The 55959-nt window shown below is 70.5% G+C and carries 53 protein-coding genes (2 of these 53 only partly in view); 33 read left to right on the top strand and 20 right to left on the bottom strand.

Going from position 1 to position 55959, the window contains the following annotated elements; all coding sequences use genetic code 11:
* Positions 1-1614: the 3' portion of a GMC family oxidoreductase gene (locus tag bpln_RS17375; RefSeq protein WP_055139371.1), read on the top strand. It extends 63 nt beyond the left edge of the window; only the last 1614 of its 1677 coding nucleotides appear in the window; its start codon lies beyond the left edge, outside the window; it ends in the stop codon at positions 1612-1614.
* 200 nt (positions 1615-1814) lie between these two features.
* Here the strand turns inward: bpln_RS17375 and bpln_RS17370 are convergent, their stop codons facing one another.
* The 6 genes from bpln_RS17370 to fliF are packed head-to-tail and all read right to left on the bottom strand — an operon-like array spanning position 1815 to position 8666.
* Positions 1815-3260, bottom strand: coding sequence for a flagellar hook-length control protein FliK (locus tag bpln_RS17370; protein ID WP_167352309.1), 1446 nt, complete (start codon positions 3258-3260; stop codon positions 1815-1817).
* A gap of 19 nt (positions 3261-3279) precedes the next feature.
* Positions 3280-3744, bottom strand: coding sequence for a flagellar export protein FliJ (gene fliJ / locus bpln_RS17365; RefSeq protein ID WP_042626259.1), 465 nt, complete (start codon positions 3742-3744; stop codon positions 3280-3282).
* Positions 3745-3746: 2 nt separating this feature from the next.
* The gene (gene fliI, locus bpln_RS17360; RefSeq protein ID WP_042626258.1) at positions 3747-5201 is read right to left on the bottom strand and encodes a flagellar protein export ATPase FliI; all 1455 of its coding nucleotides are present in this window, start codon (positions 5199-5201) and stop codon (positions 3747-3749) included.
* Positions 5202-5208: 7 nt separating this feature from the next.
* Positions 5209-5892: a flagellar assembly protein FliH gene (gene fliH / locus bpln_RS37820; protein WP_042626257.1), complete on the bottom strand. Its 684-nt coding sequence runs from the start codon at positions 5890-5892 to the stop codon at positions 5209-5211.
* A complete protein-coding gene (gene fliG / locus bpln_RS17350) occupies positions 5885-6880 on the bottom strand; it encodes a flagellar motor switch protein FliG (protein WP_042626256.1) in 996 nt (331 codons plus the stop codon). Before fliG ends, fliH begins: the two co-directional genes overlap by 8 nt.
* Entirely contained in the window at positions 6870-8666 is a 1797-nt protein-coding gene (gene fliF / locus bpln_RS17345) for a flagellar basal-body MS-ring/collar protein FliF (RefSeq protein ID WP_042626255.1), read from the bottom strand. Before fliF ends, fliG begins: the two co-directional genes overlap by 11 nt.
* 303 nt (positions 8667-8969) lie before the next feature.
* On the opposite strand from fliF, the gene fliE reads away from it, so the two are divergent.
* From fliE to bpln_RS17320, 5 genes are all read left to right on the top strand, one after another.
* On the top strand, positions 8970-9308 hold the full coding sequence (gene fliE, locus bpln_RS17340) for a flagellar hook-basal body complex protein FliE (RefSeq protein ID WP_042626254.1): 339 nt from the start codon (positions 8970-8972) through the stop codon (positions 9306-9308).
* A 142-nt stretch (positions 9309-9450) separates the two neighbouring features.
* Positions 9451-9888: a flagellar export chaperone FliS gene (fliS, locus tag bpln_RS17335; protein ID WP_042626253.1), complete on the top strand. Its 438-nt coding sequence runs from the start codon at positions 9451-9453 to the stop codon at positions 9886-9888.
* Complete coding sequence (locus bpln_RS17330; RefSeq protein WP_042626252.1) at positions 9885-10217, top strand: flagellar protein FliT; 333 nt, start codon at positions 9885-9887, stop codon at positions 10215-10217. Before fliS ends, bpln_RS17330 begins: the two co-directional genes overlap by 4 nt.
* 294 nt (positions 10218-10511) lie before the next feature.
* The gene (gene fliK / locus bpln_RS17325; protein WP_055139370.1) at positions 10512-12014 is read left to right on the top strand and encodes a flagellar hook-length control protein FliK; all 1503 of its coding nucleotides are present in this window, start codon (positions 10512-10514) and stop codon (positions 12012-12014) included.
* Positions 12011-12364, top strand: coding sequence for an EscU/YscU/HrcU family type III secretion system export apparatus switch protein (locus bpln_RS17320; RefSeq protein ID WP_042626250.1), 354 nt, complete (start codon positions 12011-12013; stop codon positions 12362-12364). Before fliK ends, bpln_RS17320 begins: the two co-directional genes overlap by 4 nt.
* A 230-nt stretch (positions 12365-12594) precedes the next feature.
* Here bpln_RS17320 and bpln_RS17315 read toward each other — a convergent pair whose 3' ends face one another.
* The gene (locus tag bpln_RS17315) at positions 12595-14226 is read right to left on the bottom strand and encodes a rhomboid family intramembrane serine protease (RefSeq protein WP_055139369.1); all 1632 of its coding nucleotides are present in this window, start codon (positions 14224-14226) and stop codon (positions 12595-12597) included.
* A gap of 507 nt (positions 14227-14733) precedes the next feature.
* Between bpln_RS17315 and bpln_RS17310 the strand changes: the two genes are divergently transcribed.
* Positions 14734-15462: a PepSY-associated TM helix domain-containing protein gene (locus bpln_RS17310; protein WP_042626248.1), complete on the top strand. Its 729-nt coding sequence runs from the start codon at positions 14734-14736 to the stop codon at positions 15460-15462.
* 162 nt (positions 15463-15624) lie between these two features.
* On the opposite strand, the gene bpln_RS17305 is transcribed toward bpln_RS17310, so the two are convergent.
* The 6 genes from bpln_RS17305 to bpln_RS17280 form a co-directional block, all read right to left on the bottom strand.
* A complete protein-coding gene (locus bpln_RS17305) occupies positions 15625-17025 on the bottom strand; it encodes a branched-chain amino acid transporter BcaP (RefSeq protein ID WP_042626247.1) in 1401 nt (466 codons plus the stop codon).
* Between the two features lie 212 nt (positions 17026-17237).
* Complete coding sequence (gene rqpR / locus bpln_RS17300) at positions 17238-17903, bottom strand: response regulator transcription factor RqpR (protein WP_042626246.1); 666 nt, start codon at positions 17901-17903, stop codon at positions 17238-17240.
* A 9-nt stretch (positions 17904-17912) separates the two neighbouring features.
* Positions 17913-18773 carry a sensor histidine kinase gene (locus tag bpln_RS17295; RefSeq protein WP_042626245.1) on the bottom strand — a complete coding sequence of 287 codons (861 nt, stop codon included), beginning with the start codon at positions 18771-18773 and terminating at the stop codon, positions 17913-17915.
* 418 nt (positions 18774-19191) lie between these two features.
* Positions 19192-19962: a ferredoxin--NADP reductase gene (locus bpln_RS17290; RefSeq protein ID WP_042626244.1), complete on the bottom strand. Its 771-nt coding sequence runs from the start codon at positions 19960-19962 to the stop codon at positions 19192-19194.
* 264 nt (positions 19963-20226) lie between these two features.
* On the bottom strand, positions 20227-21033 hold the full coding sequence (locus tag bpln_RS17285) for an endonuclease/exonuclease/phosphatase family protein (protein WP_042626786.1): 807 nt from the start codon (positions 21031-21033) through the stop codon (positions 20227-20229).
* 11 nt (positions 21034-21044) lie between these two features.
* Entirely contained in the window at positions 21045-21575 is a 531-nt protein-coding gene (locus bpln_RS17280) for a hypothetical protein (RefSeq protein ID WP_055139565.1), read from the bottom strand.
* 395 nt (positions 21576-21970) lie between these two features.
* On the opposite strand from bpln_RS17280, the gene bpln_RS17275 reads away from it, so the two are divergent.
* The 9 genes from bpln_RS17275 to bpln_RS17235 all read left to right on the top strand — a co-directional run bounded on the left by bpln_RS17275 (position 21971) and on the right by bpln_RS17235 (position 32247).
* Positions 21971-22951 (top strand): AAA family ATPase, encoded by a 981-nt coding sequence (locus tag bpln_RS17275; protein WP_042626242.1) that lies wholly within the window; start codon positions 21971-21973, stop codon positions 22949-22951.
* 250 nt (positions 22952-23201) lie between these two features.
* The gene (locus bpln_RS17270; RefSeq protein WP_042626241.1) at positions 23202-23510 is read left to right on the top strand and encodes a high-potential iron-sulfur protein; all 309 of its coding nucleotides are present in this window, start codon (positions 23202-23204) and stop codon (positions 23508-23510) included.
* A gap of 210 nt (positions 23511-23720) precedes the next feature.
* The gene (locus tag bpln_RS17265) at positions 23721-25019 is read left to right on the top strand and encodes an MFS transporter (RefSeq protein WP_042626240.1); all 1299 of its coding nucleotides are present in this window, start codon (positions 23721-23723) and stop codon (positions 25017-25019) included.
* Positions 25020-25437: 418 nt separating this feature from the next.
* Complete coding sequence (locus tag bpln_RS17260; protein ID WP_042626239.1) at positions 25438-27054, top strand: ABC transporter substrate-binding protein; 1617 nt, start codon at positions 25438-25440, stop codon at positions 27052-27054.
* A gap of 114 nt (positions 27055-27168) precedes the next feature.
* The gene (locus bpln_RS17255; protein WP_042626238.1) at positions 27169-28179 is read left to right on the top strand and encodes an ABC transporter permease subunit; all 1011 of its coding nucleotides are present in this window, start codon (positions 27169-27171) and stop codon (positions 28177-28179) included.
* 4 nt (positions 28180-28183) lie between these two features.
* Positions 28184-29095, top strand: coding sequence for an ABC transporter permease subunit (locus tag bpln_RS17250; protein WP_042626237.1), 912 nt, complete (start codon positions 28184-28186; stop codon positions 29093-29095).
* A gap of 2 nt (positions 29096-29097) precedes the next feature.
* Positions 29098-30093, top strand: coding sequence for an ABC transporter ATP-binding protein (locus tag bpln_RS17245; protein ID WP_055139368.1), 996 nt, complete (start codon positions 29098-29100; stop codon positions 30091-30093).
* Positions 30090-31106 (top strand): peptide ABC transporter ATP-binding protein, encoded by a 1017-nt coding sequence (locus tag bpln_RS17240; protein ID WP_042626235.1) that lies wholly within the window; start codon positions 30090-30092, stop codon positions 31104-31106. Before bpln_RS17245 ends, bpln_RS17240 begins: the two co-directional genes overlap by 4 nt.
* Positions 31099-32247 (top strand): TraB/GumN family protein, encoded by a 1149-nt coding sequence (locus tag bpln_RS17235; protein ID WP_055139367.1) that lies wholly within the window; start codon positions 31099-31101, stop codon positions 32245-32247. The genes bpln_RS17240 and bpln_RS17235 overlap by 8 nt, the downstream gene beginning before the upstream one ends.
* Positions 32248-32829: 582 nt before the next feature.
* Here the strand turns inward: bpln_RS17235 and pxpA are convergent.
* The 3 genes from pxpA to pxpB are packed head-to-tail and all read right to left on the bottom strand — an operon-like array spanning position 32830 to position 35355.
* On the bottom strand, positions 32830-33582 hold the full coding sequence (pxpA, locus tag bpln_RS17230; RefSeq protein ID WP_042626233.1) for a 5-oxoprolinase subunit PxpA: 753 nt from the start codon (positions 33580-33582) through the stop codon (positions 32830-32832).
* A 37-nt stretch (positions 33583-33619) separates the two neighbouring features.
* Entirely contained in the window at positions 33620-34702 is a 1083-nt protein-coding gene (locus bpln_RS17225; RefSeq protein ID WP_055139366.1) for a 5-oxoprolinase subunit C family protein, read from the bottom strand.
* Complete coding sequence (gene pxpB / locus bpln_RS17220) at positions 34699-35355, bottom strand: 5-oxoprolinase subunit PxpB (protein WP_055139365.1); 657 nt, start codon at positions 35353-35355, stop codon at positions 34699-34701. Before pxpB ends, bpln_RS17225 begins: the two co-directional genes overlap by 4 nt.
* Before the next feature lie 158 nt (positions 35356-35513).
* Here pxpB and bpln_RS17215 point away from each other — a divergent pair, with 158 nt between their 5' ends.
* A complete protein-coding gene (locus bpln_RS17215; protein WP_042626230.1) occupies positions 35514-36029 on the top strand; it encodes a winged helix DNA-binding protein in 516 nt (171 codons plus the stop codon).
* 28 nt (positions 36030-36057) lie between these two features.
* Here bpln_RS17215 and bpln_RS17210 read toward each other — a convergent pair whose 3' ends face one another.
* Positions 36058-36660 carry a 5-formyltetrahydrofolate cyclo-ligase gene (locus tag bpln_RS17210; protein ID WP_042626229.1) on the bottom strand — a complete coding sequence of 201 codons (603 nt, stop codon included), beginning with the start codon at positions 36658-36660 and terminating at the stop codon, positions 36058-36060.
* 33 nt (positions 36661-36693) lie between these two features.
* Between bpln_RS17210 and bpln_RS17205 the strand changes: the two genes are divergently transcribed.
* The 4 genes from bpln_RS17205 to bpln_RS17190 all read left to right on the top strand — a co-directional run bounded on the left by bpln_RS17205 (position 36694) and on the right by bpln_RS17190 (position 41900).
* A complete protein-coding gene (locus bpln_RS17205; protein ID WP_042626228.1) occupies positions 36694-38646 on the top strand; it encodes a lytic transglycosylase domain-containing protein in 1953 nt (650 codons plus the stop codon).
* A 131-nt stretch (positions 38647-38777) separates the two neighbouring features.
* The gene (locus tag bpln_RS17200; RefSeq protein WP_055139364.1) at positions 38778-39737 is read left to right on the top strand and encodes a complex I NDUFA9 subunit family protein; all 960 of its coding nucleotides are present in this window, start codon (positions 38778-38780) and stop codon (positions 39735-39737) included.
* 247 nt (positions 39738-39984) lie between these two features.
* Positions 39985-40617, top strand: a complete 633-nt coding sequence (locus bpln_RS17195) for a glutathione S-transferase family protein (protein ID WP_042626785.1) — start codon at positions 39985-39987, stop codon at positions 40615-40617.
* A gap of 35 nt (positions 40618-40652) precedes the next feature.
* Complete coding sequence (locus tag bpln_RS17190) at positions 40653-41900, top strand: multifunctional CCA addition/repair protein (RefSeq protein WP_055139363.1); 1248 nt, start codon at positions 40653-40655, stop codon at positions 41898-41900.
* A gap of 356 nt (positions 41901-42256) precedes the next feature.
* Here the strand turns inward: bpln_RS17190 and bpln_RS17185 are convergent, their stop codons facing one another.
* From bpln_RS17185 to flgA, 3 genes are all read right to left on the bottom strand, one after another.
* The gene (locus bpln_RS17185; RefSeq protein WP_042626225.1) at positions 42257-42697 is read right to left on the bottom strand and encodes a flagella synthesis protein FlgN; all 441 of its coding nucleotides are present in this window, start codon (positions 42695-42697) and stop codon (positions 42257-42259) included.
* A 66-nt stretch (positions 42698-42763) separates the two neighbouring features.
* Positions 42764-43099, bottom strand: coding sequence for a flagellar biosynthesis anti-sigma factor FlgM (gene flgM, locus bpln_RS17180; RefSeq protein ID WP_042626224.1), 336 nt, complete (start codon positions 43097-43099; stop codon positions 42764-42766).
* 129 nt (positions 43100-43228) lie between these two features.
* The gene (gene flgA / locus bpln_RS17175) at positions 43229-44842 is read right to left on the bottom strand and encodes a flagellar basal body P-ring formation chaperone FlgA (protein WP_082465309.1); all 1614 of its coding nucleotides are present in this window, start codon (positions 44840-44842) and stop codon (positions 43229-43231) included.
* 213 nt (positions 44843-45055) lie between these two features.
* Between flgA and flgB the strand changes: the two genes are divergently transcribed.
* The 12 genes from flgB to flgL all read left to right on the top strand — a co-directional run.
* Positions 45056-45544, top strand: coding sequence for a flagellar basal body rod protein FlgB (gene flgB / locus bpln_RS17170; protein WP_042626783.1), 489 nt, complete (start codon positions 45056-45058; stop codon positions 45542-45544).
* A gap of 43 nt (positions 45545-45587) precedes the next feature.
* Positions 45588-46013, top strand: a complete 426-nt coding sequence (flgC, locus tag bpln_RS17165; protein ID WP_042626223.1) for a flagellar basal body rod protein FlgC — start codon at positions 45588-45590, stop codon at positions 46011-46013.
* A 107-nt stretch (positions 46014-46120) separates the two neighbouring features.
* The gene (locus bpln_RS17160) at positions 46121-46915 is read left to right on the top strand and encodes a flagellar hook assembly protein FlgD (RefSeq protein WP_055139362.1); all 795 of its coding nucleotides are present in this window, start codon (positions 46121-46123) and stop codon (positions 46913-46915) included.
* 31 nt (positions 46916-46946) lie between these two features.
* Entirely contained in the window at positions 46947-48191 is a 1245-nt protein-coding gene (flgE, locus tag bpln_RS17155; protein ID WP_042626221.1) for a flagellar hook protein FlgE, read from the top strand.
* A 31-nt stretch (positions 48192-48222) separates the two neighbouring features.
* Positions 48223-48975 carry a flagellar basal body rod protein FlgF gene (locus tag bpln_RS17150; protein WP_055139361.1) on the top strand — a complete coding sequence of 251 codons (753 nt, stop codon included), beginning with the start codon at positions 48223-48225 and terminating at the stop codon, positions 48973-48975.
* Between the two features lie 31 nt (positions 48976-49006).
* Complete coding sequence (flgG, locus tag bpln_RS17145; protein ID WP_042626219.1) at positions 49007-49795, top strand: flagellar basal-body rod protein FlgG; 789 nt, start codon at positions 49007-49009, stop codon at positions 49793-49795.
* A gap of 24 nt (positions 49796-49819) precedes the next feature.
* Positions 49820-50494, top strand: coding sequence for a flagellar basal body L-ring protein FlgH (gene flgH / locus bpln_RS17140; protein ID WP_055139360.1), 675 nt, complete (start codon positions 49820-49822; stop codon positions 50492-50494).
* Between the two features lie 5 nt (positions 50495-50499).
* On the top strand, positions 50500-51678 hold the full coding sequence (locus bpln_RS17135) for a flagellar basal body P-ring protein FlgI (protein ID WP_080937303.1): 1179 nt from the start codon (positions 50500-50502) through the stop codon (positions 51676-51678).
* A complete protein-coding gene (flgJ, locus tag bpln_RS17130) occupies positions 51678-52670 on the top strand; it encodes a flagellar assembly peptidoglycan hydrolase FlgJ (RefSeq protein ID WP_055139359.1) in 993 nt (330 codons plus the stop codon). Before bpln_RS17135 ends, flgJ begins: the two co-directional genes overlap by 1 nt.
* Before the next feature lie 279 nt (positions 52671-52949).
* Positions 52950-53702 (top strand): flagellar brake protein, encoded by a 753-nt coding sequence (locus bpln_RS17125; protein WP_042626215.1) that lies wholly within the window; start codon positions 52950-52952, stop codon positions 53700-53702.
* Between the two features lie 125 nt (positions 53703-53827).
* Entirely contained in the window at positions 53828-55813 is a 1986-nt protein-coding gene (gene flgK / locus bpln_RS17120; RefSeq protein ID WP_042626214.1) for a flagellar hook-associated protein FlgK, read from the top strand.
* A gap of 17 nt (positions 55814-55830) precedes the next feature.
* A protein-coding gene (gene flgL / locus bpln_RS17115) for a flagellar hook-associated protein FlgL (protein WP_055139358.1) crosses the window boundary here: on the top strand, positions 55831-55959 show its 5' portion. 1101 nt of this gene lie beyond the right edge of the window; 129 of the gene's 1230 nt are visible here — the first part of the coding sequence; its start codon is at positions 55831-55833; its stop codon lies off the right edge, out of view.

The following is a 55959-nucleotide window of genomic DNA, read 5'->3' as shown; positions in this document are numbered from 1 at the left end:
GCCGACGCGTGCCCCGACGCCACCATCGCGCTGATCGAGGCGGGCGGCGACAACCGGCGCAACCTGCTGGTCAACCTGCCGATGGGCATCGCCGCGCTGGTGCCGTACCGGCTCGGTACCAACTACGGCTACCAGACGGAGCCGCAGGCCGGGCTCGGCGGGCGGCGCGGTTACCAGCCGCGCGGGCGGGGGCTGGGCGGTTCGAGCGCGATCAACGCGATGATCTACACGCGCGGCCATCCGCTCGACTACGACGAATGGGCCGCGCTGGGCTGCACCGGCTGGGGCTGGCAGGACGTGCTGCCCTACTTTCGCCGCGCCGAGGGCAACCAGCGCGGCGCGAACGAATGGCACGGCGCCGACGGGCCGCTGACGGTGTCCGACCTGCGCTTTCGCAATCCGTTCGCACAACGATTCATCGATGCGGCGCGCGCGGCCGGCTATCCGCTCAACGACGATTTCAACGGCCCCGAGCAGGAGGGCGTCGGCTTTTACCAGGTCACGCATCGCGACGGCGCGCGCTGCAGCGTCGCGCGCGCCTATCTCCACGACCAGCCGCGCGACAACCTGCGCATCCTCACCGGTGCCACCGCGCTGCGCGTGGTGTTCGACGGCAGGCGCGCGGCCGGCGTCACGCTCGAACGCGGCGGCAGGATCGAGACGATCGGCGCGCGCGCCGAGGTGATCGTGGCGGCCGGCGCGTTCAACTCGCCGCAGCTGCTGATGTGTTCGGGCATCGGGCCGGGCGAGTCGCTGCGCGCGCACGGCATCGAGGTGATCCACGACGCGCCCGAGGTCGGCCGCAACCTGATCGACCATATCGACTTCATCATCAACAAGCGCGTGGATTCGACGGAGCTGGTGGGGATCTGCCTGCGAGGGCTGGCCAAGATGACGCCGCAGCTGTTGCGCTGGCTCTCGAAGCGCGACGGCATGATGTCGAGCAACGTCGCCGAGGCGGGCGGCTTCCTCAAGAGCGCGCCGGAGCTCGACCGCCCCGACCTGCAGCTGCATTTCTGCACCGCGCTCGTCGACGATCACAACCGTCACATGCACTGGGGCTTCGGTTATTCGCTGCACGTCTGCGCGCTGCGGCCGTGGAGCCGCGGCAGCGTCACGCTGGCGAGCGGCGACGCGCGCGAGGCGCCGCGCATCGACCCGCGCTTCCTCAGCGACGCGCGCGATCTCGACCTGCTGATGACGGGCGCGAAGGCGATCCGCCGGATCCTGGCGGCCGAGCCGCTCGCCTCGCAAGGCGGGCGTGAACTCTACACCGATCCGGCCGACGACGACGCCACGCTGCGCGCGGCCATCGTCGCGCACGCGGACACCATCTACCACCCGGTCGGCACCTGCCGGATGGGCGGCGACGCGGCGTCGGTGGTCGATCCGCAGCTGCGCGTGCGCGGCGTGACGGGGCTGCGCGTGGTCGATGCGTCGGTGATGCCGACGCTGATCGGCGGCAACACCAACGCACCGTCGGTGATGATCGGCGAGCGCGCGGCTGACTTCATCGTGGCCGCGCGGCGCGGGACCGGGCCGCAGCGCATCGAGAACGTGGCCCCGGTGGTGCCTGTTGCGGCCGCCGCGGGCGGGTGGATCCCGGGCGGCTGAGCGTGGGGATGGACGGGGAGGGGGGAAGCGCGGCGCCCGAAGCGGGCGGCGTGAAGGCAGTCCGAAGGCAGTCCGAAGGCGGCCCGATGGCGGCCGCCGGCAGGAATTCACGGCCGCGGGCAGAATGAGCGGGCCGGCCCGGCGTCCGATCGCCTGGATTGCCCGGCCATCCGACGCCAACCCGCCAACGCTGGAGGTGCTTACGCGAACGTATCGACCATCCCGACGCGCTGCTGCGTCGCGCCGCTGGACGACGTCGCTGCGATCCCGGCGAGCGCGTCGTCGCCCGTCCCGCCAGCGGCGAACCCGCCGCCCGCGCGTCGCGTCCCGCTTCCGCCCGACGATTGCCGTTGCGCGTCCTGGCGGGCGAATCCGGCGCCGCCGTCGCTGACGTTGGCGCTGCCGAGGCTCAGGCCGCCCGCTTCCATCGCTTCGCGCAGCTTGGGCAGCGCGGCCTCGACGGCCTCGCGCACCTGCGGATGCTGCGACACGAACAGCGCGTGCGCGTGGTTGTCGGCCACGTTGAGCACCACCTGCAGCGGGCCGAGGTCCGGCGGATTCAGCGTCAGTTCGGCGCTCTGCTGGTGCGCGTTCGACAGGAACACCACCTTCTGGCTCAGCGCGTCGCTCCAGTCGGGGCTGCCCACGCGCGGGCCGATCGTCGCTTCGGCGGCGGCCGCGCCGGCGGTGGCGGCGGCGGCCGTCTGCGCGAGCGGCGTGGCCTGCTGCGAGGCGGCGGCGGCCAGCGCGGTCTGGGCCGCGTTCGGATCGGCCGACGTGATGGCCGTGGTGTCGACGTGCTGCGTGCTGGCCGACGAACCGGCGGCGGCGTTCGCCGCTGCCGCGTAGGCCGACGAGCCGGTCGGCGAGACCGCGTTGACCGGATTGTGATCGGCGCCCGCGGCGCCATTGCCCGTCGCGGCCAGATGCGCGCCGGCCTGCCCGCCCGCGGCGCCGTTGCCGCTGCTGCCGCCGTTGCCGCCGCGGGCGGACAACATCGGTGCCGCCGCGCCGTTCCCGCCGCCGTTCTGCAGATGATCGAGCGCGGCCTGCAGCGCGTTCGCGACCGAGTTGCCGTTCGCGCCGGTGCCGGCCGCGGCGGTCTGCGCCGCGGCGGTGCTGGCCAGCGCGGCGGCGGCCGCGTTCGCGTCGGCCTTGCCGGTCGAGGCCGCGTTCGCGGCGAGCGCGGCGGCGGCCGTATCGGCGGCGGTGCCGTCCGCGGTGTTGCCGTTGGCCGCGTCCTGGCGCGCCTGGAGCTGGGCCTGCACCGCCGCGGCGGCGGCGAGCGCGGCGGCCTCGGCCGGGGTGGTCGCGGTCTGCGCGTCCTGCGTATCCGAACTGTCGTCCTTGCCCGACGCGTGGTGGCCGCGGTGCGGGCGCACCGAGCCGTCGCCCGAGGTGTCCTGGGTGGTGGTGGCGGCCGCCTGCTGCTGTTGCGGCGCGCTCGGCTGCTGGGGCGCGGGCTGCGCCGGCTTCGGCTGGCTCGGCTGGCCCTGCTGGCTCGCCACGCTCTGCTGCAGCGTCTGCGAGAACGGCGTCGAGGTCTGCGCGGCGGCGGCATTCGCGTCGCTCGCGCGCGAACTCTGGCCGGCGCGGGTGGCGGAGAGGGTGTCGAGCAGCGATGCGCTCAGGGAAGTGGCGGCCATGGCGGTGTCTCGTTCCAGTTTATTTGGAGGATTGCGCGGCGGCGTCGGCGCGCATGCGCAGCACTTTGGCTGCGTGTTCGTCGGCGTCGCGCTGTTCGCGTTTCGCCGCGCGTTGCTCATCCTGCGCGACGCCGCGTGCCTGCAGGATTTCATAGGAACCGAGCGTGCGCTTCCTGGCCTGCCACTCGGGGCGCGTGGCCTCGATGCGGGCGTCGGCCGCGGCGACGATGCGGCGCTGCTGGCCGATCGCCGCGTCGAGCGTATCGATGAACGACTGGAAATTGCGCATGCTGCCGGCCGGCATGCCGGCCTGCGCGTCGGCGGCGAACCGCTCGTGGTATTCGTCGCGGTAGCGCAGCAGCGAGTCGAGCTGGGCGACCGCGGCGGTGTGGTCGCGCTGCGCGAGACCGAGCTGCTTGGTCGCGTTGTCGAGTTCTTCCTGCGCGCGATCGAGCAGGATCTGTAGCGGAAAACCTGCGGACATCGTCAGCCTCCTTCACCCGGGAACAGCGCGTCGAGCGCGGCCATGCAGGACGCGAACGGCGCGCATTCGCGAAAGCCCTGCTGCAGGAACGCCTCGATGCGCGGGTACAGCGCGATGGCGCGGTCGAGCTGCGCGTCGCGCCCCGCCGCGTAGGCGCCCACCGCGATCAGGTCGCGGTTGCGCTGGTAACGCGAGAGCATCTGCTTGAAGCGGCGCACGCGATCGAGATGGCGATCGTCGATCAGCGCGGTCATCGCGCGGCTGATCGACTGCTCGATGTCGATCGCCGGATAGTGGCCGGCCTCGGCGAGCTGGCGCGACAGCACGATGTGGCCGTCGAGGATCGCGCGCGCCGAATCGGCGATCGGATCCTGCTGGTCGTCGCCCTCGGTCAGCACCGTGTAGAACGCGGTGATCGAGCCGCCGCCCTCGGGGCCGTTGCCGGTGCGCTCGACGAGCGCCGGCAGCTTGGCGAACACCGACGGCGGATAGCCCTTAGTGGCGGGCGGCTCGCCAATCGCCAGCGCGATCTCGCGCTGTGCCATCGCATAGCGCGTGAGCGAATCCATCAGCAGCAGCACGTGCTTGCCCTGGTCGCGGAAATATTCGGCCAGCGAGGTCGCGTAGGCCGCGCCCTGCATCCGCAAGAGCGGTGAGACGTCGGCCGGCGCGGCCACCACCACCGAGCGCGCGAGCCCGTCCTCGCCGAGGATCTGCTCGATGAATTCCTTCACTTCGCGGCCGCGCTCGCCGATCAGGCCGATCACGATCACCTCGGCGCTGGTGTAGCGCGCCATGGTGCCGAGCAGCACCGACTTGCCGACGCCCGAGCCCGCGAACAGGCCCATGCGCTGGCCGCGGCCGACCGTCAGCAGCGCGTTGATGGCGCGCACGCCGACGTCGAGCACGTGGTGGATCGGCTCGCGTTCGAGCGGATTGATGGTGGGCGCGGACAGCGGCGCGTCGATCTCCGAGCCGAGCGGGCCGAGCCGGTCGAGCGGGCGGCCCGAGGCATCGACCACGCGGCCCAGCATCTGCCAGCCCACCGGCAGGCGCTTGGCGCCCGTCATCGGGTCGGCGATCGGCGCGCGTTCGAGCGGCCAGACGCGCGCGCCGGGCAGCACGCCGGCGACTTCGGTGGTCGGCATCAGGAACAGGCGGTCGCCGGCGAAGCCGACCACTTCGGCCTCGGCCACCGGCAGCGTGCTGCCGGGCGGCAGCTCGATGATGCATTCCGAGCCGACCGCGAGACGCAGCCCGGTGGCTTCCAGCACCAGGCCCGCGGCGCGCGTCAGGCGCCCGCAGGGGCGCAGCGGCAGCGCCAGCGCGCCGCGTTCGCGCAGCGCGCCGAGCTGGCCGCGCCAGTGGGCGATGTGCGGATTGGCGGCGATCGCGGCGGCGGCCGGAACGGGACGGGCGTTGGAGGCGGACGCCGGGGCAGCAGCGGGGGCGGTCATGGCCGGCTCACCATTCGCTCGTGTGGCCGAGCGCGGCGGCCACGCGCTCCCAGCGCGTGGGCAGCGTCGCGTCGATCTCGCCGGAGGCGGCCTGGGCGCGGCAGCCGCCGCGCTCGACGGCCGGATCGGTGCGCACGCTCCAGCCGAGCGCGTCGAGTTCTTCCTGTAGATAGGCTTCGATGACGGGCAGGTCGGCGGGGCTCACCACCAGCTGCGGCGCGCCGGCGAGCGCGGGCTCGGCGGCCAGCGTCTCGCGCGCGGCGGCCAGCACCGTGCCGGGGTCGAGCTGCACGTGCTGCCGCACCACCTGCTGCGCGATGTCGAGCGCGAGCTGGGCGAGTTCGTCGGCCAGGCCGTCGCGCGCGCCGAGCAGCGCCTCGCTGAACGAGGCGGCCAGCGTGGCGAGCTTGACGGCCTCGGCGCGCATCTCGGCGCGGCCGATCTCCATGCCCTCGGCGTAGCCGGTTTCGTAGCCGGCACGCTGGCCGATCGCGAGCCCTTCGGCATGGCCGCTCGCCATGCCTTCTGCATGCGCGGCGTCGCGCACGCGCTGCAATTCGAGCGCGAGCGCGGCCGCGGCCGCCTCGCCGTTGTCCTCGACGGGCGGCGGCGGTTTCGGATCGAACGATGCCATCTCCCACCGCTGGTACGCGGTGAGCGTGGCGGCACCGGCGCGCGCGCGTTCAGACATACGCATCTTCCGCCTTGCCGCCGATCACGACCTGGCCCTGCTCGGCCAGCGTGCGCACGATCTGCAGGATCTTGCGCTGCTGCTGCTCGACTTCGGAGACGCGCACCGGGCCGCGCGAGTCGAGATCCTCGGCCAGCAGTTCGGCCGCGCGTTGCGACATGTTCGACAGGAACTTCTGGCGCAGCGGCGGCTGCGCGCCCTTCAGCGCGACGATCAGCGTTTCCGACTCGACTTCCTTCAGCACCAGCTGGATCGCGCGATCCTCGAGGTCGAGCAGGTTCTCGAACACGAACATCTCGTCGATGATCTTCTGGGCCAGGTCGGCGTCGTAGACGCGCACGTTCTCGAGCACCGATTCCTCGTGCGTGCTGGTCATGAAGTTCAGGATTTCGGCCGCGGTGCGGATGCCGCCCATCGGGCTGCGCTTGAGGTTGTCGCTGCCCGACAGCAGCGAGGTCAGCACCTCGTCGAGTTCGCGCAGCGCGGCCGGCTGGATGCCGTCGAGCGTGGCGATCCGCAGCAGCACGTCGTTGCGCAGCCGCTCGGTGAAGCAGGATGCGATCTCGGAGGCCTGATCGCGGTCCAGATGCACGAGGATGGTGGCGATGATCTGCGGATGCTCGTTCTTGATCAGCTCGGCGACCGCGGCCGAGTCCATCCACTTGAGGCCCTCGATGCCGCTGGTGTCGCTGCCCTGCAGGATCCGGTCGATGATCACGCCGGCGCGGTCCTCGCCGAGCGCCTTGGTCAGCACCGAGCGGATGTACTCGCCGGAATCGAGCGAGAGCGCCGAGTGCTTCTCGGCCTCCGAGACGAACTCCTTGAGCACGTCGTCGAGCTGATCGCGCGTGACGTTCTTCAGCGTGGCCATCGTCACGCCGATCTTCTGGACCTCGCGCGGGCCCAGGAACTTGAACACCTGCGCCGCTTCTTCCTCGCCGATCGACATCAGCAGCAGCGCGCTCTTGATCAGGCCTTCAGCGCTCATCGGACACCCAGTTCTTGACGACCGTCGCGACGATCTTCGGATCCTGCCGAGCGATCATCTTCGCGTAGTCTAGGTTGCGTTCATAGCGGTGCTTGTCGGCCTCGAACGCCAGCAGCGCCGCCTCGGGCGAGTCCTCGGCAACCACCGAGTCGGGCGCCGGCAGGCCGTCGAGCGCGGGCTCGTCGGGGCCGCCCAGCGCGGCCAGCGCCGGGCTCGCGACCACCGGCTCCGGCGGCGGGAACGCGCGGCGCATGGCCGGGCGCACGAACATGAAGTACAGCGCGGCGGCCGCCACGGCGATGCCGAGCCACTTCGCGGCGTCCTTGGCCAGCGCGATCATGTCGGGCTGGCGCCACCACGGCAGGTTGGCGAGCGGATCGGCGGTGGTGGTGAACACGCTGTTGACCACGTTCACCGAGTCGCCGCGCTTCTCGTCGTAGCCCATCGCGTCCTTCACGAGCTGCTCGACCTGCTTGAGCTTGTCGGCCGTGAGCGGCTGCATCGTCACGTGGCCCTTGGCGTCCACCACCGGCAGGTCGTTGACCACCACGGCCACCGACAGCCGCTTGATGCCGCCCGTCGGCGCCTCGGTGTGGCGCACCGTCTTGTCGAGCTCGTAGTTGGTGGTCGAGTCCTTGCGGTCGCTGATCGGCGTGGGCGGCGTGCCGGCCGCGCCGCTCGCGCCCGTGATCGGCGCCGAGGCCGGCTGCGGCGGCGTGTTCGACAACGCGCCGGGCACGCCGCCCGCGCCGCTCTGCGCGTTCTCGGTGGACGACGAGGTCTGCTGGCTGCGGATCGCCGCCTGCTGCTGGGTGCCGTTCGGCGCGTAGCTCTCCGAGGTCTGCTCGCTTTTCGTGAAGTCGATGTCGGCGCTGACCTGCGAGCGCGTGTTGCCGGCGCCGAACATCGGCGCGAGGATCGCGTCGATGCGCTTCTGCGTGTTGCGCTCGACCTGCTGCACGTACTTGAGCTGGTTCGCGTCGAGCCCCGACGACGACGGCTGCTGGCTCAGCAGGTTGCCGTCCTGGTCGACGATCGTGACGTTCTTGGCCGGCATGTCGGGCACGCCCGAGGCCACCATGCGCGTGATCGCGAGCACCTGGCCGTCGTCGAGCACGCGGCCCGGGTAGAGATCGATGAACACCGACGCGCTCGGCGCCTCGCGGTCGCGCACGAACACCGACGGCTTCGGGATCGCCAGATGCACGCGCGCGCTGCGCACCGCGTTGATCGAGGCGATGGTGCGTTCCAGCTCGCCCTCGAGCGCGCGCTGGTAGTTGACCTGCTCGGCGAACTGGCTGATGCCGAACTTCTGGTTGTCCATCAGCTCGAAGCCGACCGAGCCGCCCTTGGGCAGGCCCATCGCGGCCAGCTTCAGGCGGGTTTCGTGGACCTGGCTGGCCGGCACCAGGATCGCGCCGCCGGCGTCGGCGAACTGATAGGGAATGTTGGCTTGCTGCAGTGCGGTAATGATCGCGCCGCCGTCGCGGTCCGACAGGTTGCTGTACAGCACCTTGTAGTCGGGCGCGCGGCTCCAGAGCACCAGGGCGACGATCGCGGCGATCGCCAGCGCGGTGATGATGACGAACGGCAGTTTCGGGTTGGTACGCATCCGCGACAGACCGGGCAACCCGGAGAAGCGTTCGGCGAAACCGCCCATGCCGAAGTCCGCGCCGCCCGCGCCGGCGCCCGGCAACGTGCCGGCCGCGGCGGTCGCGTTCGGCGACGTGCCGGCGACGGCGTTGCGCGCGTCTGGGTTGATCAGCGAGTTGGCCTGCGAATCCATGCGTCGGGGTTCTCCACAGCGGGCTGCCGCTCGACGAGCGGACGGACAATGACACGATCCGATTATCCGGTCGGCGTCCAGTGGCGATCGGGGGAACAGAGCCGAGTTTTCCCCGTACTTCACCCGCTTCGCGTGCCGGGCGCTTGCTATGCTTGGTCGCAATCCGGCATTTCGTCGCCGCCGCGCGCGCGCCAGCACCGAGCCGGTGCTGGCATGGCAAGGTGGTTCGAGGGCCGGACCGATTTCCCGGCCGACGCCGGCTCCTTTTCCCGTGTTTTTCCCGAATCCTTCTGCGGAGACCCCATGACTGCGCCCGTCAACGGTATTGCTTCGGCGCTGCAACAAATGCAGGCGATGGCGGCCCAGGCCGCAGGCAGCACGTCCGGCGCCGCGCTGGCCGGCAACGGCGCGGCCACCGCGAGCAGCTTCGCGGGCGCGCTGAAATCGTCGCTCGACCGGATCAGCGAGGCCCAGGCCACCGCCGCCGGCGAGGCCAAGGCGTTCGAACTCGGCGCGCCGAACGTGTCGCTGAACGATGTCATGATCGACGGACAAAAGGCCAATATCGGCCTCCAGTTCGGCCTGCAGGTGCGCAACAAGCTCGTCAGCGCGTACAACGACATCATGCAGATGTCGGTCTGACCCCCAAACGGCGCACCCCCCGCGCCGTCGACGCGCTAAAGCTTTCCCCGTCCTTACCGATAACGCCGGTAATAGCCCGCGCGATGCATGCCGTCGCGACGGGCTTCCCGCATAGACACGAACGCACTACAGGAGGGCCACCATGTTTTCCCCAGGACACGCTGGAGCCAGTGCCTACGCGCGCGTCGGCGTCGAGACAGGGGTGATGGGCGCGTCCCCGCACCGGCTGATCGCGATGCTGTACGAAGGCGCGCGCAAGGCGATCGTCCACGCTCGTCTGCACCTGGCCTCGGGCAACGTGGCGGCGCGCGGCGAGTCGATCAGCAAGTCGATGCGTATCATCGAGAGCGGCCTGCAGCAGTCGCTCGACGTGAAGGCCGGCGGCGAGATCGCCGAGCGCCTCAACGCGCTGTATTCGTACATGCTGCGCCGCCTGCTGGAGGCGAACGTGAGCGCCAACGACGCGATCCTGCTGGAAGTGGACGGCCTGCTCGCGACGCTCGAGGAAGCCTGGGCCGGCATTGGCCCCGAAGTCGCCCGGATGATGACGCCACAAGCCCAGCCGGAAGTGACTCGATGAATCGCAAGGCAGCCTATCTCGCTCGCTACGAGGCGATCGCGGACGTATCCCGCCGGATGCTCGCGGCCGCGCGCGGCGCCGACTGGCCGGCGGTCGACGGGCTGCAGGCCGAGTACCAGACGCTCGTCGACGGCCTGAAGGCCGCCGAGGAAGGCGTCTTGCTGGACCCCGCCGAGCGCGGGCACAAATATTCGCTGATCCGCCGGATCCTCGCCGACGACGCGGCGATCCGCGATCTCGCGAGCCCGGAAGTCGCGCGGCTGTCGGCGCTGTTCGAGGCGGGCCGCTCGACGCGGATGCTGAAGGATATCTACCAGGCGCGTCGCTGAACACGGATGCGCCGGCACTGCCGCGCCGCGGTGCGGGCGCGGGCGGATTCGACGGGATGGCAGGGCCGGCAGCGTGGCCGGGCGGTTCGCCGCGCGCCCGCGCCGGCGAGCGGTGCCGCCGGCCACGAAGCCGGCGATGGGGGGCGCAACGGGCGGCATGGGGTTGGCGAGGGCCGTGATCGGCGCGCCGCCCGGTCGGTGGCCGCGCGTTGCGTTGGATGGATACGCGTTCGCCGCGCAGACGGCGGCCGCCACACCGATAGATGCCGGCCGCGCGCCGCGCGGGGAATCACGATGACCGGGATCGACGCCGTTACCGCCGCCATGCTCGCCAGCCGGATCGACAGCCTGCTCGAGGGCGGCGTGTCGGCCGGCGCGGCGGCCACCCAGGTCGGCGTCTCGACGGGCGCCACCCGCGGCGCCGCCCAGGCGCCGCTGCCGCCTACCCCGCCGAGCCCGCCCGCGGCTTCCGTGCAGACCGACCTGTCGAGCGTCGCGCTGACGCTCGACGCGATTTCCCGTTATGGCGGCGACGCCACGCCGGTGGTGATCGGCAGCCTGCCGCTGCTGGCCGGGCCGCCCGTGCTCGATCCGGCCGCGCAGGCCGCCGCCGACGCGGCTGCGGCTGCGGCTGCCGCTTTCGCCGCTTCCGGCGGCGCCACGCCGCCCCCGGGGGCCCCTCAGACGGGTGCTCCTCAGACGGGGATGCCGGCCGGCTCGGCCGCGACGGCATCCGGCGCGGCCGGCAACCCTGCCTCGGATACGTCCGCCCCGGGCACGTCCGCCTCTGCCTCGGCCGGTTCGACCGCCGCGGCCTCCGGCGCCGCGCCGGTGCTGCCGGGCGTCACCGAGGCGAGCGTCGCCGCGCTGGCCGCGGCGCTCTCGCGCGCCGTCTCCAGCAGCGGCCTGTTCTACGAATCCCATCTCTCGCAATGGCTTTCGGGCCAGCGCACCACCGCCGATCTCGCGCAGGAGCCGCAGACGCAGCTGACGCGCGGCGCCGGCACGCCCGCGTCCGGCGACGGCAATCGGCCCGCCGCGCCGGCCTCCGGCGCGCCCGGCCAGGCGCCGGCGCAGGACGCGCGACAGGCGGCGCCGGGCCAGTTCGGCGCGAGCGGCGCGCACGCCTATGCGTCGTTCGCGGCCGACGAGGCCGCCGGCCGGCTGTTCGCCGCCACCGCGGGCCAGCCCGACGGCATGGCGCCGGGCCAGAACGGCGCCGACGCATCGACGAACACCGCCGCGGCGATGGCCACCGTGCATCCGGCAACGCTGCCGCTGGTGCGCCAGCAGCTCGATCTGCTCGCCACGGAGCAGTTCCGCTGGGCCGGCGAGGCCTGGCCGGGCGCGCGGCTCGACTGGAGCGTCGAGCCGGACGGCGGCCAGGGCGCCCCGGCCGAGGCGCCGATCGCATGGCGCACCCGCCTGGTGCTGGCGCTGCCGACGCTCGGCACGGTCGATGCGGAACTGGTGCTGACCGGCTCGCAGGTGGTCGCGCGGCTGCGCGCCAACGAAGCGGGCGCCGCGAAGCTCAACGCGCAGGGCGACGCGCTGCGACAGCGGCTGCTGGCCTCGGGGCTCGAACTGGGCGGGCTGTCGATCCGGTCGGTCGAGATCGCGCCGGACGCGTTCGACACGGCGGCCACGCGCGCGGCGGCCGCCGCCTACGGGCAGGCCGCCGCCGCGCAGCGCGCCAGCGCCGACGCGAAGCCGCGCGCGTCGTCCTCGGGTTTCGATCTCGGCGATTTCGACGACATCGACGAGTTCGGCCTGCACGACGACGGAGCGTGGCTGTGAGCGGCGCCGACAAGCGCCGCACCGCGGCCGCGCTGGTCTACGACCCGAAGGGCGGCGACGCGGCACCGCGCGTGGTGGCCAAGGGCTACGGGCTGGTTGCCGAGATGATCGTCGCGCGTGCGCGTGAATCGGGGCTGTACGTCCACACGGCGCCCGAGATGGTGTCGCTGCTGATGCAGGTCGATCTCGACGACCGGATCCCGCCGGCGCTGTACCGCGCCGTGGCCGAGTTGCTCGCCTGGCTTTACGCGCTCGAGCGGGCCGACGTGGCCGGCGCCGAGAGCAACAAGGGCGCGGACGGGCCGCCCGCGCCGCCCGCCTTCCCGGCGCTGCCGCAGCCGCGGCGCTGAGCCTTCGCTACGCCGTCTGCGATTTCACGGCCGGCCCGCTCGCGGTCGGGCTTGCGCTCGCCTCGAGTCCCGTGCCGCCCGGCTTCCCGGCGCTGTCGCAGCCGCGGCGCTGAATGCCTCGCCACGATTTCACGGCCGGCCGGCCCGCTCGCGGCCGGGCTTGCGCTCGCCTCGTGCCCCGTGCCGCCCGGCTTCCCGGCGCTGCCGCAGTCGCGGCGCTGAATGCCTCGCTATGATTTCACGGCCGGCCCGCTCGCAGCCGGGCTCGTGCCCGCGTCGAGCCCGGCCGCCGCCGGAGCGCCATGCCGGGCAAGGCGCGTGCCTTGCCGCATCGCCAGCTCGATGCCCGCGGCCGTCTTCGCGTCCGCGCGTCGCTCGGGCAGCGCCGGCGCGCGGCCGTCCCGGGCGCCGCCGCCGGTGGGCGAGCGCACCAGCATCAGCGCATAGGTGGTCGCCATCCGGCGCGCGTTGTCGAGCATGCCGAGGCCGGTCTCGCGCAGCGCGCGATAGGGCGACCCGTCGGGCAGCGGCAGGCTCGCCAGCACCGCATAGAGGTTGTTCCAGCGCGGCACGATGTCGGTCATCACCTGGTTCGACACGGCGATGCGCTGCGCGTCGGTGTCGAGCGGCGCGTGCTGCAGCGCCACCAGTGCGCCGCCGATCTCGGCCGACGCGCCCGTCATCGCCATGTATTCGCGCGCGAAGCGCAACTCCTGCGCGCGCGCGGCGCCGGGATGGGTGAGCGGATAGGCGAGCGTGACCGCGAGCAGCGCGGCGACGCCGGCCGCGGTGGCGAGGTTCGCGCCGGCCGTCGCGTCGCGCGCGGCCGGGTCGGCGGGCGGCGCGAGCGCGAGCCCCAGCAGCAGCCCGGCGATCAGGCCGCCGAGATGCGCGACGTTGTCGATGGCCGGATGCATCAGGCCGTTGTAGAGGCAATAGGCGACGAAGCCGAACGCGAGCCGGCGCGGCCGCCCGACGGCGGCGCCCGGCTCGCGGCCGCGCCGCAGCCGGTGGGCGAACAGCGCGCCGAACACGCCGAAGATCGCGCCCGACGCGCCGGCCGAGCACTGCATCGGGTCCTGCAGCGCGCTCGTCATGCCGGCGATCACGCCCGCGAACAGAAACAGCGAGAGCAGCCGCAGGCTGCCGTAGCGGCGCTCGGCGAGCGGCCCGAAACGCGCCAGCACCAGCAGGTTGACGCACAGGTGGAACACCCCGAAGTGCAGGAACGGCGCGGTCAGCAGCCGCCACCAGTCGCCTTCCAGCGTGTCCGGCCCGAAGTTGGCGCCCCAGCGGATCATGGCCGGCACGTCCGGGCGCAGCGCGGGCACGCCGTTCATGACCATCGCGAGGAACAGCAGCAGGTTGACCGCGATCAGGCTCCAGGTGACCCAGGCGAGCGGCTCGGCGTGGGCCAGCTCGGCGAAGCGCGCGGGCGCGTCGAGTTCGTGCGAGGAGAACGCGGAGGTGACCTGCATCGGCAGGCGCCCGGCGATCTGGCCGGCGGCGGCGGCGTCGGCGGCCAGCAGCGTGACGCTGCAGATGCCGTCGGGCGTGTGCAGGTCGAAGCAGAGGCGCTTGCCGGCGACGCTCGCATCGAAGATCTGCGCGCGCGGCAGCGCCAGATGGAACGGCGTGCCGCGCAGCAGGCCGCCCGTCGTGCCGTCGAGCCAGAGCGTGCCGGTGGCCGCGCCGACGCTCAGCGTGCCGCTGCCCGGCAGGCCGCCGCGGCCCGCGCGCCGCGGCGTGCCGGGCGGACGCGGCTGTACCGAGAAGCGCACGCGGAACGTGTCGCCGGCACCCGGCACCGAGGCGGCGGGCGCGAGCGGCGGCGTGCCCGGCGCGGATGCGATGTCGTTCATGAAATGTGCTGGCCCAGATTGTTGTCGTCTTGTCATGCCGGCCGCCATGAGGGTGCCGCCTCGCCAGGCGGGCGGCGTTGCGCGCCCGATGATTCCCCGTCGGTCGCGGCACGTCCGGATGCTGTCGCGATTCTAGCGCCGCCACGGCGAATCCGCGCGCCCGAAATGCATCGGACAACGAATTTCGTCGGCTACGACATCGCACCGTCATTTTGGCGGGCGACGATGCCGGCCCGGTGCATGACGGCGCCGTGAGGGCCACCGCCGGAGCCGGTGCGCGGCTCGGTCTCCGTGGCCCGCACGCCGACGGATCACGCCGGCCGTCACGGGAAGGTCATGCCGATGTCACGCCGCCCGTCGGCGCGGACAGCCCGATGCAGTCATGCGAGGGATGACGTTGAGTCCGCCGTCGCTTTGTGTAATGATATCGATTCTCATTTATTGGAAACCGGGCGGCCTCGCGACGTGATCGCGGGCCGCCCTTGTTGCTTGGGGTAGGGAAACAGCGTGAACGCGCCAGAATCGATCGAACCGACCTTGCCGACCGGCATCGCGACGCGTTATGCGTCCGTCGCGCGCGCCCTCGACGAAACGGAACTCGCCGCCAGGCGGCAGCGCTCGCGGCGCGCGACGTTCATCAAGTGGCTGCGCAAGGTCCACGGCTGGGTCGGCCTGTGGGGCGCGGTGCTCGGCCTGATGTTCGGCGTGACCGGCTTCGTGATGAACCACCGCGCCGGGCCGCTGCGGATCTCGCCGGGCCTGCCGCAGGTGAGCGAGGTGCAGCTGACGCTGCCGGGCGCGCCCCCCGCCACGCCCGCGAAGCTCGAAGCATGGCTGCGGCAGCAGCTGCAGTTCGACAACGGCCGCAGCCGGATTCGCAAGGAGGCCGCGCAGCCCGTCGAATGGGGCGATCGCAGCGTCGTGCAGCCCGAGCACTGGCAGATCATGCTGTTCCGCCCCGGCGCGAACGTGACCGCCGAGTACTGGGTCGGCAGCCGGACCGTCGCGCTCAAGCGCAACGACAATTCGCTGATGATGACGCTGACCAACCTGCATCGCGGCGTCGGGATGAGCCTCGTCTGGGTGCTGGTGATGGACACGATCGCCGGCTCGATGATCCTGCTCTCGCTGACGGGCGTGCTGCTCTGGACCGAACTCAACAAGCGCCGCACCATCGCCGTGGTGCTGATCGGCGCGTCGATCGCGGCGGCGCTGTTCGCGGGGTTGTCGTCTTGATTGACTGAACCGGCGGCGGCGCAACGAAAAAAAGCGGCACTTCAATCATCCGAAGTGCCGCTTTTTTTGCCCCCGGGGAAACGCAAGCTAATGCCGGCCGCGCTTCGCCATCAATGAAAAACGGCGGCCCGCGCTGCCGCCGGACCGCCGCCTTGCGAGACCTCAGTGCGTCTCGCCGTGCGCGATCTTCGCGTGGCGGCGCGAGTAGGCGAAGTAGACGACCAGGCCGATCACGAGCCAGATGATGAACGCCTTCCAGGTGACGGCGCTGAGGTTCAGCATCAGGAACAGGCACGAGGCGACCGCGAGGATCGGCACCACCGGCACGCCCGGGCAGCGGAACGCGCGCGGCAGGTCCGGACGCGTGCGGCGCAGCACGATCACGGCGATCGACACCATCGCGAACGCGGCCAGCGTGCCGATGTTGATCAGCTCGGCCAGCACGTTGAGCGGAATCAGCGCGGCGATCAGCGCGCACAGCAGGCCGATGATCCAGGTGGCGATGAACGGCGTCTGGAAGCGCGGATGCACGCGCGAGAGCACGGCGGGCAGCAGCCCGTCACGCGACATCGCATAGGTGATGCGGGTCTGGCCGTAGGTCATCACGAGGATCACGGTCAGCATGCCGAGCACGGCGCCCAGGTCGATGAAGCCCGCCACCCACGTCTGGCCCGCCACCTGCAGTGCATACGAGATCGGATGGGTGATGCCCGCGTACTGCGCCGACGGCACGATGCCGGTGGCCACCGCCGCGACCGTCACGTACAGCACCGCGCAGACGCCGAGCGAGGCGATGATGCCGACCGGCAGGTCGCGCTTCGGGTTCTTCACTTCCTCGGCCGCCGAGGACACCGCGTCGAAGCCGATGAACGCGAAGAACATCACGGCCGCGGCGCCGAACACGCCCGGCCAGCCGTGCGGCATGAACGGCGTCCAGTTGGCCGGCGTCACGTGGAACACGCCCACCGCGATCACCAGCAGCACCACGGCGATCTTGATGAACACCATGATGTTGTTCACGCGCGTCGATTCACGGATGCCGACCGACAGCAGCGTGGTGATCGCGAGCATCACCGCGAACGCGGGCAGGTCGAAAAAGGTCGTCACGCCGGGCACCGAGCCGGGCGCGGCCGTGAGCACGGTGGGCAGCACCACGCCGAAGCCCTTCAGCAGCGATTGCAGGTAGCCCGACCAGCCGACCGAGACGGCCGATGCCGCGAGGCTGTATTCGAGCATCAGGTCCCAGCCGATGATCCAGGCCACCAGCTCGCCGAGCGTGGCATACGAGTAGGTGTAGATCGAACCGGCCACCGGAATCGTCGAGGCGAATTCGGCGTAGGCAAGCGCGGACAGCCCGCACGCGATCGCCGCGACGATGAACGAGACCATCAGCGCCGGGCCGGCCTGCACGGCCCCCGTGCCGGTCAGCACGAAGATCCCGGTGCCGATGATGGCGCCGATTCCGAGGAAGGTCAGATCGAGGGCGCCGAGCGCCTTCTTGAGCCCCGCGCGTTGCGCGCCGGCGATCATCTGGTCGACGTTTTTCTTGCGAAGAAGTGACATGCGGATTGGTAAACAGAGAATGCGGCCGACGGCTGCGGTTTATGGTTGTAATCGGTAGAGCCCCGGCATTTTAGCCGATCCGTCCAGGTTGCCCTATTCGGGTTGCACCTATCATTCGTCTAACAAAATCAGGTGTTTGCGCGCGCAGCGGCGGCGCATGCCGCGATGCGGAGGAGGAGGGGCAAAGGGGGGGGCGCCCGGGCGCCGCGCGTTCAGGCGCCGGCCGGCGAGGACGGCGGCGCCATTTCGAGCAGGCGGTTGCTCATCGCGTAGAACGTCAGTTCGGCGTTGTTCGACAGCTTCATCTTCTCGAGCAGCCGCGTGCGGTAGACGCTGACCGTCTTCACCGACAGCGACAGCGTGACCGCGATGTCGGTCAGTCGCTTGCCCGAGGCGAGCATGCAGAGCGTCTGGTATTCGCGGTCCGAGAGCTTCTCGTGCGGCAGCGGCTCGTTCTCGAACGAGACGTATTCGGCGAGTGCCTCGGCCAGCGCCGGGCTCACGTACTTGCGGCCCGCCGCGACCTGCTGGATCGCCGAGATCATCTGCGCCGCGTTGACCGTCTTCGACAGATAGCCGGCCGCGCCGGCCTTCAGCGCGCGCACCGCGTACTGGTCCTCGCGGTACATCGAGAACATCAGCACCGGCACCGACGGCAGCTTGCGCTTGAGACGCTTGAGCAGTTCGACGCCGTTGATGTCGGGCAGCGAGATGTCGAGCAGGATCACGTCGAAATTGCCCTTGTCGGCGGCCGCGAGCGCCTCGGCGCCCGATTCGGCCTCGGCCACCTCGCGCGCGACGTGGCGGTCGATCAACAGCTGGCGGATACCCTGGCGAACGATCGCGTGATCATCGACGAGCAGCAGATTCAGCCCCATCGCTGCTCCTCAGGAAGCCGAAACATGCAGGTTCGCGCCGGGCGCCGCGAGCAGCGCGTCCCATCCGAAGCTGGCGCGCAGCACGGTGCCCCCGCCCGCGCGCGCTTCGAGCGCGAGCGCGCCGCCGAACGCGGCGCAGCGCGCACGCAGGTGGCCGAGGCCGCGCCCCGGGCTGCGCCCGGTATTGCGCACTGGATTGCGGCGCGCGGGACGGCGCACGCCGGCACCGTCGTCGGCGACCACCAGTTCCAGATGCGTCGGCCCCGCCTCGAGCGTGACCTCGACGCTGGTCGCCCGCGCGTGCCGGGCGACGTTGGCGAGCGCCTCCTGCGCCACGCGCAGCGCCGCGAGCGTGCCGTCCGCGCCGACCAGCGCGAGCCGCGCGTCGGCCGCGCAGGCCACGCGCGTGCGCAGCCCGGTGCGCGCGCCGAACGCGTCGATCCAGGCCGACAGCGTGCCCGCGAGGCCCGCGTCGAGCGGCGGCGCCGCGTCGTCGAGCGCGCGCCGGTACGAGTCCAACGCGGCGTCGAGCGCCTGCTGCGCGAGTTCGAGCGCGCGCCGGGCGCCTTCGGGCGCGTCGGCCGGCAGCCAGGTTTCGAGATTGGCGAAGGCGAAGTACACGCCGGTCAGGTCGGCGCCGAGGCCGTCGTGCAGTTCGCGCGACAGGCGTTCGCGCGCGGCTTCGTCGGCGGCGGCGAGTTCGGCCGACATGGCGGCCAGATGCGCGTCGGCATCGCCGGCGACGCGCGGCATGGCGGGTCGGGCAGCGCCGGGCAGCAAACGCACGGCGGAGCGGGCAGGCCGGGTCTCGCCGCGGCTCGGCTCGGGAGTGGCGCTCGCTGGGGGCGGTGCGATACGCGGCGTGTCCATGACGTTCCTTCGTACAGGAAAACGGACCGATCCGGCGCGCCGACGGCGGGCGGGACCGATTCCAGCCTCGCGTGGTCCAACGCGAGCCGGGTAACAAACGTTACATTCGGTAATAGATGATTCGACCCTTCGCGAGCGTGTTACGAAATGCCGAAGCGCCGCGAATCATAACTCAGAATGTACGCTGGAGACGCGCCGGGCGGGCCTCTCCTCGGGTAAACAGTCGTTATTCCAGCAACGGGTGTCGGAAAAATCCGACAGAAGAGCGGAGGTGATTGACGAACTTTTTTCCGCCAATGCTGTAGTCAAACGCAAGAGTTTGTAACCGAGAGGCGGCACTGTAACCGTTCAATATGACGGAAACATAAAAAAACCGGAGCATCGGCTCCGGTTTTGCGGGGGTGCGACAATATGTCAATCAGTCGACAAATGCGCGTTCGATCACATAGTGGCCCGGTGCGCTGTTCTTGCCTTCGACGAGGCCGGCCTGCTTGAGCAGGTCGGTGGTGTCCTTCAGCATCGCGGTGCTGCCGCACAGCATCACGCGGTCGTTCTCGGGCGAGAACGGCGGGACGTCGAGATCGGTGAACAGCTTGCCCGTCGAGATCAGGTCGGTGATCCGCCCCTCGTTGTCGAACGCTTCGCGCGTGACGGTCGGGTAGTAGATCAGCTTTTCCTTGATGATGTCGCCGAGGTACTCGTGGCCCGGCAGGTCGTGCTTGATGAAGTCCATATACGCGAGCTCGCCCTTCAGGCGGCAGGTGTGCGTGAGCACCACCTTCTCGTAGCGTTCGTAGATGTCCGGATCGCGGATGATCGACATGAACGGCGCGAGACCCGTGCCGGTCGACAGCAGCCACAGGGTCTTGCCCGGCAGCAGGTTGTCGGCCACCAGCGTGCCGGTGGGCTTCTTGCCGATCAGCACGTTGTCGCCGACCTTCAGATGCTGCAGGCGCGAGGTGAGCGGGCCGTCCTGCACCTTGATGCTGAAGAACTCGAGGTGCTCCTCGTAGTTCGGGCTGACGATGCTGTAGGCGCGGGCGAGCGGCCGGCCGTCAACCTCGAGGCCCACCATCGTGAATTCGCCGTTGTTGAAGCGCAGGCTTTGTTCGCGGGTGCAGGTGAAGCTGAACAGCGTGTCGGTCCAGTGATGGACGGACAGGACGGTAGCGGTATCGTATTTGCTCATGGGATACGGATGCGAGACGGAAACCGAGGGCACCGGCCCGATCCGCAGACCGGCCGATGGCGGGCGCGCCACTCTCGAAAGCGCACGCCTACCCGTTAACAGACGTTTGGAGAACCCCGTATTTTACCCTGCCTGAGCGTCGAGCGCGTTTGACCCCGGGCAGGTCCGGGGATTCGGGGACGCGTGGTGGCGGCCCGCCGGCGACAAAAAGACGGTGAAACGACCTGAAAACGGCAGCAATGCGGCGCGCCGCCGGTCGATATGTCAGTCGAGGCGCAGCCGCGCGATGTAGGGCAGATGGTCGGACAGCCAGGCCGTGTCGTCGCCGGGCGCGCGCCATTCGAGCGGCGTGAAGCCACGGACGAACATCTTGTCGAGCGCGAGCGCGGGCGAGAACGCCGGGAACGTGCGGCCCGACTCGCCAAGCAGGGTGGCCACCTCGGCCAGCCCGATCTGGCCGAACAGCGGCACCGAATCGTTGCGCCAGTCGTTGAAGTCGCCGGCCAGCACGAGCGGACCTTCCTGCGCGTGATGCTCGATCCAGTGCGCGATCCAGGTCATCTGCCGCAGCCGCGCGGCGCGCGTGAGCGCGAGATGCGCGCAGAGCAGCGTGATCGGCGCGCTGCCGGCCAGCGTGGCGCGCGCCACCAGCAGCCCGCGCCGTTCGAAGCGGTGCGCTGAAATGTCCCACCTACCGCCGAGGTCGAGCGGATGCGGCGAGAGGATCGCGTTGCCGTGTCGCCACGACGGCTTGAACACGTTCGGGCCCAGCGCGATCTGCCAGTCCAGCGCACGCGCGATCTCGGTGGCCTGGCAGTGCCAGATCTCGTCGACGGGATCTTCCATCGGCGCGCCGAAGCCGGAGGCCAGCACCGGCCGCGGCATGCGCCGCGCCATCGCTTCCTGCAGGAAGTAGATATCCGCATGGGTCGATTCGACCCAGCGGCGCATCGCGTTCCAGGCGGTGAAACCGAGCGGCGAGCGGCCCTTGTGCAGGTTCCAGCTGACCGCGGTGATTTCGTTCGGGGCCGTGCGCGGCTCGGCGAACGGCAGGGCTTGGGAGGCATGCATCGGCATCGGCCTCAGTTCGCGACGACGTGCGCGCGCACCTGATAGACCAGCCGCGCGGTCTTGTCGGCCGGCGCCCAGTCGGTCCAGCCGTCGGCCCGCACGGCGAGCCCCGGATGGCTGGCCGAGATCTGGCGCGGCGACAGCGAGCAGCCGTCGCCGTCGTCGACGGTCTCCTGCACGTCGAGCGCGAGCGTGACGGTGCTGCCGTCCACGTAGAGCGGCGCGACGGTGACGCTGCGCGTGCGCTCGGGCTTCATGGCCGCGACGGCCGACGCCTCGACGCTGGCCGGGCAGCCGGCCGGCAGCCGGACCACGTAGGTGTGGCTGTCGGTGCGCGACTGGCCGACCGTGGTGGTTTGGTGGAACGTGTCGACGGTCTGGCCCGCGTGGACCACCCGCACTTCCCAATCGATCGACTGCGGCGCGCCTTGGGCCCGGGCGGCGAGCGTCGCGCCGGCCAGCGTCGCGGCCAGCGCGGCGCTGCGCGCGAGGCGCCGCAGCCGGGCGGCGCGGGCCTCGCGCGCGGCGGGCTGGCGGAACATCGCGAGAAGCGGACGGCCGAGCGAACCGGGAATGGTCCTGGCGGTGGTGGTCGCCGTGGTTCGGGCCGCAGGCACGGCGCGCGGGGTGGCGCCGGCGGCGGCGCGCGGGCGACGTGCGGCGGGGCGGGACGGCGGCGAAAGCTCGATCATCGGCGGTTCCTCGTGGGGGCCGGCGGCCCGGCGAACGGCGGCCGGCACGCGGCGGTGAACCGTTGATGATACGCGCGCTCGCGGCGCCTTGCAGCGCCCGTCGCCGTTAGCAGCAGAGCGGGCCGAGTGCTCGCTTGCGCAGGTCTTTTGTCTGGCCAACACTGGCATCGAGGGGTCTGATGTCGCGTGTCTATATGGCGCGCGGCGGTGTTTCCACGAAGCAGCGGGCGAGCGGGAGGTGTGCGATGACGACGGCAATGGTGCGGCAGGAACTGGCGGTGGCGTCGTTCAGCCGTGTCTACGATCTGGAGCGGGTCGAGACGGCGCTGGGCGATCTGAACGAAGGGGCGAGCGAGGCGCTGCGCGCGACCTACGAGAAGATGCTGAAGACGGGCAACCTGCGCTTCTGCGTGAAGCCCACCCGGATGCCCGCGTTCGACGCGCTGGCCGAGTCGCTGCCGAACTTCTCCGGCCCGCTCGACGACGTGCGCAAGCAGGTGGCGCTGTGCCTCGAGACGGAGGACCGGCTCGAACTGATGCCGATCCTGCTGCTCGGCGCGCCCGGCATCGGCAAGACGCACTTCGCGAAGGCGCTCGCGCAGATGCTCGGCACTGCCTACCACTACGTGCCGATGAGTTCGCTGACGGCGGGCTGGGTGCTGTCGGGGGCCTCGTCGCAATGGAAGAACGCGAAGCCGGGCAAGGTGTTCGACGCGCTCGTGAACGGCAGCTACTCGAACCCGGTGATCACGATCGACGAGATCGACAAGGCCGGCAACGACGCGCAGTACGATCCGCTCGGCGCGCTTTACGCACTGCTCGAGCATGACACCGCGAGCGCGTTCGTCGACGAGTTCGCCGAGGTGCCGATCGACGCCGGCAACGTGATCTGGATCGCGACCGCGAACGACGCGAAGTCGATCCCCGAGCCGATCCTGAACCGCATGAACGTCTACGAGATCGCGGCGCCCGACGAGGCCGGCGCGCGCCGCATCGCGCAGACCATCTACACGCAGATCCGCGACGCGCACGCGTGGGGCCGACGCTTTCCCGAGCAGCTCGGCGACGCGTCGCTGGCCGCGCTCGCGGCGGTGCCGCCGCGCACCATGCGGCGCGCGCTGCTGCATGCGTTCGGCGCCGCGCGGCTGGATGGCCGCGACGCGGTCGAGCCGCGTGACATCCGCGCCGACGAGGGCATGCCGAAGCGGCGGCCGATCGGCTTCTGACGCGTCGCTCCTCGGCCGCCGCCGTGCCGCGCGCGGCGGCGGCGCGCGCCACGAGAGGGGCCGGCCGACGGATCGATGCGCGCGCACCTTTCATTCGGCATGCGTGGCGCGGGCCGGCTCGCGCGGCGAGGCGCGGCATTTTCTTATCCTCGGGATTCGGCGCGCAGGCACGCGCGGACGGCGTTATGCTTGGCGCCGTGCCGCCGTCAGAGCGGCCATCCCCACGATATCGAGAAGCTGGAGCCGTCCCATGAAAACCTCCCGTCGCAGTTTCCTCATCACCAGTGTCGGCGCGATGTCCGCGCTCGCGTTGTCGCGCGAGGCGTTCGCCGCGCCGATGCTGTCCGAGACCGATCCGACCGCGGTGGCGCTCGGCTACAAGGCCGATGCATCGAAGGTCGACAAGAGCAAGTTCCCGAAATACGCGGCCGGCCAGGACTGCGCGGCCTGCTCGATGTACCAGGGCAAGAAGGGGTCTGCGTCGGCGGCCTGCGTGGCGTTCCCGGGCAAGGACGTGGCCGCGAAGGGCTGGTGCGGCGCGTTCTCGAAGATGGCCTGACGCCGCGCCGCCTCGCGCGCTCGCGCGACACGACCCGGCCGGCGAACGTCGGCCGGGTTTTTTTACGCCGCTTGTGTTCGCCGGCGGCGCTCCCTACACTCGCTGCACGATGCGCGCCGCACGGCGCGCGGGCCGTCGCGCGGACGAGGCACGACGGAGATGACGGGCAGGCAACCGGATGGGGGCTGACGGGTGGAGGCGCAAAAACGCATGACGACACGGGCGACGGATTCGACGCAACCGGAAGCGCGCGCGCCGGGGCGCCGTGCGGTGATCGCCGCGGTGATCGGCAACGCGCTCGAGTGGTACGACTTCACCGTGTTCAGCTTCATGGTGGTGGTGATCGCCGACCTGTTCTTCCCGGCCAGCAGCGAATATGCGTCGCTGCTGTTGACCACGGCCAGCTTCGGCGTGGCGTTCTTCATGCGGCCGGTGGGCGGTATCGTGCTCGGCCTCTACGCCGATCGCGCGGGCCGCAAGGCCGCGCTCTCGCTGGTGATGGTGCTGATGACGCTCGGCATCTTCCTGATCGCGGCCGCGCCGCCCTACGCGGCGATCGGCATCGCCGGCCCGCTCCTGATCGTGCTCGGCCGGCTGCTGCAGGGCTTCTCGGCCGGCGGCGAGTTCGGCAGCGCGACGGCGATGCTGATCGAGGCCGCGCCGCTCTCTCGCCGCGGTTTCTACGGCAGCTGGCAGATGGCGAGCCAGTCGGCGGCGCTGCTGGTCGGCGCGCTGGTGGGCGCGGCCGTCACGCGCGGGCTGTCGGGCGCCGCGCTGCATGCCTGGGGCTGGCGCGTGCCGTTCCTGATCGGCATGCTGATCGGCCCGATCGGCTATTACCTGCGCCGCCACCTGGCCGACTCCGACGCGTTCCTGTTCGCCAAGGCGCACGCGCGGCGCGCGACGCTCGGCGAGGTGCTCGCGCGGCACGGCCGCGAGGTGATCTGCGGGCTCGGCTCGGTGATCGCGCTGACGGTGACGATCTACGTGCTGATCAGCTATCTGCCGACCTTCGCCGTCAAGCAGCTGAAGCTGCCCTACGGCGAATCGTTCTACGCGACGATCGTGGGCGGCGTGCTGCTGACCGTGCTCTCGCCGGTGGCCGGCGCGTGGTCGGACCGCCTCGGGCGCAAACGGCTGTCGCTGGCCTCGCTGGTGGCGACGCTCGTGCTGATCTATCCGCTGTTCCTCTGGCTCGACGCGGCGCCAAGCATCGGCCGGCTGGTGCTCGTGCAGGGCATCCTCGCCGTCACGCTGGCCGGGTACTACGGACCGTTCGGCGCGATGATCGCCGAGCTGTTTCCGGCCAACGTGCGCTCCACCGGGCTGTCGCTTGCTTACAACGTCGCGGTGATGCTGTTCGGCGGATTCGGGCAGACCATCGTCACCTGGCTGATCCGCGTCACGGGCACGCCGCTTGCACCGACCTACTACGTGATGGCGGGCATCGCGCTGTCGGTGATCGCGATCGCCGCGATGCCGCGCCTCGCGCCGGGCGCCGAGGGCTGAGCGCCGGGTTGCGCCGGATGGCAGCGGACCGGGCCGGATCGCGACGAACCGGCCGCGCCGGCTGCGGCGCAGGTCTCGCGCGCGGCACGGGCGCCAGCCGCGGTCGCGCGGCGCGTGCGCGGTGGCGGCGGCGTCCCGGCCCTTCGCCGTCATCCGGTCGTCACGTCGACATTGCCTCGCCACCATTTCACGGCCCGCCGCCGCCTTGCGTTGTTTAGCACCACGACGAAACAGATCGACGCCGGCCCGCCGCGCCGGGCGGGCGCCGTCGTCGTCGCGCAAGCACGCCGGAAATCGGCATGCAAGCGTTTGCCCATGGCCTTTCGCGGCATTATTGGCCAGCCTTGTTCGCTTTGCGAAAGCTCAAGTAAGATCGCCGCACGCCGGCGCAGCCGGCACGAGACCTGGAGATAACACAATGACATCAGATCGTCTGTTGCGCGCGGCCCTGGCGGCCGTCGCGGCGGCCGCGTTCGGCATCTCGGGTGCCGCGCATGCGCAAATCCCGAACAAGACGCTCGTCTACTGCTCGGAAGGCAGCCCGGCGGGCTTCGATTCGGCGCAGTACACGACCGGCACCGATTTCGCCGCGGCCACCTTCACCATCTACAACCGCCTCGTCGAGTTCGTGCGCGGCGGTACCAAGGTCGAGCCGGGCCTCGCCGAGTCGTGGGACATCTCGCCGGATGGCAAGGTCTACACGTTCCACCTGCGCCATGGCGTGAAGTTCCAGACCACCGACTACTTCAAGCCCACGCGTGAATTCAACGCCGACGACGTGCTGTTCACGTTCGAGCGCATGCTCGATCCCAACCAGGCGTTCCGCAAGGCCTACCCGGTCAGCTTCCCGTACTTCACCGACATGGGCCTCGACAAGCTGATCACGAAGATCGAGAAGGTCGATCCGTACACGGTGCGCTTCACGCTGACCGAGCCGAACGCACCGTTCATCCAGAACATGGCGATGGAATTCGCCTCGATCCTGTCGGCCGAATACGCCGACCAGCTGATGAAGGCCGGCCACGCCGCCGACATCAACCAGAAGCCGATCGGCACCGGTCCGTTCATCCTGCGCAGCTACACGAAGGACGCGACGATCCGCTACGACGGCAACCCCGACTACTGGAAGAAGGGCGAGGTGAAGATCGCGAAGCTGATCTTCTCGATCACGCCCGACGCCGGCGTGCGCGTGCAGAAGATGAAGCGCAACGAGTGCCAGGTGATGAGCTATCCGCGCCCGGCCGACATCGCCACGCTGAAGGCCGACCCGAACCTCGACATGCCCTCGCAGGCGGGCTTCAATCTCGGCTACCTCGCCTACAACACGCAGCACAAGCCGCTCGAGAAGCTCGACGTGCGCCGTGCGCTCGACATGGCGATCAACAAGAAGGCGATCCTCGAATCGGTCTACCAGGGCGCGGGCCAGGCGGCCGCCGCGCCGATGCCGCCGACCCAGTGGTCGTTCGACCCGAACCTGAAGCCGGCCGCCTATGATCCGGATGCGGCCAAGGCGCTGCTCGCCAAGGCGGGCTTCCCGAACGGCTTCTCGATCACGCTCTGGGCGATGCCGGTGCAGCGCGCCTACAACCCGAACGCGAAGCTGATGGCCGAAATGATCCAGGCCGACTGGGCCAGGATCGGCGTGAAGGCGAACATCGTCAGCTATGAGTGGGGCGAGTACATCAAGCGCGCCCACGCGGGCGAGCAGGACGCGATGCTGATCGGCTGGACCGGCGACAACGGCGATCCCGACAACTGGCTCGCCACCCAGCTCGGCTGCGAGGCGATCGGCGGCAACAACTTCACGCGCTGGTGCGACAAGTCGTTCGACGCGCTCGTGAAGAAGGGCCGCGAGACCACCGGCCAGGACGCGCGCAGCAAGATCTACACGCAGGCGCAGCAGATCTACGCGCAGCAGCTGCCGTACACGGCGATCGCGAATTCCACCGTCTACCAGCCGGTTCGCAAGAACGTGGTCGACCAGCGGATCGAGCCGCTCGGCTTCATCCGCTTCGATGGCGTCAGCGTGAAGTAAGCGGCGGCCGATCGCGCGCCGTTGCACCGACTGCACGATAATTGATCCGGCGACGGGGGGCTCGGCCCCTCGTCGCCGGACGCACTTTACCCCCACGATTTTTCGAGACCCGCCATGTTGCGATTTGTGTTGCGCCGCGTCGGCATGGTGATCCCGACCTTCATCGGCATCACCATCCTCGCGTTCGCGCTGATCCATCTGATACCGGGCGACCCCATCGAAGTGATGATGGGCGAGCGCGGCGTCGATCCGGCGATGCATGCCGAGGCGATGCACCGCCTCGGCCTCGACCAGCCGCTGCCGCTGCAGTATCTCCACTACATCGGCCGGGCGCTGCACGGCGACCTGGGCCTGTCGATCATCACCAACACCAGCGTGATGGACGAGTTCCTCGCGCGTTTCCCGGCCACCGTCGAGCTGTCGATCTGCGCGCTCGCGTTCGCGCTGCTGGCGGGCCTGCCGGCCGGCGTGTTCGCGGCGCTGCGGCGCGGCACGCTGGTCGACCACGGCGTGATGGGCACCGCGCTGACCGGCTACTCGATGCCGATCTTCTGGTGGGGCCTGATCCTGATCATGGTGTTCTCGTCGACGCTCGGCTGGACGCCCGTGTCGGGCCGCATCGCCGTGGAATTCGACATCCCGCACGTCACCGGCTTCATGCTGATCGACGCGCTGCTCGCCCCCGACGAAGGCGCGTTCCGCTCGGCGGTGAGCCACCTGATCCTGCCGTCGATCGTGCTCGGCACGATCCCGCTCGCGGTGATCGCGCGCATGACGCGCTCGTCGATGCTCGAAGTGCTGCGCGAGGACTACATCCGCACCGCGCGCGCCAAGGGCCTGTCGCCGGCGCGCGTGGTGGTGGTGCATGCGCTGCGCAACGCGCTGATCCCGGTGGTCACCGTGATCGGGCTGCAGATCGGCACGCTGCTCGCCGGCGCGGTGCTGACCGAGACGCTGTTCTCGTGGCCCGGCGTCGGCAAATGGCTGATCGACGCGATCGGCCGGCGCGACTATCCGGTCGTGCAGGGCGGCATCCTGCTGATCGCGACGCTCGTGATCATCGTCAATCTCGTCGTCGATCTGCTCTACGGCGTGCTCAATCCCCGCATCCGCCATACGAGGTAATCCGATGAGCGAACTCCCCGATGTGCTGCCGGCGGCCCGCGCCGGCGGCCGCGCGCTCGCGCTGCAGGAATTCTGGCGCAACTTCTCGCGCAACCGCGGCGCCGTGGGCGCCGGCCTGATCGTGCTGCTGCTGATGCTGGTGGCGATCTTCGCGCCGCTGATCGCGCCGCACAGCCCGATCGAGCAATACCGCGACTTCGTGAAGATCCCGCCCGCCTGGCTCGACGGCGGCAACTGGCGCTTCGTGCTCGGCACCGACGAGGCCGGCCGCGACATCCTCTCGCGGCTGATGTACGGCGCGCGGCTGTCGTTCTGGATCGGCCTGGTGTCGGTGGTGCTGGCGCTGATCCCCGGCATCGTGCTCGGGCTCGTCGCCGCGTTCTTCCAGCGCTGGGCCGACACGCCCGTGATGCGCGTGATGGACGTGCTGCTCGCGCTACCCTCGCTGCTGCTGGCGGTGGCGGTGGTGGCGATCATCGGCCCGGGCCTCACCAACACCATGTTCGCGATCGCGATCGTGGCGCTGCCGGGCTACGTGCGCCTCACGCGCGCCTCGGCGCTCGGCGAGCTGCAGAAGGAATACGTCACGGCCTCGCGCGTGGCGGGCGCCGGCACGCTGCGGCTGATGTTCTCGCAGGTGCTGCCGAACTGCACCGCGCCGCTGATCGTGCAGGCCACGCTCGGCTTCTCGTCGGCGATCCTCGACGCGGCCGCGCTCGGTTTCCTCGGGCTCGGCGTGCAGCCGCCCGCGGCCGAGTGGGGCGCGATGCTGGCCAGCGCGCGCGACTACATCGACAACGCGTGGTGGATCGTCACCATGCCGGGCCTCGCGATCCTGGTCTCGGTGCTGGCGATCAACCTGCTCGGCGACGGCCTGCGCGACGCGCTCGACCCGAAACTGAAACGGATGGCCTGACCATGGACAATCTTCTGACCATCCGCAATCTCGCGGTGACTTTCAACGGCCTCGCCGCCGTCGACCGGATCGACCTGAGCGTCGCGCCGGGCGAGGTGGTGGGCGTGGTGGGCGAATCGGGCTCGGGCAAGAGCGTGACGATGATGGCGCTGATGGGGCTGGTGGACGCGCCCGGCATCGTCAGTGCCGACGAGGTCACCTTCAACGGCGTCGACCTGCTGCGCGCGAGCCCGCGCCAGCGCCGCCGGATCGTCGGCAAGGACATCGCGATGGTGTTCCAGGACGCGCTGTCGAGCCTGAACCCGAGCTACACGGTCGGCTACCAGATCCGCGAGGTGCTGAAGCTGCACGAGGGGCTGCGCGGCGACGCGCTGAAACGTCGCGCCCTCGAACTGCTCGACCAGGTCGGCATTCCCGACGCGAAGAACCGCATCGACACGTTCCCGCACCAGATGTCGGGCGGCATGAACCAGCGCGTGATGATCGCGATGGCGGTGGCCTGCAACCCGAAGCTGCTGATCGCCGACGAGCCCACCACCGCGCTCGACGTGACGATCCAGGCCCAGATCATGGATCTGCTGGTGTCGCTGCAGAAGGAGCGTGGCATGGCGCTGGTGCTGATCTCGCACGATCTGGCCGTGGTCTCGGAGGTCGCGCAGCGCGTCGCGGTGATGTACGCGGGCGAGATCATCGAGGTCAACCGCGTGCCCGACATCTTCGCCGCGCCGCATCACCCGTATACTGAGGCGCTGCTCGCGGCGATTCCGGAGCACAACGCGGGCGCCGAGCGTCTGGCCGCGCTGCCCGGGATGGTGCCGGGGCGCGACGACCGGCCCGCCGGATGCCTGTTCGCGCCGCGCTGCCGCTACGCCGTCGATGCCTGCAACGCCGGGCGTCCGGCGCTCGCCGAGCTGGTGCCCGGCGACGCCGCGATGCGCGCGCGCTGCATCAAGCCCTTGAACCTGCAAGCGATCGAGCCATCGGGAGGGACACGATGAACGCAGTCCACGCTCAGCCGCCGGCAGCTGCCCGCGGCGACGCGGTGCTCGTCGCCGACGGGCTCGCGAAACATTATTCGGTGCGCCGCGGCATGTTCGGCCAGGCCACCGTGAAGGCGCTCAACGGCGTGTCGTTCACGCTCGCGCGCGGTCGCACGCTGGCCGTGGTCGGCGAATCGGGCTGCGGGAAATCGACGCTCGCCCGCCAGCTGACGATGATCGAGACGCCCACCGCCGGCCACCTGCGGATCGACGGCGAGGACGTGGCCGGCGCCAACCGCGAGACCGTCGCCGCGCTGCGCCGGCGCGTGCAGATGGTGTTCCAGAACCCGTTCGCCTCGCTGAACCCGCGCAAGACCGTCGAGCAGACGCTCGGCGAGCCGCTCGCGATCAACACGCCGCTCGGTGCCGGCGAGCGCGCCGCGCGGATCGCCCAGATCATGCGCACGGTGGGCCTGCGCCCCGAGCACGCGAAGCGCTATCCGCACATGTTCTCGGGCGGCCAGCGGCAGCGCGTGGCGATCGCGCGCGCGATGATCCTCGAGCCGCAGATCGTGGTGGCCGACGAGCCGGTCTCCGCGCTCGACGTGTCGATCCAGGCACAGATCCTGAATCTGTTCATGGACCTGCAGCAGCAGTTCGGCACCAGCTACGTGTTCATCTCGCACAACCTGTCGGTGGTCGAGCACGTGGCCGACGACGTGATGGTGATGTACTTCGGCGCGGTGGCCGAACTCGGCGACAAGGCCACGATCTACGCGCGGCCGCGCCATCCGTACACGCGCGCGCTGATGTCGGCGACCCCGGCGATCTTCGAGTCGGACCGGCGGATCCAGATCAAGCTGCAGGGCGAGCTGCCGTCGCCGCTCAAGCCGCCGTCGGGCTGCGCGTTCCACCAGCGCTGCCCCTACGCGGTGGAGCGCTGTCGCGCCGAGGTGCCCGCGCTGCGGGAGGTCGATGGACGGCAGGTGGCCTGCCATCGCGCCGAGGAGGTCGGTGACGGGAATGCCTGAAGCCAGGGCGGCGCAGCGGCGCGGCGCGAGCCAGCTGGCGCGCCGCCTGCGGGTATGCCGGGTGCGCGGCACGCGAGCGCGCCGCCGTGCCTCGCGGCGGCGCGCCGGCGCGCTCGCGCGGGCGGTGCTGGTGGGTGCCTGCCTGCTGGCCGGACTCGGCTGGCCGGCCGGCGACGCGCTGGCCCAGGGCGCCGGCGCCCAGGCGCCGCTGAACGGCGCGCGACTGTCGCCGCCGCTGTCGCTGCCGGGTTTCCACTCGCCGCCGCCCGATCCCACCGTCTCGAGCGGCGCGGTGCGCGCCCAGCCGGCGCGCATGCCGTTCTACGTCGCCACGCGCGGCAAGGTCACCATCTACATGCTCGGCACGCTGCACGTCGGCGACCCGAGCGACTATCCGCCCGGTCAGCCGTTCCGGCGGCCGATCCTCGCGGCGCTGGCGGCCTCGCCCGTGCTCGCGCTCGAACTCTCGCCCGACGATCTGCTCGAATCGGCCGACGATGTCTCGCGCTACGGCGTGTGCCGCTACCCGTGCCTGCCGAAGCTGCTGCCCGAACCGCTCTGGCAGCGGCTCGCCGCGCGCCTGCACGGCAACCCGGCCGCGCTCGACGGGATTCGCCGGATGCGGCCGTGGCTGGCCGCGCTGGTGGTGGAAACCTACGATTCGCTGTCGGCCGGGCTGCAGACCGAATACGGCACCGAGGCGCAACTGCAGAACGTGTTCCTCAAGAAGAAGGGCGCGCGCGTGGTGGGGCTCGAGACGCTGGCCGAGCAGATGCGTGCGTTCACCGGGCTCACGCTCGCCGAGCAGCGCGAGATGCTGGCGCAGGACATCGTGCAGACGCCCGCGCAGAACGCCGCCGACGTGCAGGCGCTGCACCGGCTGTGGCGCATCGGCGACGCCGACGCGCTGGCCGCCTGGGCCAGCGCGAAATCGGAGCGGCTCGCGCGCTCGCGGCCGGTGGCCGACGCGATCGACAACAAGATCCTCTATGAACGCAACCGCCGCTTCGCCGCGCGTTCGATCGCGCTGGCCGGGCCGAACCGGCCGCTGTTCGTGGCGGTCGGCGCCCTGCATCTCGGTGGCCCGAAAGGTGTGATCGAATTGTTAAAGCGGCAAGGATTTCGCGTCGACGCCGATTGATGATGGGGAAAACCCACAGTTTTACCGATTTCTTGCGTTTGCCGATTGACATGAAACATTGTCAAAACTATTCTCCATTCCACAGTCGATTCAACTGTAAAGAACAGAGCACTACGGGGAAGCAGCACCAAAAAGAAGCGCGAGGCAGGCGTTGCCGGCACGTGATCGACGTGCCGGCAATGGCCACCGGCAGCACGCGAGGCCAATAGACGAAGAACTACGAGGCACGCTTCGAGCGTGGTAGGAATTGGGCGATCCGCCGTCCGGCCGTGGATAGTTTGACGGTTGGCGGCGGACGTGTTTTTTCGGGGCTCCCGATTCGGGTTCCCGATTGAATCCCGCTCGATTAAGCCGGTAAATCATTCCGCCATTATTCAATGGCATGATTTGAAATAACCTCATTTGAATGAGGTATCGATTTATCGATCGGCTGTTTGAAAAAGCAAAGCGCCCGGAGGCGCTTTTTTTATTGCCGGTCGCGGCGGATCGTTCGCCATTAACCGGGCTGCCGGTTGCGGTCGCGGCGGCGCTCCGCGGTGCCGATCCAACACGCCGGTGCCGCATCGCCGAGGCGGGCGCGGCTCAGGCGTGCGTCGCGCCTGGCGCGAGCAGCGTCACGCCGGCCTGCTCGAGCGCGTCGCGCAGCCGCCGCGCGAACGCCAGTGCGTGCGGGCCGTCGCCGTGCAGGCAGACGGTCTGTGCGTTGAGCGGCACCCATTCGCCCGTCACCGCGCGCACGCGCCGGTCGCGCACCATTTCCAGCGTGCGCGCGAGCATGGCGGCCTCGTCGTCGACCAGCGCGTCCGGTTCGCCGCGCGGCACCAGCGAGCCGTCGGCGCGATAGCCGCGATCGGCGAACACCTCCTCGACGGCCGCCAGCCCGGCGCGCCGCGCGGCCGCCACGAAGCCGCTGCCGGCCAACCCGAACACCGCCACCGACGGATCGAAATCGTGGACCGCGGCCACCACCGCGTCGGCGATGCGCGCATCGCGAGCGGCCTGGTTGTAGAGCGCGCCGTGCGGCTTGACGTGGGCGATCCGGCCGCCTTCCGCCTGTGCGATCGCAGACAGGGCGCCAAGTTGATACAGGACGCCCGCGTAGATCTCGCCCGCCGGCAGGTCCATCTCCTTGCGTCCGAAGTTCTCGGGATCGTGGAAGCTTGGATGCGCGCCGATCGAGACGTTGCGGCTCACCGCCCAGCGCACGCAGTCGCGCATCGCCTGCGCGCCGCCCGCGTGCCAGCCGCACGCAATGTTCGCCGAGGTGACGAGCCCGAGCAGCGCCTCGTCGGCGCCGCAGCCCTCGCCGAGATCGGCGTTCAGGTCGATTTCCATGATGTGTGCGGTCCTGGGTCGGTGAAGGGGCGGGCCGTCAGGCGGCCCGCGAGGGCGCCGCGCGGGCCAGCGCCTCGTCGCGCAGTGCGATCGCGACATCGATCTGCCGCAGATAGGCGCGCTCGGCGGCCAGCGCCTCGCGCGCGGCCTCGGCGGTGGTCGCCACGAAGCGGATCGGCAGGTTCAGGCGCGCCTGCGCGAGCTTCCAGAGGTCGGCGCGGATCACCGTGCCGATCTGCGGATAGCCGCCGGTGGTCTGCGCGTCGTGCATCAGCACGATTGGCTGGCCGTTCGGCGGCACCTGGATCGCGCCGGGCAGCACCGCGTGCGAGAGCAGTTCGTCGCGCGCCTCGCGCGCGAGCATCGGGCCGGCGAGCCGGTAGCCCATCCGGTTGCTGTTCGGCGTGACGAGCCATTCGTCGTCCCAGAAGGACTGCCGCGAGGCCGCCGCGAACGCCTCGTACTGCGGGCCGGGCAGCACCCGCACCGGGGTCGCCCACGGCGCGTGGGCATGGAGGTGGCGCGGCCGCCGCGGCGCCTGGTCGAATTGCGTGAACGGCGCGCACCAGGCCGGCGCCTTGACGCCGAACTCGTGCGCGTCGGGCGCGACGCAGCCGCGCTGGCCGGCCGCGATCGGGCCGATCGGCAGGCGGTCGCCGTCGCGCAGCGCGCGGCCGCCCAGGCCGCCGAAGCGCGAGCCGAGATCGGTGCTGCGCGAGCCGAGCACCGGCAGCACGTCGATGCCGCCTGCCACGCACAGGTAGCCGCGCATGCCGCGCCTGGCCACCGGCACCACCAGCGTCTCGCCGGCCGCCACCGGCAGGCTCCACCACGCGTGCGCGGGCCGCTCGCCGAGCGTCGCGCCGAACTCGGTGCCGGTGATCGCGATGCGCGTGGCGCGCGGGAAGCGGAACGCGGCCGGGCCGAGCGTGATCTCGATCGCGGCCGCGTCGGGCCGGTTGCCCACCAGCCGGTTGCCGACCTCGAGCGCGAGCGTGTCGAGCGCGCCGCCCTGCGCCACGCCGAGATGCCGGAATCCGTGGCGGCCGGCGTCCTGGATCGTGGACAGCGGGCCGGCGCGCAATACCTCGACGGCGGCCTGAGCCGGGCGGGTGGTCATGAGCCGATTATCTCCGAGATCGTGAAGCGGACCCGGTCGCCGGGCCGCAGCAGGGTGGGCGGCGTGGCGGCGGGATCGAACAGCGTCAGCGCGGTGCGGCCGATCAACTGCCAGCCGCCGGGCGCGGCGGCCGGGTAGATGCCGGTCTGCGCGCCGCCGATGCCGACCGAGCCGGCCGGCACCTCGAGCCGCGGCGCGGCGCGGCGCGGCGTGTGCAGCGCGGCCTCGAGGCCGCCGAGATAGGCGAAACCGGGCTGGAAGCCGAGGAAGAACACCACGTAGCTGCCGGCCGCGTGGCGCCGTGCGAGCGCCTCGGCCGTGAGGCCGGTGTGCTTCGCGACCGCCGCGAGGTCGGGGCCGCCCGCGCCGCCGTACACCACCGGGATCTCGATCTCGCGGCCCGGCGCGGCGTCGGCATCGGCGTCGCGCCACGCCGCGTCGAGCAGCGGCATCAACTCCCCGGCCGAGCCGTCGAACGGATCGAGCACGACGGTGAGATTGTTCATGCCGGGCACCACGTCGATCACGTGCGGCCAGCCGCGCGCGGCCTCGGCCATGGCCCAGATCCGCCGCTGGCTTTCAAGCGTGACGGGCGGCGGCGCTTCGCAGACGACGGCGGTGTCGCCGAGCGGATAGAGACGGGGGGCGGTCATGAGCGGCTCGCGGGCGGCATCGGTTCGCGTGGATGATACATCATCGGTAAATTGTCGATAAATTGTCGGCAAGAATCTTTCGCGGGACGGTCGGTTCGCGGTTCTGGCGTACACTGCGGCTCATTTCCGCCCGAATCGTTCCTGCCGACCTACCCGACATGCCGCCGCGCCCCGCCACCAAGATCGTCTCATCCGAACATCTCGTCTCCGAGGCAAGCGCCGAATTGTCCGAACTCGAATACGGGCTGATCACGGCGAGCAACGCGTTCAACCGCTGGATGGTGCGCTGCATGGCCGCCGCCGGCGCGAAGGACATGACCGCCATCGAGGTCTCGCTGCTGCACCACGTCGGGCATCGCGACCGCAGTAAAAAGCTGGCCGACATCTGCTTCGTGCTCAATATCGAGGATACGCACGTTGCCACCTACGCGCTCAGGAAGCTGGCCGCGCGCGGCTACGTGGCGGGCGAGAAAACGGGCAAGGAGGTGCTGTTCTCGGTCACGCCCGAGGGGCGCGCGCTGTGCGAGAAGTACCGGGAGGTGCGCGAGCACTGCCTGATCGAGACGCTCCGTGACAGCGGGCTCACCAACGCGCAGATCGGCGAGGCCGCGCAGCTGCTGCGCCACGCCTCGGGGCTCTACGACACGGCCGCGCGCGCGGCCGCCTCGCTGTAGGCGCGCGGCTGCCCGCGGTGCTGTTGCCTCAGGCGGTCGAGCCCGAGCGGTACGCGTAGCACTCGGTGACGATCCAGTCGAGCGGCCGGTCGTGCGATTCGCGCGGCAGCGCGTCGAGCGCGAGCGCCTCGTAGGCGACGCCGATCGTGACGGGCAGCGCGTCGTCGGGCCAGGCGGCCAGCGTGCGGTCGTAGTAGCCGCCGCCGTAGCCGAGCCGGAAGCCCTGCCGGTCGAAGCCGACGCACGGGATCAGCAGGAGGTCCGGCACCACCGGCTCGCCGCCGGCGGGCTCGGGAATCCGGTGGTGGCCGGTGCGCATCGGCGCGTCGGGCGTCCAGGTGCGAAACGACAGCGGCGTGTAGGGCTGCGCGATGACGGGCAGCGCGGCGCGCCGGCGCGCGTCGTCGGCGAGCCATTCGGCGATCGTGGGACGCGCGTCGAACTCGCCCGGCAGCGGCCAGTAGAAGCCCACCGTGAGCAGTGGATGCTTGCCGAGCAGGTCCAGCACGCGGCGCGCGAGCGCGGTGTTCGCGGCCGCCTCGCCGCTCGCCGCCCGGCGCAGCGGCGCGAGCGTTTCGCGCAGGACCCGCTTGCGATTTGCGACGGGGGGGCGTGCTATGCTTTCGCTCACTTCGTGCTCCGGTTTCGTTCCCTGATCAAATCGATGTCAACCAGCCTCGTCCGAGTATATCGCGCGGCCGCCATGACGCTGTCGGCGCTCGTGCTGGCCGTGGGCACCGCCGCCTGCGCCGCGCAATCCGTCGACGAAGTCTCGTCGAACGACGACCAGATCTTCGTCCAGCTTCGGGAGGCCGCGCGCGCCAACAATCCCGCGCGCGCCGCGCAGCTCGCCGCGATGATTCCCGGCTATCCGGCGCCGTCCTATCTCGAATACTTCCAGATCAAGCCGCAGCTGTTCGACAGCTCGGGCCGCGCGCGCATCGACGCGCCCGACGCGCCGGTGCTGTCGTTCCTGCAGCGCTACGACGGCCAGGCGATCGCCGACCGGATGCGCAACGACTACCTGCTGGTGCTGGGCGCGCGTCACGACTGGCGCGGCTTCGACGACCAGTACAAGCGCTTCGTGCTCGACGACGACACCCAGGTGAAGTGCTACGCGCTCGAATCGCGCGCGGCGCGCGGCGAGAAGGTGGCCGACATCGCGCGCGACCTGCTGGTCGATCCGAAATACTACGGCGACGCCTGCGTGGACCTGATCTCGGCGCTCGCCGTCAACCAGCAGTTCTCGTCCGACGACGTCTGGACCCAGGTGCGGCTCGCGTTCGAGCAGAACTACGCCACCACCGCCGGCAAGATCGCCGACGTGCTCGGCCCGCGTCCGGTGGCGTTCGACCAGGCCGCGAGCGCGCCGCCGCTGTTCCTCGCGCGCGGCGTGGGCCCCGACGCCACCTCGCGCCAGCTCGCGCTGATCGCGATCACTCGCATGGCGCGCAACGATCCGGACCAGGCCGCGACGATGCTCGCCACGCTGAACTCGCTGTCGAAGGCCGAGCAGGCGATCGCCTGGGGCGAGATCGGCATGCAGGCGGCGCTGAAGCGCTCGCCGCTGGCGGTGCAGTATTACAAGCAGTCGGGCGGCGCGCCGCTGTCGACGCCGGGCTACGAATGGCGCGTGCGCGCGGCGCTGCTCGCGGGCGACTGGCCGATGGTGCGCTGGGCGATCGAACAGATGCCGGCCGACCTGCGCGCGCAGCCGGCCTGGCTCTACTGGCACGGCCGCGCGCTGAAGCAGGCCGGCGACGCCGGCGGCGCGAACCGCGATTTCGAGCAGGTGGCGGGCCGCTTCGACTTCTATGGCCAGCTCGCGGCCGAGGAACTCGGCCAGAAGACCGTGATCCCGCCGCGCACCACCGTGACCGACGCCGAGGTGGACGCGATGAGCCAGGTGCCCGGCTTCGCGCTGGCGCGGCGCTTCTATGCGCTGAACCTGCGGCTCGAAGGCAACCGCGAGTGGAACTGGCCGCTGCGCGGCATGACCGACCGCCAGCTGCTGGCCGCGGCCGAATACGCGAAGCGCATCGACATGCTCGACCGCACCGTCAACACGGCCGACCGCACCACCGCGCTGCACGACTTCTCGCTGCGCTACCCGTCGCCGTACCGGCCGATCGTGGAGCGCTACGCGCAGAGCAACGGCCTCGACATCGAATGGGCCTACGGGCTGATCCGCCAGGAATCGCGCTTCATCACCAACGCGCGTTCCTCGGTCGGCGCGGGCGGTCTGATGCAGCTGATGCCGGCCACCGCGCAGCTGGTCGCGAAGAAACTCGGCATGGGCGGCATCTCGCGCGAGCAGATGCACGACATCGACACCAACATCCAGCTCGGCACCTGGTACCTGTCCGACATCTACCAGAAGTTCGACAATTCGGCCGTGCTGGCCACGGCCGGTTACAACGCCGGCCCGGGCCGGCCGCGCCAGTGGCGGCAGGCGCTGACGCAGCCGGTGGAGGGCGCGATCTTCGCCGAGACGATCCCGTTCAACGAGACGCGCGACTACGTGAAGAACGTGCTGTCGAACACCACCTATTACGCGGCGCTGTTCGAAGGCAAGCCCGAATCGCTGAAGGCGCGCCTCGGCTTCATCGCGCCCTGAGCCGCGCGGGCGGCGGGCCCGCGCCGGGCTGCCCGGTACGGGCCGCCACCGCGCCCGCCACGAGTCACCTCCGCGCGGCCGGGCCGGCGGCGCGTTTCGATACCGTTTCGACACCTGACGGGAGCTTCGCCATGGATCGTCCGACCATCGCGCTCGTCGGCGGCACCGGCTTCATCGGTGCCCGCCTCGTCGCGGCCCTGGTGCGCGCCGGCTACCCGGTGCGCCTCGCCGCGCGGCGCCGCGAGCGCGCCCGCCATCTCGCCACGATGTCGGTGGAGGTCGTCGAACTCGACGGCTTCGACGCCGGTTCGCTCACGCGCGTCGTGGCCGGCGCCGGCGTCGCGATCAACCTGGTCGGCACGCTGCACGGCGGCCACGGCACGCCCTACGGCGAGGGCTTCCGGCAATTGCACGTCGCGCTGCCGGGCGCGCTCGCCGCGGCCTGCGCCGAGGCGGGCGTGGCGCAGTTGGTGCAGGTCAGCGCGCTCGGCGCCGATTCGCACGGGCCGAGCATGTACCAGCGCTCGAAGGGCGACGGCGAGGCCGCGCTGCACGCGGCGGCGGCGGCCTCGGGGGGGGCGCTCGCCGTCACCGTGCTGCGGCCGTCGGTGGTGTTCGGCCCCGGCGACGCGTTCCTGACCACCTTCGCGCGGCTGCAGCGGCTGCTGCCGGTGCTGCCGCTCGCGATGCCCGACGCGCAGTTCCAGCCAGTCTACGTCGGCGACGTCGCGCAGGCGCTGCTGGCCGCGGCCGGCAATCGCGCCGCTTACGGCCGGACCTACGAGCTGGGCGGCCCGCGCGTCTACACGCTCGAGCAGCTGGTGCGCTACTGCGGCGCGCTGGTGGGTCGCCAGGCGCGCATCATCCGGCTGCCCGACGCGCTCGCGCGGCTGCAGGCGAGCGTGTTCGAGCATCTGCCCGGCGAGCCCGTGATCACGCGCGACAATCTCGCCTCGATGCGCGTGCCGAACGTGCTGAGCGGCCCGCTCGCGCCCGAACTCGGCGTGCGGCCCGCGAGCCTCGAAGGCGTCGCGCCCGGCTATCTCGGCGCCAGTGGCACGCGCTACGACGCGTGGCGCTCGCGGCGCTGACGGCACCCGGACCACTCGCGGAACTCGCGGCGGCGGGCACCGACGTTGCTCGCCCGACGGCGGGGCGGGCGCCGCCATGATCGGCGCGGATTCGCCGGCGCCGGGCCGACGCCTGACGCGGAGGCTGCCGGCCGGTGACCGGCGGCCCGCGCCGGCGCTCCCCGCAGCGCCCGCGCGCGCCCGACCGAACCCCTCGCGCGGCCGGTGCCGCGCGTTTGCCTTTCGACTGGACAAGCAAGACGTGACGATGCAACTGATCATTGGTGACAAGAGCTATTCCTCGTGGTCGATGCGGCCCTGGGTGCTGATGCGGCACTTCGGGATTCCGTTCGAGGAGACGCTGATCGAGCTGCGCGCGCCCGACACCGAGGCGCGCATCCTGGCGCGGTCGCCGTCGGGCCGCGTGCCGTGCCTGATCGACGACGCCGGCCATGCGGTCTGGGATTCGCTCGCGATCGCCGAGACGCTCGCCGAGCGGTTCCCCGCGCAGCCGATGTGGCCGGTCGATCCGGCCGCCCGCGCACTGGCGCGTAGCGTCTCGGCCGAGATGCATTCGGGCTTCACGGCGGTGCGCGGCGAGATGCCGTTCAGCCTGCGCGCGCCGCAGCCGGGCCGCGCGTTGTCGCCGGCCGCGCTGGCCCAGATCGCGCGCATCGAGGCGATCTGGCGCGACTGCCTCGCGCGCTCGGGCGGCCCGTTCCTGTTCGGCGCGTTCACGATCGCCGACGCGATGTACGCGCCGGTGGTGATGCGTTTCGTCTGCTACGCGCCGGTGCTCTCCGGGGTCTCGGCCGCCTACGTCGAGCGCATGCTCGCGGTGCCGGCGATCGCGGCCTGGAACGACGGCGCGCGCCACGAGACGCGCATGGTCGAATACTGATACTGATACGGACGACGGCCAGGGAGGCAAAGCGCATGAACATCTATGTGGTAGGCGGCGCGATCCGCGATGCCCTGCTCGGCCTGCCGGTGCAGGACCGCGACTACGTGGTGGTGGGCGCCACGCCGGAGCAGCTGGCCGCGCGCGGCTTCCGCCCGGTCGGCAGGGATTTTCCGGTGTTCCTGCATCCGGACACGCACGAGGAATACGCGCTCGCGCGCACCGAGCGCAAGACGGCGGCCGGCTATCACGGCTTCCAGTTCCATTACGCGCCGGACGTGACGCTCGACGAGGATCTGGCGCGCCGCGACCTGACGATCAACGCGATGGCGCGCGAGATCGACCCGGACGGCCGGATCACCGGCGAACTCGTCGATCCGTTCGGCGGGCGCGCCGATCTGGCCGCGAAGCGGTTTCGCCACGTCGGGCCGGCGTTCGTCGAGGACCCGGTGCGGATCCTGCGCGTCGCGCGCTTCGCGGCCCGCTTCGCCGATTTCACGGTGGCGCCCGAGACGCTCGCGCTGATGCGCGAGATGGTGGCGGCGGGCGAGGTGGACGCGCTGGTGCCGGAGCGCGTCTGGCAGGAGGTGTCGCGCGGGCTGATGGAGGCGAAGCCGTCGCGCATGTTCGCGGTGCTGCGCGAGTGCGGGGCGCTGGCGCGGATCCTGCCCGAGGTCGACGCGCTGTTCGGCGTGCCGCAGCGCGCCGACTACCATCCCGAGGTGGATACCGGCGTCCACGTGATGATGGTGATCGACTACGCGGCGAAGCACGCCTACTCGCTGTCGGTGCGGTTCGCCGCGCTGACCCACGATCTCGGCAAGGCCACCACGCCGGCCGACGTGCTGCCGCGCCACATCGGCCACGAGGGCCGCAGCGTCGACCTGCTCCGGCCGCTCTGCGAGCGGCTGCGGGTGCCGAACGAATGCCGCGATCTCGCGCTGCTGGTGGCGCGCGAGCACGGCAACCTGCATCAGGTGATGGCAATGGGCGCCGCCGCGCTGGTGCGGCTGCTCGAACGCGCCGACGCGCTGCGCAAGCCGGGGCGCTTCGCCGAGATGCTGCAGGCCTGCGAGGCGGACGCGCGCGGCCGCCTCGGGCTCGAGGCGCAGCCGTATCCGCAGGCCGAGCGGCTGCGGCGCGCGCTGGTGGCCGCGCGCGCGGTCGATGCCGGGCAGGTGGCGGCCGGCCATCGCGGCAATCCGGACGCGATCCGGGACGCCGTGCAGCGCGCGCGCACCGACGCGGTGGCGGCGGCGCTGGCCGTCGGCGAGGATGAGTGAGCGACGAAGCGCGGCGGGTGATCGTGCCGGTTCCGGCGTGAGCGGCGGCGCGGGGCCGGTGGCGGACTGAAGCTTGCGGTGGCGCTCGCCGGCTTGCGGTGACGCCCGGGGCTCGTTTCGCGACGCGCAACGCCCGACGCGACGTCTATCGAAGCCGGAGAGGGCGGGCTGGCGGGACTGAGCGTGAGCGGGACGCAAGCCGGACGGAGCCGCCCTGGCGATCGCGACCGGCGACAGACATCAACCTCATGCCATCGCCGCGCCGGCGCCGCTGTCGGCACCCGCCCGGCCAAACGAAAGAAACGGGGAAAAACCGGAAAAAACCGGGGGCGAGCGGCGCCTGCCGCTCGTCGCGCTCAGCGCGCCGAATTGGACACGCGGCCGTCGGGGCCGTAGAGGCCGGCGCGCGCGGGCTGCGCGCGCAGCACCTGGAGCGTGCGCTCGTTGTAGTCCATGCGGATGCGGATCAGCATGCCGTTGTTCATGTTGGCGTGGCGCGCGCGCTCGGTGGCGTCGCGCAGCAGCTTCCAGCGGCTCGCGATGCCGGGGTCGCGCTCGGCGGCCGCGTCGATGCCGGCCTTGCCGGCGGCGTAGCCGAGGGCCGCGAGCTGCAGGTCGCGCTGCTTTTCCAGCGACGCGAGCCGTTCGACCAGCTCCGTCTTGCGCGCGATGATGTCCGGCAGCGCGTCGGCCGGCGATGCGGCCGTCAGCGCCTTTTGCTCGTAGACGAGCAGCGACGCGAAGGCCTCGACCGTCGCGTGTTCGTCGTTGATCGTCGCCAGCAGGGCTTCTTTCATTGCATCTCGCTCAAAACGACGGCGCACGGACCATCCGCGCGCCCAAGGGCGTCATCCGCGTCGTGCTCAGCCGAGGTTCGCCGGCGCGCGCAGCAGCTCGCTGGCCGTCTGCAGCACGCCGTCCGCGATCTTGCCGGTGTCGATCGTCAGCGATCCATTCTTGATCGCGTCGCGGATCGACTGCACTTTCGCGGTGTCGATGTCGGCCGATCCCGAAGCTGCGAGCGAACGCAGGTTCGTGGACAGGGAGGACAGATTCACGTTCGCATCGCCGCCGGCCGGCGCGCTTTCGGCCTGCGCGGCTGCCGACGGGGCGGCGCTGCTGCTGGCCTGATTACGCGACGAAGCGGCGTCGGTGGACGCCGGGCGGACGTTCGTGGCGGGGGTGGTATCGATTTTCACGATGGGCTTCCTGAACGATTTGAGCGAGATAACGGCAGGTCCGCGCCGAACTTTAGCGTCCGTCCATCCGTAAAGGCTTGCAGAAACAAAAGATTGCAATCTTTCCGGCCGCACCGGCGGCCGCGCCCATCATAACGGAACTTCCACCGTGTTTCCGTCCTTCACCACCGCCGTCACGATCTGGCCGGCGGCCAGCCGCACCCGCACCTGCTGTCCCGGCCCCGCGTTGTTCATCACGCTGCCTTCCGACGAAATCGAGAATCCCTGGCCGGCCGCCACCACGCGCACGGTCTGGCCGATGGTGACCGACGAGGCGCTGCGCAGCATGTCCTGACGCAGCGGCAGCCCGGCCGCGACGCGCACCAGCGAGGTGCCGCCCACCGCCTGTGCCGGATCGGTGATCACGGCGAGCGGCAGCATGGTCAGGTCGCCGTCGCGCGCGACGAGGTCGGCGGCCGTCAGCACGTCGCCCGGCGCGAGCGCGTGGGCGGCCACGTAGTAGCTGCCGTGGACCTCGATCTTCGACTGCAGGTAGATGGTCCACGGCCGCGCGCCGGCGCAGCGCACGCCCACCGTGGTGCGGCCCCAGAGCCGCGCGCCGGTCGGCAGGAACGGTTCGAGCGTGGTGCAGGCCGCGAGCCCGCGCGGGAACGCGGCGGCCACCGTGATCGTCGCCTTGCCGGGCAGGCCGGCCGTCTGCTGGTGCAGGAACGCGAGCGCCGCGGCGCGGATCGCCTCCGGGTCCTGCTGGCCGGTCGGCTGGCCGACGACCTGGGCGTCGGGCTGGGCCGTGCTGGCGTTCTGGGCGGGCGCGGCGGCCGGGGCGGCGGCAGCAGCGGGCGCCGGGTTGGGCGCCACCACGGCGGCGACGGCGCTGGGCGCCGGGGCGCTCTGGCGCGCCGAGACGCGCATCACGGCCGGCGCCGCGTAGCGCATCGCGCTGCCCGCCGCGTCCTGGCCGGCCGGCGCGTGTTCAGTCGCGCCCGGCGAATAGACGGCGCGCACGGTGCCGCCCGCCGTGGCCGGCGTGCCGGCCGGACCGCGCTGCACGGTCGACGGGTAGCGCGGCGCCGGCGCGGGTTGGGTCGGTTGGGTCGGTTGGGTCGGTTGGGTCGGTTGGGCGGCAGCCGCGCGGCGCGCCGCGGCGACGCCGGCCGCGTAACCGGCGGCATAGCCGGCCGCTTCATTGCCCGTGGTGGCGCCGGCGCCGGCGCCGGCGTGGTCGGCGCGCGGTGCCGCGCGATTCACGGCGGGCCGCGACGGTGCGCTGCCGGGCGTGGGGTAGATCGGCGGTTCGGGCAGGGCGGCGGGCGCCTCGCCCATCGCGGCGGCGCGCAGCGCGCTGTCGCCGCCGGCGCCCTGCACGATGCCGATGGTGCCGGCGGGCGCGGGGGCGGCCTCGGGCGCGGCGCCGCGGCTGCCGCTGCCGGCGCCGTAAGCGTTGCGTAATTCGGCGGCGCTGTAGGACGACAGGCTCGACGTGGGCGCGTGCGCAGGGGTGTTCACGCCGTGCGCGGTGGCGTTGGCGAGCGCCGTCTCGGCCGATTCGCCGCGGCCCGGAATCACGATCATGCCGTCGCCGCCGGCCGCCTGCGCGGCGGCGAGGTTCGGCAGCAGCGCGGCCAGGCCCAGCGCCAGCAGGGCCAGGCGGGAGCGGAGGGCGGGGAGCGCGCGCGCAGAGCCGGCGCGCGCGCCGAAGCCGCGTGCCGCGCCTGCCGCTGCGCTCGCGTCCGTCGTCGTCATCGCCGCCTCCTCGAGAATCCGTTGGTACGGGATCGCATTCTAGGCAGCCGGGTGCCGCGGCAAACGATGAATAGAGGGGGGCTTTGCCGGTTATTCGCCCGATTGCCGCTTGCGTCTCCCGCCTACGATGGCTGTCATCGAAAAGCGTCTCTTTTGCCGCCGCATGGCGCGCGGGGAGGGGGCGCCGCACCGCTCCCGATGGAGGAACGCACGATGATGGACAAACTCGACGCCGAATTCGCGTTCGGCCGCCAGGCGCTGGACGTTCGCTCGTACCGGCAGGAACTGCTGTCGTCGAACATCGCGAACGCCGACACCCCGGGCTACCAGGCCCGCGACGTCGATTTCGCCTCGGCGCTCGGCCGCTCGCTCAAGCAGCAGGCCGGCCAGGCCACGACCGACAACGCCACCCAGCTTCCGCTCGCGCAGCCGGCCGGCGTGACGAGCGGGATGACGCTGGTGTCGACCGAGCCGGGCCACATGAGCGGCAACACGCGGCTCTCGGCCACCGGCGGCCCGACCGACAACTTCGGCCGCGCCGCGTACCGGATCCCGAACCAGCCGTCGCTGGACGGCAACACGGTCGATCTCGACGCCGAGCGCGTGCAGTTCGCCGACAACACGGTGCATTTCGAAGCCGGCATGACGGTGGTGACCGGCCAGATCAAGGCGATGCTCGCCGCGATCACGTCGGGCTCGTAAGCCGGCCCGCCGCCATCCTTCCAGCCGCAAACGAGGAATCCGCATGCCTTCGCTGATGAACATCTTCGACGTCGCCGGTTCGGCGATGTCCGCCGAATCCCAGCGCCTGAACGTGACCGCGTCGAACCTGGCGAACGCGGACAGCGTGACCGGCCCGGACGGCAAGCCGTACCGCGCCAAGCAGGTGGTGTTCGAGACCCAGCCGATCGGCGGCGCGCGCACGCGCTCCGGGCAGGGAGTGGGCGGCGTGCAGGTCAAGCAGGTGATCGACGATCCGTCGCCGATGAAGACCAGCTACGACCCGTCGAACCCGACGGCCGACGCCAACGGCTACGTGACGCTGCCGAACGTCGACCCGGTGCAGGAGATGGTGAACATGATCTCGGCCTCGCGCTCGTACCAGGCGAACGTGGAGACGCTGAACACCGCCAAGCAGCTGATGCTGAAGACCTTGACGATCGGCACCTGAGTGCCGTGCCGTGAACCGGGGCGCGCTGGCGCGGCCCATGGTTCACCCCGCGACCGTTTCCCAACCCGACCCAGCGTATCCGCGAACTCGCGAAAGGCAAACCGGAGATGAGCTCCACGACCAACTCGATCGGCAGCAACGGCACCAACACGAGCAACGTGCCGACCGATACGATGAGCAACAACAGCGGCCTGTCGTCGACCTCGGCGGCGGACCTGCAGCAGACCTTCCTGACGCTGCTCGTCACGCAGCTGCAGAACCAGGACCCGACGAGCCCGGTTGACAGCTCGCAGATGACGTCCCAGCTCGCGCAGATCAACACCGTGAGCGGCATCGCGCAGCTCAACTCGTCGCTGTCCTCGCTGTCCTCGCAGCTCACCGCCGGCCAGCAGACCCAGGCGGCGCTGCTGATCGGCACCAACGTGCTGGCCCCCGGCAGCACGCTCAACGTCGCGAGCGGCACCGGCACGGGCTTCGGCGTGGAACTGCCGGCCGCCGCCACCGACGTGAAAGTCACCATCAAGAACTCGGCCGGCACGGTGGTCAACACCATCGACGCGGGCGCGCAGGCAGCCGGCACGATCCCGTTCAACTGGACCCCGACCGACTCGTCGGGCGCGACGCTGCCCGACGGCAAGTACACCATCAGCGCGAGCTACACGGACGGCACGGGCGCCACCAACACGGCGACCACGCTCACGGCCGCGCAGGTGCAGAGCGTGATCCGCCAGGCCGACGGCACGCCGGGCCTGGTGCTGTCGAACGGCACCACGGTCGGCCTGCCGAACGTCGGCGCGATCTTCCCGGCGGCCTCGAGCGGCTCCAGCGGTTCGGGCAGCGGCTCCGGCAGCGGATCGGGCAGCGGTTCCGGCAGCGATAACAACAATTCCTCGTCCACCTAACTGATCCGGCCTCGCGCCATCGGAGACCAACATGGGTTATCAACAGGGTTTGAGCGGTTTGCAGGGTGCGTCGAGCGATCTCGACGTGATCGGCAACAACATCGCGAACGCGAACACGGTCGGCTTCAAGTCCGCCACGGCGCAGTTCTCGGACTTGTACGCGAATTCGGTGTCGGGCGCGGTCGCCAACGGCATCGGTATCGGCACGCAGCTGGCGACGGTCGCGCAGGTGTTCCAGCAGGGCGGCTTCACCACCTCGCAGAACCCGCTGAGCATGGCGATCTCGGGCAACGGTTTCTTCGAGGTGAATTCGAACGGCGTGACCACCTACACGCGTGACGGCGAGTTCAGCCCGGACGCGAAAGGCAACATCACGAACTCGGCCGGCGGCCAGCTGATGGGCTACGGCGTGAACGCCGACGGCACCATCAACACCTCGGCGATCGTGCCGCTGACGGCGCCGCAGGGCAACATCCCGCCGAAGGCGACCGCGTCGATCACGGGCCAGTTCAACCTGAGCACGACCGACACGGCGCAGACCAACTCGCCGTTCAACTTCAGCGATTCGTCCACCTACACGCTCAAGCAGCCGGTGCAGGCGTTCGACTCGCTCGGCAACGCGCAGACCGTCAACCTGTACTTCGTGAAGTCGACCACCACCGGCAGCTGGGAAGTGTACGCGGGCGCCGACAACACCACCCCGACCGACCTCGGCACGGCCAAGTTCGACAGCTCGGGCAAGCTGATCGGCACGGTGGGCACGGACGGCAACCCGACCGCCACCACCGACAAGTTCACGTTCAGCCTGACCAACACCACCGGCGCGGTGACGCCGCAGGCGATCACCATCGACCTGACCGGCTCGACCCAGTTCGGCGCGACCAAGAGCGGCGTGTCGAACCTGGTCGCCGACGGCTTCGCATCGGGCGCGCTGCAGAACTACTCGGTGGCCGCCGACGGCACCATCACCGGCAGCTACTCGAACGGCCAGAGCATGAAGCTCGGCCAGGTGATCGTGGTGAACTTCAACGATCCGCAAGGCCTGACCAGCATCGGCGGCAACCAGTACATCCAGACCGCCGCGTCGGGCGTGCCGCAGGTCGGCGTGCCGGGCAGCACCAACCACGGCACCATCAAGGGCAGCACGACCGAGGATTCGACGGTCGACCTGACGGGCGAGCTGGTCAACCTGATCACCGCGCAGCGCAACTACCAGGCCAACGCGCAGACCATCAAGACCCAGCAGACCGTCGACCAGACGCTGCTCAACCTGTAATGCGCGGCGCGCGAAACCGGAACGGACGACCATGGACCGACTGATCTATACGGCAATGACGGGCGCGGATCAGGCGCTCGACCAGCAGTCCGTGATCGCGAACAACCTCGCGAACACGTCGACGACCGGTTTTCGCGCGCAGCTCGCGACCTACCGTGCGGTGCCGATGAATTTCGGCGAGGCCAGCAACCCCGACACGACCCGCACCTTCGTGCTGAGCTCGACGCCGGGCGCCGACTATTCGGCCGGCCCGATCTCGCGCACCGGCAACCCGCTCGACGTGGCGGTGCAGGGGCAGGGCTGGCTCACCGTGCTCGCGCCCGACGGCAGCGAGGCCTACACGCGCGCCGGCAACCTGCACGTCGACGAGAACGGCCAGCTGGTGAACGGCTCGAACCTGCCGGTGGTCGGCACCGGCGGCCCGATCGCCGTGCCGCCGAACGGGCAGGTGACGATCGGCGTCGACGGCACGGTGTCGGTGCTCGCCGCGGGCGATCCGCCCTCGGCGATCGCGCTGGTCGACCAGCTGAAGCTCGTCAATCCGGACCCGTCCACCATGAAGCGCGGCGACGACGGCCTGTTCCGCACCGCCGACGGCGATCCCGCCGACGTGGACCCGAACGTCAAGCTCGCGCCCGATTCGCTCGAGGGCAGCAACGTGAATCCGGTCAGCGCGATGGTGTCGATGCTCGACAACGCGCGCGCCTTTCAGCTGCATACCAAGCTGATCGAATCGGCCGACCAGAACGAGCAGAGCGCAAACCAGATCCTCAGCTTCAGCTGAGCGGATCACCGAATCCGCAGGAGAAACCCCAGTGAACCGATCCCTCTACATCGCCGCGACCGGCATGAATGCGCAGCAGGCGCAGATGGACGTGATCTCGAACAACCTCGCGAACGTGAGCACCAACGGCTTCAAGGGCTCGCGCGCGGTGTTCGAGGATCTGCTGTACCAGACGGTGCGCCAGCCGGGCGCGAACTCGACGCAGCAGACCGAGCTGCCCTCGGGCCTGCAGCTCGGCACCGGCGTGCAGCAGGTGGCCACCGAGCGGCTCTACACGCAGGGCAACCTGCAGCAGACCGGCAACTCGCGCGACGTCGCGATCAACGGCCAGGGCTTCTTCCAGGTGCTGATGCCGGACGGCACCACCGCCTACACGCGCGACGGCTCGTTCCAGACCAACAACCAGGGCCAGCTCGTCACCTCGGCGGGCTACCAGGTGCTGCCGGCCATCACCGTGCCGCAGAACGCGCAGTCGCTGACGATCGGCACCGACGGCGTGGTGACGATCACCCAGCCGGGTTCGACCAACTCGGTGCAGATCGGCGCGATGCAGCTGGCGACCTTCATCAACCCGGACGGGCTCGACGCGCTCGGCCAGAACCTGTTCGCGGAAACCACCTCGTCGGGCGCGCCGAACGTGACGACGCCGGGCCTGAACGGCGCGGGCTCGCTGAACCAGGGCTACGTCGAATCGTCGAACGTGAACGTGGTGCAGGAACTGGTCAACATGATCCAGACCCAGCGCGCCTACGAGATCAACAGCAAGGCCGTGACCACCTCCGACCAGATGCTGCAGACCGTCAACCAGATGAAGAGCTAACGGACCGACCGGCACGACGTCATCATGAAGCAGGTTCGCCTTTCCCGATTCGCAGCGTTCGCCGCCGCGGCCGCCTTTGCCGGCTGCGCGCAGGTGCCGCGTCAGCCGATCACGCAACAGCCGATGACGGCCGTGCCGCCGGTGCCGCCGTCGATGCAGGCACCCGGCTCGATCTACAACCCCGGCTACGCGGGCCGGCCGCTGTTCGAGGATCAGCGCCCGCGCAACATCGGCGACATCCTGACGATCATGATCGCGGAGAACGTCAACGCGACCAAGTCGTCGGGCGCGAACGCGAACCGCGGCACCTCGACCGACTTCAAGGTGCCGACCGCCGGCTTCCTCGGCGGCCTGTTCGCGAAGGCGAACCTGAGCGCCAGCGGCGACAACAAGTTCACCGCCACCGGCGGCGCGACCGCGGCCAACACGTTCACCGGCACCATCACGGTGACCGTCACCAACGTGCTGCCCAACGGCAACCTGGTGGTGAGCGGCGAGAAGCAGATGCTGATCAATCAGGGCAACGAGTTCGTGCGCTTCTCGGGCGTGGTCAATCCGAACTCGATCTCGGGCGCGAACTCGGTGTATTCCACGCAGGTGGCCGACGCGCGCATCGAATACTCGGCGAAGGGCTACATCAACGAAGCCGAGACGATGGGCTGGCTGCAGCGCTTCTTCCTCAACGTCGCGCCGTGGTGAGCCGCATGCCCGAATTCCTTTCCCTCCGTCGCCTGCCGCGCGGCCTGCGCGCCGCGCTGGCCGTCTGCCTGGCGTTCGCGCTCGGCGTCGCGCTGCCGGCCGCGAGCGCGCGCGCCGAACGCCTCAAGGATCTCGCGCAGATCCAGGGCGTGCGCGACAACCCGCTGATCGGCTACGGCCTCGTGGTGGGCCTCGACGGCACCGGCGACCAGACCACCCAGACGCCGTTTACGACCCAGACGCTCGCGAACATGCTCGCGAACCTCGGCATCTCGATCAACAACGGCACCTCGACGGGCGGCACCGCCTCGCTGTCGAACCTGCAGCTGAAGAACGTCGCGGCCGTGATGGTGACCGCCACGCTGCCGCCGTTCGCGCGTCCCGGCGAGGCGATCGACGTGACCGTCTCGTCGCTCGGCAACGCCAAGAGCCTGCGCGGCGGCACGCTGCTGCTCACGCCGCTGAAGGGCGCCGACGGCCAGGTCTACGCGCTCGCGCAGGGCAACATGGCGGTGGGCGGCGCCGGCGCCAGCGCCAACGGCAGCCGCGTGCAGGTCAACCAGCTCGCGGCCGGGCGCATCGCCGCCGGCGCGATCATCGAGCGCTCGGTGCCGAACGCGCTCGCGCAGATGAACGGCATGCTGCAGCTGCAGCTCAACGACATGGACTACGGCACCGCCGAGCGCATCGTCACCGCCGTGAATTCGAACTTCGGGCCGGGCATCGCCACCGCGCTGGACGGCCGCACCATCCAGCTGACCGCGCCGGCCGATCCGGCCCAGCAGGTCGCGTTCATGGCACGCCTGCAGAACCTCGAGGTGAACCCGGACCGCGCCGCGGCCAAGGTGATCCTCAACGCGCGCACCGGTTCGATCGTGATGAACCAGATGGTGACGCTGCAGAACTGCGCGGTCGCGCACGGCAACCTGTCCGTCGTCGTCAACACGCAGCCCGTCGTTTCGCAGCCCGGGCCGTTCTCGAACGGCCAGACCGTGGTCGCGCAGCAGTCGCAGATCCAGCTCAAGCAGGACAACGGCGCGCTGCGCTACGTCAACGCCGGCGCGAACCTCGCCGACGTCGTCAAGGCGCTGAACTCGCTCGGCGCCACACCGGCCGACCTGATGTCGATCCTGCAGGCGATGAAAGCCGCGGGCGCGCTGCGGGCCGACCTGGAGATCATCTGATGGCCAATCTTCCGAATTCCACCGACCTCGCCGCCGGCACCGACCTCACGCAGCGCTTCGCGCTCGATGTGCAGGGCTTCGACCAGCTGCGCCGGCAGGCCGACGCCTCGCCCGAGAAGGGCGCGAAACAGGTCGCCACGCAGTTCGACGCGATGTTCTCGCAGATGATGCTCAAGAGCATGCGCGACGCGACGCCCCAGGACGGCGTGTTCGATTCGAACACCTCGAAGCTCTACACCTCGATGCTCGACCAGCAGCTCTCGCAGCAGATGGCCTCGCGCGGCATCGGCGTGGCCGACGCGCTGATGAAGCAGCTGATGCGCAACATGAACCCGTCGGGCGGCGCGGCCGGTGCTGGCGGCGCGGCCGGCGCGCTGGGCGCCCTCGGCGGCTCGGGCGGCAACGAAGGCGGCCTCGCCGCGGCCGGCGCGCTGGCCCAGGCGCTCGCCAGTTCGCGCGGCAACGGCCGGCTCGGCGGCGTGGCCGGTTACTCGGCCGCGAGCTCGCTGACGCCGCCCGTCAAGGGCAACGGCACCTCGGCCGCCCAGGACGGCTTCGTCGACAAGGTGGCGGGCGCGGCGCAGGCGGCCAGCGCGGCCACCGGCATCCCGGCGCGCTTCATCGTCGGCCAGGCGGCGCTCGAATCGGGCTGGGGCAAGCGCGAGATCCGCGGCCGCGACGGCAGCTCCAGCTACAACGTGTTCGGCATCAAGGCGACCAAGAACTGGACCGGGCGCACCGTGTCGGCCGTCACGACCGAGTACGTCGGCGGCCAGCCGCGCCGCGTGGTAGCGCAGTTCCGTGCCTACGATTCCTACGAGCACGCGATGACCGACTACGCCACCATGCTCAAGAGCAACCCGCGCTACGCGGGCGTGGTGAATGCCTCGACCACCCCGGAAAGCTTCGCCAACGGCATGCAGCGCGCCGGTTATGCCACCGACCCGCACTACGCGAAGAAGCTGATTTCGATCCTGCGCCAGATCGTCTGACGAGGCGGGAATGGCGGCGCGGGAGCGGACGGAAATGTCGGCGCGAGGCCGGTCAACGGGTAAGGCGACGTTGTTTTTTACCTATTTCCAGGTATCCGGCATTTCGAATTTTCGTTTAGCTGAAGATCTTCGGATCATTTCGATCTACACTTTGCGCTTGACGCACCTGCGCGCCGTTCGGCGCAGCGACGGGCGTCGAGAGACCAGCGGCCCGCGTCCCGCAGGCAGGCCATCAGAGCCCGGAGCAACCGGGCGACAAGCAGACCTAACCGGCAAGCCATGAATAACGAAGCACTGACCGAAGCGTCGGGGGATGACGATTCGCTCCCCGATTACGGCCGTCGCAACCCGCTCGAAATCGGCGTGCAGTTGCGCAATCTCGTCAACCGGGGCGATTTCCTGACGGTCCGTTATTCGGGCGGACAGCTCGTGACGCGCGTGCTCGAGGTCGATGTCGGCGCCGGCACCTTCGTGTTCGACTGGGGCGCGGCGGAGGGGCAGAACGCCAGCCTGCTGGCCGCCCCCTACGGGATCTTCGAGGCGCTGCCCGACGGCGTGCGCGTCGAGTTCACGATCGAGACGCCCGTTGCCACGGATTACGAGGGCCGCCCCGCGTTCCTCGCCAAATTCCCCGACGTCCTCTATTTCGTGCAGCGCCGCGAGTATTTCCGCGTCGATGCCCCGATGCTCGAACCGTATATCGCGCGCGGCAAGCTGCCCGAAGGCGAAAGCTTCACGTTCGAGATCGACAATCTCTCGCTGGGCGGGATCGGGCTGCGCACCGGCGACGAGCGCGCCGCGGCGCTCGAAACGGGCCAGACGCTGGAGCACGTCGAACTGAACCTGGCCGGCCACGGCAAGCTCGCGCTCGACCTGGAACTGGTCTCGCAGCGCAGCATCGAGACGCCGAGCGGCGCGCGCCGCTACTACCTCGGGTTCCGCTTCGTGTCGCTGCCCGGGTCCGCCGAAAACACGCTGCAACGCCTGATCACCCAGCTCGAAGTGAAGCGCCGCCAGCTCGCGCGCGCGTAGTCGCGCACGCGTCTGGCGCGCCGGTCGGCCGCCGCGAATTTTCACGCGCGCGGCCTCAATTTCCACCGGACGCCGCCGTTAAACCGGGTGTCCCTTTCCCGGAGGCCGTCCGCGGCCGGCATCGCATGAGCAACCTTCTGAACATCGGTCTCAGCGGCATCAACGCCGCGCAGTGGGGCATCAACACGACCGGCCAGAACATCAGCAACCAGGCCACGCCCGGTTACTCGGTCGAGCGCGTGGTGTATGCCGAATCCGACGGCCAGTACACCACGAACGGCTTCCTGCCGACCGGCGTCTCCACCGTCACGGTGCAGCGTCAGTACAGCCAGTACCTGTCCGACCAGCTCAACACCGCGAAGACCGCGAGCAGCTCGCTGTCCACCTATTCGCAGCTGGTCGCGACGCTGAACAACTACATCGGCAGCCCGACGGGCGGCGTCGCCTCGGCGATCTCGACGTTCTTCAGCGGGCTGCAGAACGTGAGCTCGAGCGCCGCCTCGCGGCAGACCGCGATCAGCGATGCCGCGACGCTGGCCAACCAGCTGACCTCGGCCGGCGCGGAGTTCGACTCGCTGCGCACCAGCGTGAACACGCAGCTGCAAAGCGCGGTCACGCAGGTCAATTCGCTGACCACCCAGATCGCCCAGCTGAACCAGCAGATCACGGTGGCGAGCCAGGGCGGCCAGCCGCCGAACCAGCTGCTCGACCAGCGCGACCAGGCGGTGGCGACGCTGCAGACCGTCGTCGGCGTGCAGGTGGTGCAGAGCAACGGCAACTACAACGTGCAGATGGCCAACGGCCAGCCGCTGGTGGTGGGCAACACCAGCTACGAGATGTCGACGGTGCCGTCGCCGTCCGATCCGAGCGAGCTGACCATCGGCCTGCGGAACACCGCGGCCGGTTCGGGCGCGGCGGGCCAGGTGCAGGTGCTGTCCGACAGCAACATCACGGGCGGCACGATCGGCGGCCTGCTGCAGTTCCGCAGCCAGACGCTCGACCCGGCCCAGGCGCAGCTCGGCGCGATCGCGGTCAGCTTCGCCTCGCAGGTGAACGCGCAGAACGCGCTCGGCATCGACGCGAACGGCAACGTGGGCGGCAACCTGTTCACGGTGCCCGCGCCGCAGAGCATCGCCAACACCGACAACACCGGCGACGCCACGCTCTCGGCGAGCTTCGCCAACGGCCAGCAGCCGCCGACGAGCGACTACACGCTGTCCTACGACGGCACCAATTACACGCTGAAGGACCGTTACTCGGGCAGCGTGATCGGCACCGCCACCTCGCTGCCCGCCACCATCGGCGGCCTCGACCTGTCGGTCGACGACGCCACCAAGCTGAAACCAGGCGACTCGTTTACGATCGAGCCCTCGCGCAACGCGCTCGACGGCTTCGCATCGGTGGGCACCGCCAACACGATCGCGGCCGCCGCGCCGGTACTCGCCACGCGGGGCACCGGCAACACCGGTTCGGCCACCATCTCGCAGGGCACCGTCACGGCCGGCTACCAGATGCCGTCGAGCACCACCACGCTGACCTACGACGCGGCCTCGAAGTCGCTGTCGGGCTTTCCGGCCGGCACCACGGTCACCATCAACACCACGCCGCCGACCAGCTACCCGATCACCGGCACCACCACCCAGGTGCCCTACGATTCGAGCGCCGGCGCGTCGCTGACCATCACCAGCACCACGCAGCCGCCGCCCTCGGGCGTGATGAACAACGTGTCGGTGCAGATCTCCGGCACGCCCGGCGACGGCGACACGTTCAAGATCGCACCAGGCGGCGCCAGCAACGACAACCGCAACGCGCAGGCGATGTCGAACCTCGTCAGCTCGAAGACGTTCGACGGCGGCTCGACCACGCTGACCACCGCCTACGGTTCCTACGTGAACAACATCGGCAACACCGCCGCGCAGCTTGCCGCGGCGAGCACGGCACAGACCGCGCTCGTCAGCCAGATCACGTCGCAGCAACAGTCGGTGTCGGGCGTGAACCAGGACGAGGAAGCCGTGAACCTGATGCAATACCAGCAGATGTACCAGGCCAACGCCAAGGTGATCCAGACCGCCTCGACGCTGTTCAGCACGCTGCTCGGCATCTTCAACTGAGGACGGAGTCGATCATCATGCGCATCGCGACCTCGCAGTTTTATACGCAGAACATCGAGCTGATGAACAACCAGGAGTCACAGCTCTCGGAACTCTATCAACAGGTGGCGAGCGGCAACACGCTGCTCACCGCCGCCGACGACCCG

This window comes from Burkholderia plantarii, from assembly GCF_001411805.1.
GTDB lineage: Bacteria > Pseudomonadota > Gammaproteobacteria > Burkholderiales > Burkholderiaceae > Burkholderia > Burkholderia plantarii.
The sequence above is the reverse complement of the archived record's forward strand: the minus strand, read 5'-3'. Positions and strand labels throughout refer to the sequence as shown.

What these genes read in the sequence shown, in the direction of transcription:
- bpln_RS17370 (WP_167352309.1), bottom strand. Translation starts at nt 3,260, where the DNA reads ATGGCCGCCACTTCCCTGAGCGCATCGCTGCTCGACACCCTCTCCGCC.
- fliJ (WP_042626259.1), bottom strand. Translation starts at nt 3,744, where the DNA reads ATGTCCGCAGGTTTTCCGCTACAGATCCTGCTCGATCGCGCGCAGGAA.
- fliI (WP_042626258.1), bottom strand. Translation starts at nt 5,201, where the DNA reads ATGACCGCCCCCGCTGCTGCCCCGGCGTCCGCCTCCAACGCCCGTCCC.
- fliH (WP_042626257.1), bottom strand. Translation starts at nt 5,892, where the DNA reads ATGTCTGAACGCGCGCGCGCCGGTGCCGCCACGCTCACCGCGTACCAG.
- fliG (WP_042626256.1), bottom strand. Translation starts at nt 6,880, where the DNA reads ATGAGCGCTGAAGGCCTGATCAAGAGCGCGCTGCTGCTGATGTCGATC.
- fliF (WP_042626255.1), bottom strand. Translation starts at nt 8,666, where the DNA reads ATGGATTCGCAGGCCAACTCGCTGATCAACCCAGACGCGCGCAACGCC.
- fliE (WP_042626254.1), top strand. Translation starts at nt 8,970, where the DNA reads ATGACTGCGCCCGTCAACGGTATTGCTTCGGCGCTGCAACAAATGCAG.
- fliS (WP_042626253.1), top strand. Translation starts at nt 9,451, where the DNA reads ATGTTTTCCCCAGGACACGCTGGAGCCAGTGCCTACGCGCGCGTCGGC.
- bpln_RS17330 (WP_042626252.1), top strand. Translation starts at nt 9,885, where the DNA reads ATGAATCGCAAGGCAGCCTATCTCGCTCGCTACGAGGCGATCGCGGAC.
- fliK (WP_055139370.1), top strand. Translation starts at nt 10,512, where the DNA reads ATGACCGGGATCGACGCCGTTACCGCCGCCATGCTCGCCAGCCGGATC.
- bpln_RS17315 (WP_055139369.1), bottom strand. Translation starts at nt 14,226, where the DNA reads ATGAACGACATCGCATCCGCGCCGGGCACGCCGCCGCTCGCGCCCGCC.
- bpln_RS17305 (WP_042626247.1), bottom strand. Translation starts at nt 17,025, where the DNA reads ATGTCACTTCTTCGCAAGAAAAACGTCGACCAGATGATCGCCGGCGCG.
- rqpR (WP_042626246.1), bottom strand. Translation starts at nt 17,903, where the DNA reads ATGGGGCTGAATCTGCTGCTCGTCGATGATCACGCGATCGTTCGCCAG.
- bpln_RS17295 (WP_042626245.1), bottom strand. Translation starts at nt 18,773, where the DNA reads ATGGACACGCCGCGTATCGCACCGCCCCCAGCGAGCGCCACTCCCGAG.
- bpln_RS17290 (WP_042626244.1), bottom strand. Translation starts at nt 19,962, where the DNA reads ATGAGCAAATACGATACCGCTACCGTCCTGTCCGTCCATCACTGGACC.
- bpln_RS17285 (WP_042626786.1), bottom strand. Translation starts at nt 21,033, where the DNA reads ATGCATGCCTCCCAAGCCCTGCCGTTCGCCGAGCCGCGCACGGCCCCG.
- bpln_RS17280 (WP_055139565.1), bottom strand. Translation starts at nt 21,575, where the DNA reads ATGTTCCGCCAGCCCGCCGCGCGCGAGGCCCGCGCCGCCCGGCTGCGG.
- bpln_RS17275 (WP_042626242.1), top strand. Translation starts at nt 21,971, where the DNA reads ATGACGACGGCAATGGTGCGGCAGGAACTGGCGGTGGCGTCGTTCAGC.
- bpln_RS17270 (WP_042626241.1), top strand. Translation starts at nt 23,202, where the DNA reads ATGAAAACCTCCCGTCGCAGTTTCCTCATCACCAGTGTCGGCGCGATG.
- bpln_RS17265 (WP_042626240.1), top strand. Translation starts at nt 23,721, where the DNA reads ATGACGACACGGGCGACGGATTCGACGCAACCGGAAGCGCGCGCGCCG.
- bpln_RS17260 (WP_042626239.1), top strand. Translation starts at nt 25,438, where the DNA reads ATGACATCAGATCGTCTGTTGCGCGCGGCCCTGGCGGCCGTCGCGGCG.
- bpln_RS17255 (WP_042626238.1), top strand. Translation starts at nt 27,169, where the DNA reads ATGTTGCGATTTGTGTTGCGCCGCGTCGGCATGGTGATCCCGACCTTC.
- bpln_RS17250 (WP_042626237.1), top strand. Translation starts at nt 28,184, where the DNA reads ATGAGCGAACTCCCCGATGTGCTGCCGGCGGCCCGCGCCGGCGGCCGC.
- bpln_RS17245 (WP_055139368.1), top strand. Translation starts at nt 29,098, where the DNA reads ATGGACAATCTTCTGACCATCCGCAATCTCGCGGTGACTTTCAACGGC.
- bpln_RS17240 (WP_042626235.1), top strand. Translation starts at nt 30,090, where the DNA reads ATGAACGCAGTCCACGCTCAGCCGCCGGCAGCTGCCCGCGGCGACGCG.
- bpln_RS17235 (WP_055139367.1), top strand. Translation starts at nt 31,099, where the DNA reads ATGCCTGAAGCCAGGGCGGCGCAGCGGCGCGGCGCGAGCCAGCTGGCG.
- pxpA (WP_042626233.1), bottom strand. Translation starts at nt 33,582, where the DNA reads ATGGAAATCGACCTGAACGCCGATCTCGGCGAGGGCTGCGGCGCCGAC.
- bpln_RS17225 (WP_055139366.1), bottom strand. Translation starts at nt 34,702, where the DNA reads ATGACCACCCGCCCGGCTCAGGCCGCCGTCGAGGTATTGCGCGCCGGC.
- pxpB (WP_055139365.1), bottom strand. Translation starts at nt 35,355, where the DNA reads ATGACCGCCCCCCGTCTCTATCCGCTCGGCGACACCGCCGTCGTCTGC.
- bpln_RS17215 (WP_042626230.1), top strand. Translation starts at nt 35,514, where the DNA reads ATGCCGCCGCGCCCCGCCACCAAGATCGTCTCATCCGAACATCTCGTC.
- bpln_RS17205 (WP_042626228.1), top strand. Translation starts at nt 36,694, where the DNA reads ATGTCAACCAGCCTCGTCCGAGTATATCGCGCGGCCGCCATGACGCTG.
- bpln_RS17200 (WP_055139364.1), top strand. Translation starts at nt 38,778, where the DNA reads ATGGATCGTCCGACCATCGCGCTCGTCGGCGGCACCGGCTTCATCGGT.
- bpln_RS17195 (WP_042626785.1), top strand. Translation starts at nt 39,985, where the DNA reads ATGCAACTGATCATTGGTGACAAGAGCTATTCCTCGTGGTCGATGCGG.
- bpln_RS17190 (WP_055139363.1), top strand. Translation starts at nt 40,653, where the DNA reads ATGAACATCTATGTGGTAGGCGGCGCGATCCGCGATGCCCTGCTCGGC.
- bpln_RS17185 (WP_042626225.1), bottom strand. Translation starts at nt 42,697, where the DNA reads ATGAAAGAAGCCCTGCTGGCGACGATCAACGACGAACACGCGACGGTC.
- flgA (WP_082465309.1), bottom strand. Translation starts at nt 44,842, where the DNA reads ATGACGACGACGGACGCGAGCGCAGCGGCAGGCGCGGCACGCGGCTTC.
- flgB (WP_042626783.1), top strand. Translation starts at nt 45,056, where the DNA reads ATGATGGACAAACTCGACGCCGAATTCGCGTTCGGCCGCCAGGCGCTG.
- flgC (WP_042626223.1), top strand. Translation starts at nt 45,588, where the DNA reads ATGCCTTCGCTGATGAACATCTTCGACGTCGCCGGTTCGGCGATGTCC.
- bpln_RS17160 (WP_055139362.1), top strand. Translation starts at nt 46,121, where the DNA reads ATGAGCTCCACGACCAACTCGATCGGCAGCAACGGCACCAACACGAGC.
- flgE (WP_042626221.1), top strand. Translation starts at nt 46,947, where the DNA reads ATGGGTTATCAACAGGGTTTGAGCGGTTTGCAGGGTGCGTCGAGCGAT.
- bpln_RS17150 (WP_055139361.1), top strand. Translation starts at nt 48,223, where the DNA reads ATGGACCGACTGATCTATACGGCAATGACGGGCGCGGATCAGGCGCTC.
- flgH (WP_055139360.1), top strand. Translation starts at nt 49,820, where the DNA reads ATGAAGCAGGTTCGCCTTTCCCGATTCGCAGCGTTCGCCGCCGCGGCC.
- bpln_RS17135 (WP_080937303.1), top strand. Translation starts at nt 50,500, where the DNA reads ATGCCCGAATTCCTTTCCCTCCGTCGCCTGCCGCGCGGCCTGCGCGCC.
- flgJ (WP_055139359.1), top strand. Translation starts at nt 51,678, where the DNA reads ATGGCCAATCTTCCGAATTCCACCGACCTCGCCGCCGGCACCGACCTC.
- bpln_RS17125 (WP_042626215.1), top strand. Translation starts at nt 52,950, where the DNA reads ATGAATAACGAAGCACTGACCGAAGCGTCGGGGGATGACGATTCGCTC.
- flgK (WP_042626214.1), top strand. Translation starts at nt 53,828, where the DNA reads ATGAGCAACCTTCTGAACATCGGTCTCAGCGGCATCAACGCCGCGCAG.